This window comes from Stenotrophomonas sp. YJH_SMC_36, assembly GCF_059369935.1.
Window position 1 is genome coordinate 57,672 of sequence record NZ_JCAFTD010000002.1, and the last position, 57,671, is coordinate 115,342.

General features: G+C 67.5%; 46 protein-coding genes (2 of these 46 cut by a window edge). 12 read left to right on the forward strand and 34 right to left on the reverse strand.

Features of this window, described 5'->3' with window-relative positions:
• Both AC5P76_RS03500 and AC5P76_RS03505 read right to left on the reverse strand, forming a co-directional pair.
• Positions 1-957: the beginning of a multidrug efflux RND transporter permease subunit gene (locus AC5P76_RS03500; RefSeq protein WP_495222660.1), read on the reverse strand. The gene continues 2,187 nt to the left of window position 1, outside the view; the window shows 957 of its 3,144 coding nt (coding positions 1-957); the start codon lies at positions 955-957; its stop codon lies beyond the left edge, outside the window.
• A gap of 36 nt (positions 958-993) precedes the next feature.
• Entirely contained in the window at positions 994-2,142 is a 1,149-nt protein-coding gene (locus AC5P76_RS03505) for an efflux RND transporter periplasmic adaptor subunit (protein ID WP_253118752.1), read from the reverse strand.
• Between the two features lie 129 nt (positions 2,143-2,271).
• On the opposite strand from AC5P76_RS03505, the gene AC5P76_RS03510 reads away from it, so the two are divergent.
• Together AC5P76_RS03510 and AC5P76_RS03515 are read left to right on the forward strand one after the other, a co-directional pair.
• Entirely contained in the window at positions 2,272-2,988 is a 717-nt protein-coding gene (locus AC5P76_RS03510) for a response regulator (RefSeq protein WP_180876004.1), read from the forward strand.
• The gene (locus AC5P76_RS03515) at positions 2,988-4,055 is read left to right on the forward strand and encodes an ATP-binding protein (RefSeq protein ID WP_053519504.1); all 1,068 of its coding nucleotides are present in this window, start codon (positions 2,988-2,990) and stop codon (positions 4,053-4,055) included. Before AC5P76_RS03510 ends, AC5P76_RS03515 begins: the two co-directional genes overlap by 1 nt.
• Here AC5P76_RS03515 and AC5P76_RS03520 read toward each other — a convergent pair.
• The 3 genes from AC5P76_RS03520 to AC5P76_RS03530 all read right to left on the reverse strand — a co-directional run bounded on the left by AC5P76_RS03520 (position 4,033) and on the right by AC5P76_RS03530 (position 7,683).
• A complete protein-coding gene (locus tag AC5P76_RS03520) occupies positions 4,033-5,922 on the reverse strand; it encodes a DUF7844 domain-containing protein (protein ID WP_495222661.1) in 1,890 nt (629 codons plus the stop codon). The genes AC5P76_RS03515 and AC5P76_RS03520 overlap by 23 nt on opposite strands.
• Before the next feature lie 10 nt (positions 5,923-5,932).
• A complete protein-coding gene (locus AC5P76_RS03525; RefSeq protein ID WP_053519503.1) occupies positions 5,933-6,232 on the reverse strand; it encodes a DUF2388 domain-containing protein in 300 nt (99 codons plus the stop codon).
• 62 nt (positions 6,233-6,294) lie between these two features.
• Complete coding sequence (locus tag AC5P76_RS03530) at positions 6,295-7,683, reverse strand: FAD-binding oxidoreductase (protein WP_253118753.1); 1,389 nt, start codon at positions 7,681-7,683, stop codon at positions 6,295-6,297.
• A gap of 171 nt (positions 7,684-7,854) precedes the next feature.
• On the opposite strand from AC5P76_RS03530, the gene serA reads away from it, so the two are divergent.
• The gene (serA, locus tag AC5P76_RS03535) at positions 7,855-9,096 is read left to right on the forward strand and encodes a phosphoglycerate dehydrogenase (protein ID WP_053519501.1); all 1,242 of its coding nucleotides are present in this window, start codon (positions 7,855-7,857) and stop codon (positions 9,094-9,096) included.
• A 94-nt stretch (positions 9,097-9,190) separates the two neighbouring features.
• Here the strand turns inward: serA and AC5P76_RS03540 are convergent, their stop codons facing one another.
• Complete coding sequence (locus AC5P76_RS03540; RefSeq protein WP_081279755.1) at positions 9,191-9,805, reverse strand: NUDIX hydrolase; 615 nt, start codon at positions 9,803-9,805, stop codon at positions 9,191-9,193.
• A 131-nt stretch (positions 9,806-9,936) separates the two neighbouring features.
• Between AC5P76_RS03540 and AC5P76_RS03545 the strand changes: the two genes are divergently transcribed.
• From AC5P76_RS03545 to mtnC, 5 genes are all read left to right on the forward strand, one after another.
• Positions 9,937-11,412: an amino acid permease gene (locus AC5P76_RS03545; RefSeq protein WP_053519499.1), complete on the forward strand. Its 1,476-nt coding sequence runs from the start codon at positions 9,937-9,939 to the stop codon at positions 11,410-11,412.
• A 91-nt stretch (positions 11,413-11,503) separates the two neighbouring features.
• On the forward strand, positions 11,504-12,931 hold the full coding sequence (locus AC5P76_RS03550; protein ID WP_053519498.1) for an amino acid permease: 1,428 nt from the start codon (positions 11,504-11,506) through the stop codon (positions 12,929-12,931).
• Positions 12,932-13,489: 558 nt separating this feature from the next.
• Entirely contained in the window at positions 13,490-14,131 is a 642-nt protein-coding gene (locus AC5P76_RS03555) for a methylthioribulose 1-phosphate dehydratase (protein ID WP_053516701.1), read from the forward strand.
• A 78-nt stretch (positions 14,132-14,209) separates the two neighbouring features.
• Entirely contained in the window at positions 14,210-14,767 is a 558-nt protein-coding gene (locus tag AC5P76_RS03560) for a 1,2-dihydroxy-3-keto-5-methylthiopentene dioxygenase (protein ID WP_053516703.1), read from the forward strand.
• 3 nt (positions 14,768-14,770) lie between these two features.
• Positions 14,771-15,466, forward strand: a complete 696-nt coding sequence (gene mtnC / locus AC5P76_RS03565) for an acireductone synthase (protein ID WP_253118754.1) — start codon at positions 14,771-14,773, stop codon at positions 15,464-15,466.
• A 72-nt stretch (positions 15,467-15,538) separates the two neighbouring features.
• On the opposite strand, the gene AC5P76_RS03570 is transcribed toward mtnC, so the two are convergent.
• From AC5P76_RS03570 to AC5P76_RS03595, 6 genes are all read right to left on the reverse strand, one after another.
• A complete protein-coding gene (locus AC5P76_RS03570) occupies positions 15,539-18,235 on the reverse strand; it encodes a beta-mannosidase (protein WP_429000964.1) in 2,697 nt (898 codons plus the stop codon).
• Between the two features lie 22 nt (positions 18,236-18,257).
• Positions 18,258-19,484: an AGE family epimerase/isomerase gene (locus tag AC5P76_RS03575; RefSeq protein ID WP_065182689.1), complete on the reverse strand. Its 1,227-nt coding sequence runs from the start codon at positions 19,482-19,484 to the stop codon at positions 18,258-18,260.
• Complete coding sequence (locus AC5P76_RS03580) at positions 19,481-20,476, reverse strand: carbohydrate kinase family protein (protein WP_053516706.1); 996 nt, start codon at positions 20,474-20,476, stop codon at positions 19,481-19,483. Before AC5P76_RS03580 ends, AC5P76_RS03575 begins: the two co-directional genes overlap by 4 nt.
• A 7-nt stretch (positions 20,477-20,483) precedes the next feature.
• Positions 20,484-21,797: an L-fucose:H+ symporter permease gene (fucP, locus tag AC5P76_RS03585; protein ID WP_053516708.1), complete on the reverse strand. Its 1,314-nt coding sequence runs from the start codon at positions 21,795-21,797 to the stop codon at positions 20,484-20,486.
• A gap of 59 nt (positions 21,798-21,856) precedes the next feature.
• Complete coding sequence (locus tag AC5P76_RS03590) at positions 21,857-22,909, reverse strand: LacI family DNA-binding transcriptional regulator (protein ID WP_180875969.1); 1,053 nt, start codon at positions 22,907-22,909, stop codon at positions 21,857-21,859.
• Between the two features lie 96 nt (positions 22,910-23,005).
• On the reverse strand, positions 23,006-25,471 hold the full coding sequence (locus AC5P76_RS03595) for a GH92 family glycosyl hydrolase (protein WP_459061959.1): 2,466 nt from the start codon (positions 25,469-25,471) through the stop codon (positions 23,006-23,008).
• A gap of 530 nt (positions 25,472-26,001) precedes the next feature.
• On the opposite strand from AC5P76_RS03595, the gene AC5P76_RS03600 reads away from it, so the two are divergent.
• Together AC5P76_RS03600 and AC5P76_RS03605 are read left to right on the forward strand one after the other, a co-directional pair.
• Positions 26,002-29,076 (forward strand): TonB-dependent receptor, encoded by a 3,075-nt coding sequence (locus AC5P76_RS03600; protein ID WP_253118756.1) that lies wholly within the window; start codon positions 26,002-26,004, stop codon positions 29,074-29,076.
• 157 nt (positions 29,077-29,233) lie between these two features.
• Positions 29,234-29,428: a heavy-metal-associated domain-containing protein gene (locus AC5P76_RS03605; RefSeq protein WP_253118757.1), complete on the forward strand. Its 195-nt coding sequence runs from the start codon at positions 29,234-29,236 to the stop codon at positions 29,426-29,428.
• Positions 29,429-29,516: 88 nt separating this feature from the next.
• Here AC5P76_RS03605 and cueR read toward each other — a convergent pair whose 3' ends face one another.
• From cueR to hisS, 17 genes are all read right to left on the reverse strand, one after another.
• Positions 29,517-29,957: a Cu(I)-responsive transcriptional regulator gene (gene cueR / locus AC5P76_RS03610; protein ID WP_053516714.1), complete on the reverse strand. Its 441-nt coding sequence runs from the start codon at positions 29,955-29,957 to the stop codon at positions 29,517-29,519.
• Positions 29,958-29,970: 13 nt separating this feature from the next.
• Positions 29,971-32,463: a heavy metal translocating P-type ATPase gene (locus AC5P76_RS03615; protein WP_253118758.1), complete on the reverse strand. Its 2,493-nt coding sequence runs from the start codon at positions 32,461-32,463 to the stop codon at positions 29,971-29,973.
• A gap of 151 nt (positions 32,464-32,614) precedes the next feature.
• Positions 32,615-35,572, reverse strand: coding sequence for a TonB-dependent receptor plug domain-containing protein (locus AC5P76_RS03620; protein WP_253118759.1), 2,958 nt, complete (start codon positions 35,570-35,572; stop codon positions 32,615-32,617).
• A 294-nt stretch (positions 35,573-35,866) separates the two neighbouring features.
• Complete coding sequence (locus tag AC5P76_RS03625; protein WP_253118760.1) at positions 35,867-36,607, reverse strand: copper homeostasis protein CutC; 741 nt, start codon at positions 36,605-36,607, stop codon at positions 35,867-35,869.
• Positions 36,604-37,602: a glycosylasparaginase gene (locus tag AC5P76_RS03630; protein WP_053516718.1), complete on the reverse strand. Its 999-nt coding sequence runs from the start codon at positions 37,600-37,602 to the stop codon at positions 36,604-36,606. Before AC5P76_RS03630 ends, AC5P76_RS03625 begins: the two co-directional genes overlap by 4 nt.
• A gap of 50 nt (positions 37,603-37,652) precedes the next feature.
• Positions 37,653-38,675 carry a glucokinase gene (locus tag AC5P76_RS03635; protein WP_065175585.1) on the reverse strand — a complete coding sequence of 341 codons (1,023 nt, stop codon included), beginning with the start codon at positions 38,673-38,675 and terminating at the stop codon, positions 37,653-37,655.
• 156 nt (positions 38,676-38,831) lie between these two features.
• Positions 38,832-40,421, reverse strand: a complete 1,590-nt coding sequence (locus AC5P76_RS03640) for a calcineurin-like phosphoesterase C-terminal domain-containing protein (RefSeq protein ID WP_253118761.1) — start codon at positions 40,419-40,421, stop codon at positions 38,832-38,834.
• A 124-nt stretch (positions 40,422-40,545) separates the two neighbouring features.
• On the reverse strand, positions 40,546-41,166 hold the full coding sequence (hisIE, locus tag AC5P76_RS03645; RefSeq protein WP_053516720.1) for a bifunctional phosphoribosyl-AMP cyclohydrolase/phosphoribosyl-ATP diphosphatase HisIE: 621 nt from the start codon (positions 41,164-41,166) through the stop codon (positions 40,546-40,548).
• Complete coding sequence (gene hisF / locus AC5P76_RS03650; protein ID WP_053516721.1) at positions 41,156-41,932, reverse strand: imidazole glycerol phosphate synthase subunit HisF; 777 nt, start codon at positions 41,930-41,932, stop codon at positions 41,156-41,158. The genes hisIE and hisF overlap by 11 nt, the downstream gene beginning before the upstream one ends.
• Positions 41,926-42,660, reverse strand: a complete 735-nt coding sequence (hisA, locus tag AC5P76_RS03655) for a 1-(5-phosphoribosyl)-5-[(5-phosphoribosylamino)methylideneamino]imidazole-4-carboxamide isomerase (RefSeq protein WP_053516723.1) — start codon at positions 42,658-42,660, stop codon at positions 41,926-41,928. Before hisA ends, hisF begins: the two co-directional genes overlap by 7 nt.
• Positions 42,657-43,259 carry an imidazole glycerol phosphate synthase subunit HisH gene (gene hisH, locus AC5P76_RS03660; RefSeq protein WP_053516724.1) on the reverse strand — a complete coding sequence of 201 codons (603 nt, stop codon included), beginning with the start codon at positions 43,257-43,259 and terminating at the stop codon, positions 42,657-42,659. The genes hisA and hisH overlap by 4 nt, the downstream gene beginning before the upstream one ends.
• On the reverse strand, positions 43,256-44,329 hold the full coding sequence (gene hisB, locus AC5P76_RS03665) for a bifunctional histidinol-phosphatase/imidazoleglycerol-phosphate dehydratase HisB (RefSeq protein ID WP_053516725.1): 1,074 nt from the start codon (positions 44,327-44,329) through the stop codon (positions 43,256-43,258). Before hisB ends, hisH begins: the two co-directional genes overlap by 4 nt.
• Entirely contained in the window at positions 44,326-45,420 is a 1,095-nt protein-coding gene (gene hisC / locus AC5P76_RS03670; RefSeq protein WP_180875954.1) for a histidinol-phosphate transaminase, read from the reverse strand. The genes hisB and hisC overlap by 4 nt, the downstream gene beginning before the upstream one ends.
• Positions 45,417-46,712, reverse strand: coding sequence for a histidinol dehydrogenase (gene hisD, locus AC5P76_RS03675; RefSeq protein WP_253118762.1), 1,296 nt, complete (start codon positions 46,710-46,712; stop codon positions 45,417-45,419). The genes hisC and hisD overlap by 4 nt, the downstream gene beginning before the upstream one ends.
• Positions 46,709-47,620, reverse strand: coding sequence for an ATP phosphoribosyltransferase (gene hisG / locus AC5P76_RS03680; RefSeq protein WP_253118763.1), 912 nt, complete (start codon positions 47,618-47,620; stop codon positions 46,709-46,711). The genes hisD and hisG overlap by 4 nt, the downstream gene beginning before the upstream one ends.
• Before the next feature lie 33 nt (positions 47,621-47,653).
• On the reverse strand, positions 47,654-47,962 hold the full coding sequence (locus AC5P76_RS03685; protein ID WP_074901503.1) for a YerC/YecD family TrpR-related protein: 309 nt from the start codon (positions 47,960-47,962) through the stop codon (positions 47,654-47,656).
• Positions 47,963-48,150: 188 nt separating this feature from the next.
• Positions 48,151-49,548 (reverse strand): histidine--tRNA ligase, encoded by a 1,398-nt coding sequence (hisS, locus tag AC5P76_RS03690; RefSeq protein ID WP_053516730.1) that lies wholly within the window; start codon positions 49,546-49,548, stop codon positions 48,151-48,153.
• A gap of 138 nt (positions 49,549-49,686) precedes the next feature.
• Here hisS and AC5P76_RS03695 point away from each other — a divergent pair, with 138 nt between their 5' ends.
• Positions 49,687-50,439: a Crp/Fnr family transcriptional regulator gene (locus AC5P76_RS03695; RefSeq protein ID WP_053516731.1), complete on the forward strand. Its 753-nt coding sequence runs from the start codon at positions 49,687-49,689 to the stop codon at positions 50,437-50,439.
• 91 nt (positions 50,440-50,530) lie between these two features.
• On the opposite strand, the gene thrC is transcribed toward AC5P76_RS03695, so the two are convergent.
• The 5 genes from thrC to AC5P76_RS03720 form a co-directional block, all read right to left on the reverse strand.
• Positions 50,531-51,817 carry a threonine synthase gene (gene thrC, locus AC5P76_RS03700; RefSeq protein ID WP_253118764.1) on the reverse strand — a complete coding sequence of 429 codons (1,287 nt, stop codon included), beginning with the start codon at positions 51,815-51,817 and terminating at the stop codon, positions 50,531-50,533.
• A gap of 29 nt (positions 51,818-51,846) precedes the next feature.
• Complete coding sequence (locus AC5P76_RS03705; protein ID WP_253118765.1) at positions 51,847-52,761, reverse strand: homoserine kinase; 915 nt, start codon at positions 52,759-52,761, stop codon at positions 51,847-51,849.
• Complete coding sequence (gene thrA / locus AC5P76_RS03710) at positions 52,758-55,262, reverse strand: bifunctional aspartate kinase/homoserine dehydrogenase I (protein ID WP_495222662.1); 2,505 nt, start codon at positions 55,260-55,262, stop codon at positions 52,758-52,760. The genes AC5P76_RS03705 and thrA overlap by 4 nt, the downstream gene beginning before the upstream one ends.
• A gap of 357 nt (positions 55,263-55,619) precedes the next feature.
• Entirely contained in the window at positions 55,620-56,570 is a 951-nt protein-coding gene (locus AC5P76_RS03715) for a DMT family transporter (RefSeq protein WP_253118767.1), read from the reverse strand.
• Between the two features lie 126 nt (positions 56,571-56,696).
• Positions 56,697-57,392: a helix-turn-helix transcriptional regulator gene (locus AC5P76_RS03720; protein ID WP_253118768.1), complete on the reverse strand. Its 696-nt coding sequence runs from the start codon at positions 57,390-57,392 to the stop codon at positions 56,697-56,699.
• Between the two features lie 80 nt (positions 57,393-57,472).
• On the opposite strand from AC5P76_RS03720, the gene AC5P76_RS03725 reads away from it, so the two are divergent.
• Positions 57,473-57,671 carry the beginning of a DUF6491 family protein gene (locus AC5P76_RS03725; RefSeq protein ID WP_065175574.1) on the forward strand. Its footprint extends 575 nt past the window's final position, so the window shows 199 of its 774 coding nt (coding positions 1-199); the start codon lies at positions 57,473-57,475; its stop codon lies off the right edge, out of view.

Below are 57,671 nucleotides of genomic sequence, written 5' to 3' on the forward strand. Positions count from 1 at the left end.
ACGCGGCAGCAGCGGCGCCAGCTCGGCCATCCTCTCGCGCACCGCTGCCGCAGTGCGTACGGCGTTCGCACCGGGCCGCAGCTGGACGCCCGCCGCCGTCGCAGGCTGACCATCCTCTCGGGTACCCCAGGCGTAGCTCTGCGCCCCCAGTTCGACCCGGGCGACGTCACCCAGCAGTACCCGCGAGCCATCCGCCCGCGCACGCAGCACGATCGAAGCGAACTGCGCGGGCGTGGACAGCTGGCAATCGGCGGTCAGCGGCACGGTCAGGCGCTGGCCGGGCAGACCGGGGGAGTCGCCGATGCGGCCCGGTGCGATTTCCAGGTTCTGCTGCTCGATGGCGCTGGCAACGTCACCGATGGTCAGGCCGTACCCGGTCAGCCGCGTGGGATCGAGCCAGACGCGCATCGCCTGCTCCGCGCCGAACAGCTGCACGCGACCGACACCGTCGATGCGGCGCAGTTCCTCGATGATGTTGCGCGCCATGAAGTCACCCAGCGCGGCCTCGCTGACGCTGGCATCCGGCGAACGCAGGCCGACCAGCATCAGGAAACCAGAATCGGCCGCCTCCACGTACAGCCCGTTCTGGCGCACGCTGCGCGGCAACCGCGGCTCGATCGCCTTGATCCGGTTCTGCACATCGACCTGGGCCAGTTCGGGGTTGGTTCCCGGCTGGAAGGTCGCCGTGATCGACGCCTCCCCGGAGGTATCCACCGACGATTCGAAGTACAGCAGGTGCTTGACGCTGGACAGTTCGCGCTCGATCAGCGCGACCACCGCATCGTTCAATGTCTGCGGGCTTGCGCCTGGATAGCTCGCATAGATGCTGACACTGGGCGGAGCGACTGCCGGGTAGCGCTCCACGGCCAACCGCGGAATCGCCAGGACACCGGCAAGGATGATGAAGATCGCCAGCACCCAGGCGAACACCGGGCGATCGATGAAGAAACGTGCCATGTTGGATTTTCCTGGATCGGCCGGGTCCTGGCGGACTCAGCCCTGACGACCTGACGGTGCAGCCCCGGCAATGGCGACGGGCCGTGACCAGTCGTGCATCTGGACCACCACGCCTTCCTGCAGGCGCTCCTGGCCTTCGACGACCACCTTCTCGCCCGCCTTCAGGCCATGCCGGACCAGCCACTGCCGATCCACGCTGCCATCGATCTCCAGCGTGCGGATCACCGCCTTGCCGTCACTGCCGACCACCCAGGCGTAGGCCTGACCACCGGCACTGCGCAGTACGGCCTGCTGCGGCAGAACCAGCGCACTGGACGGAGCACCGCGCGGCACTCTTGCCCGTACGTACATTCCGGGCAGCAGCTGGCGCTGCGGGTTGTTCACCAGGATGCGCAGCATCACATCGCCCGTACGCGCATCGACGCTGATGCCGGAGAACAGCAGCTCGCCACGTTCCGACAAAGGCCGGCCCGCCGGGCCGATGATCGCCACCGACGACTGTCCACCGCTCGCGGCGCTGCGCTGCAGCGACTCCAGCTGGGACGCAGGCTGGCGAACATCCACGTAGACCTGGTCGATCTGCTGCACCACCGCCATCGGCTCGGCATCGGCCACGCCGACCAGCGCTCCCTCGGTCACCCATGCCTGATCGACGCGTCCGCTGATCGGCGCGCTGACCGTCGCATAGCGCAGGTCCAGCTGGCGGCGGGCAAGAATCGCCCGGGCTTCATTCACCGCGGCGCGCGCCTGCTCGTACTCGGCGCTGGCGTCGTCGCGATGCTGCTGGCTGACGGCCTGCGCCGCCGCCAGGGCGTGCAGCCGCTGCGACTGCACACGGCTGCGGGCAAGCGCCGCCTCGCTGCGCTGCAGGGCCGCCAGCGCCGAATCGACGTCCGCACGGAAGGCCGCCGGATCGATCTGGAACAACGCCTGCCCGGCGGTGACTTCGGCCCCCTGCTCGAACAGGCGACGCTGCACGATGCCGCCGACCTGCGCACGGATCTGTGCGGTACGCACGGCCGTCACGCGGCCCGGCAGCTCATCGTCGCGCTGCACGACCTGTGGGCCGACGGTGACCACACTCACGCGCGGTGCGGGTTCGGGGCTGGCTTCGGGCGAGGAACAGGCCGTCATGGCCAAGGCGAGGACCGCGATCAACGCGGCCGGGGTCCTGAAGGTTCTCATTGCTGTGCACAATGCCGCAGGCGCGGCGGATAGGTCATGAAGCGCGCAGTCTGCGCGGCGATGATGGGGTTTCGATGGAGGAAGTGTGGAGATACGATGGAGGCAAGCACCTTATGGCCTGATCCACGCATGCACGCCTCCACTGCCCTCGCCGCCCTGGTCCTGATCGTGGAGGACGAGGCCGAGATCGCCGACATCCTCACTGCCTATCTTGAACGTGAGGGCCTGCGCACCCTGCGCGCCGGCGACGGCCACAGTGCACTGGACCTGCACCGCAACATGCGTCCGGACCTGGTCCTGCTGGATGTACAACTGCCGCGGCTGGACGGATGGAGCGTGCTGAGCCAGCTGCGCCAGCGCGGGGAAACGCCGGTGATCATGCTGACCGCGCTCGACCAGGACCTGGACAAGCTGACCGCGCTGCGCATGGGCGCCGACGATTACGTGGTCAAGCCGTTCAACCCGGCCGAGGTGGCTGCGCGCGTGCGCGCGGTGCTGCGGCGGACGCTCAGATCCTCACGCGTGGATGCACCGGCGGCACTGCGCATCGGGCAGCTGCTGATCGATCCGGCAACCCATGCCGTGCATGTGGAAGGCGATGGCTACAGCCATGAAGTCCTGCTGACGCTGACCGAGTTCAAGCTGCTGCACTGCATGGCCCTGGCACCGACCCGCATCTTCAGCCGCAGCGAACTGATGCATGAATGCCTGCCTGAGAGTGAAGCGCTGGAGCGCACGGTCGACAGCCATGTCAGCAAGCTGCGCCGCAAGCTGGACGACGTGGGCATGGTCAACATCCCGGCCAGCGTGCGCGGCGTCGGTTACCGCCTGATGGCCGACCGCTGATGCGCCGGTCCGGGCTCAGCCGGCACATCGTCGTCTCGATGTCGCTGATGGTGATCGGCGTCATCGTGATGATGATCCTCTCGTCCTGGCTGCTGTATGCGGTGCTGGTCGAGTTTTCGCCGGCCAGTACGGTCGAGCCGGAGAGCTGGCTGCCCACCGGTCCCGAACTGGCCTGGATGGTCGGTGTCATCCTGACCGGGCTGGCCCTTGCGATCGCCGCATCGTTCCGCCTCGCCCACCGTATCCTGTCCCCGTTGAATTCGCTGGTCGACAGCGTGCGCGCGCTGGCCAGCGGCGACCTGGGCGCACGCGCCAGCGCCGACGGCAACTCTCCCGGCGAGGTCGCCGCGCTGGTCGACGACTTCAACGCGATGGCGCGCCGCCTGCAGCACATGGAAAGCGAACGGATGATGTGGCACGCCGCCATCGCCCACGAACTGCGCACGCCGGTCACCATCCTGCGTGGTCGCCTGCAGGGCCTGGCCGAAGGCGTGTTCCACCCCGACGAATCGCAGTTCCGCAGCCTGCTGGCGCAGGTGGAAGGGCTGTCGCGGCTGATCGAGGATCTGCGCGTGCTGAGCCTGGCGGACAACGCCCGGCTGGACGTGCGCCGCGCCCGCACCGATGTGGTGGCCGAGGTGCACTCGGTGATGACCCTGGTCGATCCCCAGTTCCGCGCGGCCGGCTTCGTGCTGGAACTGGAGACCAGCCGCGAGGAGCACAACGCCCACTGCGATCCGACCCGCCTGCGGCAGGCGCTTCTTGCGTTGCTGGAGAACGCACGGCGCTACGCCAGCCCGGGCCGGGTGCGGATTGCCGTGCATGACACCCCGGGACACGTGCAGGTTGCCATCGAGGATGAGGGCCCCGGCATCGACCCGGCACTGCACGCGGACATCTTCAGCCCCTTCATGCGCGCCGACGGTTCACGTTCGCGCCAGGGCGGTGGCAGCGGCCTGGGCCTGGCCGTGGTCAAGGCCATTGCCGATGCACATGGCGGAAAGGTCTACTGCGCGCCCGGTGGCAGCGGCGGCAGCCGCTTCGTCATCGAACTGCCGCGTCAGTAGGCGTCGCCTGCCGTCGCAGACGCTCACCCAGCGCCGCCAGGTTCGCGTCGATGTCATCGAGTTCCCCCCGCTGCGACGCCGGCAGCTGCTGTCGCAGCTGCATGCGCAGGGTCCGCCATGCCGGCACCGCCTGGGCGCTGGCCAGCGCAACGCGGTCGGCCAGCAGTACCTGCTCCTCAGGCAGCGGCAAGCCGTAGCCGCCGTCCGCCAGCAGCTCCCCGGGACGCAGCCACTGCCCGCTCAGGTCCAGCAGTTCACGCAGACTGCGTGCCTCAGCGCCCTCCGGCGCCGCCAGCAGACGGCGCTTCAGCACATCACGCGCGCGCAGCTCCGCGCGTCGCTGCGCGGCCTGTTCCAGCAGCAGCAGGCCAGCACTTGCGCGCAGATCACCCTGCAGCAGCCAGGGGCCGCGCTCGCGCGCGGGCAGATTCAGCCATGCGCGCACGTCGCGCGCCGGCAAGGCGAGCTGGGTGGCAGCCACGGAAAAAAGCTGCTGGTAATGATCACGCGCGGAGGCGAAGTAATACCCCTGGGCCTGCGCACCCGCCCGATCCGCCAGGACCTGGTCGTCCAGAACATGCAGCCGTGCCAGCCGACGCCGCAGTCCCCGCGGGGTGAGCTGGGCGAGCCCGGCCTGGCCGAGCCGGGGCACGCCGGCCTGCAGCAGTTTCGCAGTCTCCACCGCGCAGTTGTTGCTGACGAAGTAGTAGCGTCCGTCGTAGGTCCAATGCACCTGCACGGTGCGTTCCAGCAGGCTGGCGATTTCTTCGCGCTGGAGGCGCAGGGGCAGTGACTGCAGGCCACGCAGCTCGACCTTGGTGTATTCATCCACCACCTGCTGCAGCGGCAGCACGAACAGGCGCGACGGATAGTCGCCGGTCAGGCCACGCCAGTTGGAAATCTGCACATCACCCACGAACGCGCGGAAGGACAGTACGCGGTGATGTTCGAGATCCAGTCGGCACGCTGGTCCCGGCGTCCGGCCCGGCCGGCAGATGACCAGCCGCAGCATGCTGTGGCCCCAGCGGCTCATCGGCTGCCGGCTGCCTTCAGCGAACAGGTAGTCCACCGCATAGACGCGCGCGGGATCCAGCTGCAGCAACGAGGCTGCCCCCTCCTCCGCTTCGGCCTGCAGCAATGGGAGGGTCGCGTCACAGTGCGGGCGTGGCAGCGATGGCGGCGTGCCGAAATGCGCCCGGTACCACTGCGCCAGGGCTGGACGGCGGCAGGCGAACGCACCATCGAGCAGGAAATGCTCGGCATTCACTGCCAGGTACTCGGCCGCATCCGTCAGCTCGTAGGGATCCGGGCTGCGGTCACGGAAATCATTGTCACCGCGGCCCAGATGCCACGGCCTGCGCTGCCAGCCGGACAGATCGCGCCAGCGCGCGCTGCGCGACCAGCCTGCACCGTTGCGGTCGGCAACGTGGGCCAGTTCGTGCACCAGCGCGCTGCGTCGCGCGCGGCGGGCGCCGGGCACCTCCTCATCCAGCAGGTCGCGACGCAGCGACACGCGTCCGCCAAAGGCCCGACCGTGCACATCGGCCGGCAGGGCCTCACTCCAGCGCACCTGCACCTGCGGCGGCAACGCGCGCAGCAGCCCCTCGGGCAGCAGCGACTGCACGTCGGCCAGAGTCTGCCGGGCCAGCCGTTGTTGTGCTGCATCAAGGCCTGCGGGGTCCAGCTGCAGGCGGTCGGTCGCATGCGCCACCGGTATCGCCAGCGACGCCAATGCGATACCCCATCCTGCATGCAGGGCACGCTTGGACAGCGCCGGGTCGCGGCCGGCATCTGCTGCTGCCCGCGTACGCAAGACGTTCAGCCGTGCATCGGCCGGCGCCACGGCAAGCGAAACCGCGGGCGGCATGCGGCCCGGATCAACGCGCCAGCAGGGCGCGCGCCAGTTCCAGATCGCTCTGCTGCTGCGCGGCAGCGTCCTGCTCGCGCAGATGGACCAGCGCGGCCTGCAGGCGCGCGCCACGGATCTGGCCGTCGCTGGCGACAAAGGCCGCGGCATCATCGCGCGCTGCGCGCACGACCTTGTCGTCACCCGAGCTGCTGCCCGACGAGCCGGACGATGCACCGGTTGCCGAACCGGCCGAGGTGCCGGCGAAGCTGGAAGCGAAGCCGGCCAGCGGCAGGGACAGCAGGGCAATCAGCAGGAACGGTCGGATCATCGGTCGAAGGCCGGTTGAAGGAATGGGAGGAGCGTAACGGGTGCGTGAAGGGTTTGCCCAGATCAGGCGTCGAACAGCTTGCCCGGGTTCAGCCGCCCTTCGGGATCGAACGCGCGCTTGACCGCCTTCATCAACGCGATTTCCGCCGGTCCGCGCGTGCTGTCCAGGTAACCCTTCTTGACCAGGCCGATCCCATGTTCGGCCGAAATGCTGCCATCGAAACGCGCCAGCACCTGCGCCAGCAGCTTGGTCACCTGCTCGCACTGGGCAAGGAACTCGGCGTCGCTGGTGTCTTCCGGCTTCAGCACGTTGATGTGCAGGTTGCCGTCGCCGATATGGCCGAACCAGACCACATCGAAGTGTGGATAAGCTTGGCCGATCAGCGCCTGGGTCTCGGCCAGGAATGCCGGCATCGCCGAGATACGCACCGAGACGTCATTCTTGTAGGGCTTGTAGCGCGCCAGTGATTCGGTGATGCCCTCCCGCAGGCGCCACAGCTGGGCCGCCTGTGCGTCGCTGGCGCTGATCACACCGTCGCTGACCCAGCCGTTGCCCATGCAGTCCTCGAAGGCCGCCATGGCCGCGGCTTCCTGTGCCTCGTCATTGGCAGCGAACTCGGTCACGACATAGTACGGATGCACTTCGTCGAACGGCGCCTGCGCACCATGTGCCAGCACGTGTTCCAGCGCCCGGTCGGTGAAGAACTCGAACGCCTGCAGCTGCAGGCGCGCACGGAAGGCGGCGAATACCTGCATCAGCACCTCGAAGCTGGGCAACGCCAGCAGCATCACGTTGCTGGCCGGCGGGGGATCGGTCAGCTTCACCGTCGCCTCGACGATCACGCCCAGCGTGCCTTCTGAACCGATCAGCAGCTGGCGGAAGTCGTAGCCGCTGGAGTTCTTGATCAGGCCCTTGTTCAATTCCAGCAGTTCGCCGCTGGCAGTGACCACCTTCAACCCGGCGATCCATTCACGGGTGTTGCCGTACCGGATCACGCGGATGCCGCCGGCATTGGTGGCGATGTTGCCGCCGATCGAACACGATCCGCGCGCGGCGAAGTCGACCGGATAGATCAATCCATGCTCCAGCGCGGCGTTGTGCAGCGCTTCGAGCGGCATGCCGGCCTGTACCACCAGGGTCCGGTCGACCGCGTCGTAGGCCAGGGCCTTGTTCATCCGTTCCAGGCTCAGCACCAGTTCGCCGTGGGCGGCTACCGCGCCGCCGGACAGCCCGGTACGGCCGCCGGAGGGCACGACCGCAACCGCTTCGGCCGCGCTCCAGCGCATCACCGCCTGCACCTCCTCGACCGTGGCCGGCAGCGCGATCGCCAGCGGCGCCGGCGTCCAGCGCCGGGTCCAGTCGCGACCGTAATGCTCCAGGTCGGATGGGTCGGTCTTCAGCTTCAGGCCGGGACAGGCCTGCAGCAGCGAGGCAATGCGGGAATCGGTCATGACGGTCCAGCGCGGTGCGTGACGAACGGGCAAGCGTGCCAGTGGCACGCGCCAGCGTCCAGCCCCGCAGTGCCGCACAGATAGCTACGGATGCAACCAATTGCGCACTGCACCATGGGCGGTCCGATCTGGCATAGTGGTCAGCCCCTGTCCCACTGGCCGTGTTGCCCCATGTCGCCGAAGAAGACCTCGTTCCCGAAGCAGGATATCCGCGTGCTGTTGCTGGAGGGGGTCAGCCAGACCGCCGTGGAGGTATTCAGCGCCGCCGGCTACAGCCAGATCGAGGCGCACACCAAGGCGCTGCCCGAGGACGAACTGAAGGCGCGCATCGCCGAGGCGCATATCGTCGGCATCCGTTCGCGCACCCAGCTCAGCGCCGAGGTGCTGGCCGAGGCCAAGCGCCTGATCGCGGTGGGCTGCTTCTGCATCGGCACCAACCAGGTCGATCTGGACGCGGCCGAGCTGGCCGGCATCCCGGTGTTCAACGCGCCCTATTCCAACACCCGCAGCGTGGCCGAACTGGTGATCGCCGAGGCGATCATGCTGACCCGTGGCATCCCGCAGAAGAACGCTGAATGCCACCGCGGCGGCTGGTCGAAGTCCGCCAGCGGCAGCCATGAGGTACGGGGCAAGACGCTGGGCATCATCGGCTACGGCCACATCGGCACCCAGGTCGGCGTGCTGGCCGAATCGCTGGGCATGCAGGTGATCTTCCACGACGTGGAAACCAAGCTGGCGCTGGGCAATGCGCGTGCCGCGGCCAGCCTGGACGACCTGCTGGCACGTGCCGACATCGTTACCCTGCACGTGCCGGAGACCCCGGCCACACAGTGGATGATCGGCAGCACCGAGCTGGCGAAGATGCGCAAGGGCGCGCACCTGATCAATGCGGCGCGCGGCACCGTGGTCGACATCGATGCGCTGGACGCAGCGCTGGCCAGCGGCCATGTCGGTGGGGCTGCACTGGATGTGTTCCCGGTGGAGCCGAAGGGCAACGGCGACATCTTCGAATCACCACTGACCCGCCACGACAACGTGATCCTGACCCCGCATGTCGGCGGCAGCACGCTGGAAGCGCAGGACAACATCGGCGTGGAAGTCGCCGCCAAGCTGGTGCGCTACAGCGACAACGGCAGCACCCTGTCGGCGGTCAATTTCCCGGAAGTGACCCTGCCCGAACACGAAGACAGCCTGCGCCTGCTGCACATCCACCAGAACGTGCCGGGCGTGCTGTCCAAGGTCAACGAGATCTTCTCGCGCCACAACGTCAACATCGACGGCCAGTTCCTGCGCACGGACCCGAAGGTGGGTTACGTGGTGATCGACATCACCGCCAGCGAGGAGCAGGCCGCCGCGGTGCGCGAAGAACTGGCGGCCATTCCGGGCACGTTGCGCACCCGCATCCTGTACTGATTGAAGGTTCGCCGGGCACGGCCCGGCGCTACCCACGCGATCACGGTAGCGCCGGGCGATGCCCGGCGGCCCGGGCATGAGGTGGACGTCCCCGTCAGCGCGCCAACCACCGGCGCGCCATGCGCTGCATCGATTCGTCCGATTCCGGGTCGGCCGCGACTTCGGTCACCGGCCGCCAGGCCAGGTCCAGCGATTCCTCGCTGAGCACGAAGTCCTCGCCACCCAGCGCCCGGATCACGAAGCGCACGTCGTAGTGCCAATGCCCCGGCACGTCCCCGCGTTCGGGGATCCAGTGCTTGTCCAGGTCGAAGATCGCCGGATCGTCCAGCACCAGCCCGGACAGCCCCGACTCCTCCTCTGCCTCCTTCAGCGCCACCCGGGCCAAGTCGCGGTCGCCGTCGGCGTGGCCGCCCAGCTGCAGCCAGCGCTGCAGCTTGCGGTGGTGGGTCAGCAGCAGGCGCTGGCCATCGGCGCTGACCAGCCAGCAGCTGGCGGTGAAGTGGCCGGCCAACCGCTCGCGCCGGAACGGATCTTCCGGATCGTCCAGCAATGTGCCGAATTCGGCAGCCAGGGCGTCGTGGGCGGGCTCGAGGCGCGCATGGTCCCGCAGCAGACTGCGCAGGCGATCATCAAGCGCGGCAAGGGTTTCGGCGGTGTGGCTCATGAATGGGGGTGGTTCGGAAAAATACTGTTCATTATCGCCGCTCATTGTTGCGATTGCGCTTGTGCGTTGGCTTCAGCTTTGGCTAAGGTACAGCGGGCCGTTCGCGCGGCCTTCACCATTCAGGGCTGCCGGCAACGTATCGACGGCCCCCAAACCGATCATTAGGGAAGTACTGCATGCTGAAAGCTCTGTTGAGGGTCAAGCCGGTGCAACCGGCCGGGCACGTCGATGCCGGCGAACCCATCGAAGGCAGCCTGGACGGCGAAGCCACGCTGAAACGGACCCTCACGGCGAAACACCTGATCCTGCTTGGCGTAGGGGCGGTGATCGGTGCAGGCATCTTCGTACTGACCGGTCAGGCCGCGGCCAACCACGCCGGCCCGGCAGTGATGCTCTCGTTCGTCTTCGCCGGCATCGCCTGCGCACTCGCCGGCCTGTGCTACGCCGAGTTCGCCGCGATGATGCCGGTATCGGGCAGCGCCTACTCCTACTCCTACGCCACGCTCGGCGAGGGCATGGCCTGGTTCATCGGCTGGTGCCTGGTACTGGAGTACCTGTTCGCCTCGGCCTCGGTTGCGGTGGGCTGGTCGGCCTACCTGATCAGTTTCATCACCACCACGCTGCACATGCCGTTCCCTGACGCACTCAGTGCGGCACCGATCGCATGGACCGGCAGCGAGTTCATCTCTTCCGGCAAGCTGTTCAACCTGCCGGCGGTCCTGATCGTCGCTGCGGTCTCGGGCCTGCTGTATGTCGGCGTGACCCAGTCGGCCTTCGTCAACGCCATCATCGTGGCCATCAAGGTCACAGTGATCTGCCTGTTCATCGGCTTCGGCGCCGCCCACATCGATCCGGCCAACTGGCAGCCCTTCATTCCGGAAAACACCGGCGTATCCGGCGAGTTCGGCTGGAGCGGCGTGTTCCGTGCCGCCACCATCGTGTTCTTCGCCTATATCGGCTTCGACGCGGTTTCCACCGCAGCCGGCGAAACCAAGGACCCGCAGCGCAACATGCCGATCGGCCTGCTCGGGTCGCTGGCCGTGTGCACCCTCGTCTACATCATCGTCTGCGCCGTGCTGACCGGCATGATGCCGTATCACCTGCTGGGCACCGACAAGCCCGTGGCCACCGCGCTGGAGCCCTATGCCAGCCTGTCCTGGCTGAAGACCGCAGTCGAGATCGGCGCCATCGCCGGCCTGTCCTCGGTGGTGCTGGTAATGATGATGGGCCAGACCCGCATCGCCTACACGATCTCCCGCGACGGCCTGCTGCCGAAGTTCTTCGGCAAGGTCCATGCCCGCTTCCGCACCCCGTACTGGGCCACGATCGTGGTCGGTGTGATCGCTGCGGCACTGGCCGGCCTGATGCCGCTGAACGTGCTGGGCGAACTGGTCTCGATGGGTACCCTGCTGGCGTTCGCGACCGTATGCATCGGCGTGCTGGTTCTGCGCTATACCCGTCCGGAGCTGCATCGTCCGTTCCGCGTCCCGGTGGTGTGGATCATCTGCCCGCTGGGCGCGGCGGCCTGCCTGTTCCTGTTCTGGCAGGCCTTCGTGGTGCACTGGCATCTGTTCGTCGGCTGGACGGTGCTGGGCCTGCTGATCTACTTCGGCTACGGCATGCGCAACAGCAAGCTGGCCAAGTCCGCCTGAACCTGCGGGCCGGCCCTGCGCCGGCCCGTCTGCTCCTGCCAGTGTTTCCGCCCGCGCGCCCATCCGGCGCGCATCGACAAGATCCCCACACATGTTCAAGCAACTCTGGGCCACCAAGCACCCGCATGCCGCCCATGAAGACGCCAATGGCCTGAGCCTGCGCCGCCACCTCGGACCCTGGGGGTTGACCGCCCTGGGCATCGGCGCAGTGATCGGCGGCGGCATCTTCGTCATCACCGGGCAGGCCGCAGCCAACCATGCCGGCCCGGCCATCATGCTGTCCTTCGTGCTGGCCGCCATCTGCTGCGCGTTCTGCGCCATGGCCTACGCCGAGTTCGCCTCGATGGTGCCGGTCTCGGGCAGCGCCTATACCTACACCTATGCCACCTTCGGCGAGCTCTCGGCCTGGTTCATCGGCTGGATGCTGGTGCTGGAGTACGGTGTGTCCGCCTCGGCAGTGGCGGTCAGCTGGACCGGCTACTTCCTGAGCCTGCTCAGTCACTTCGACATCCACCTGCCGGCCGCACTGGTGAGCGCGCCGCTGGACGGGCAGCTGCGCCCGACCGGCGCGATCGCCAACCTGCCGGCGGCCATCCTGGTGCTGCTGCTGACCTGGCTGTGCTACGTGGGCATCAGCAAGTCCTCGGCCATGAACATGGCCATGGTGGTGCTCAAGACCGGCCTGATCGTGCTGGTGATCGTGGTTGGCTGGAAGTACGTCGATCCTGCCAACTGGACCCCGTTCATTCCGGAGAACCAGGGGCCCGGCAAGTACGGCATGGAGGGCGTGCTGCGTGGCGCTGCCATGGTGTTCTTCGCCTATATCGGTTTCGAGGCGGTCTCGGTGGCGGCCCAGGAGTCACACCGTCCGCAGCGCGACATGCCGATCGGCATGATGCTCTCGCTGGTGGTCTGCACGGTGCTGTACATCGCCATGGCGGCCGTCATGACCGGCCTGGTGCCGTACACCCTGCTCGGCACCGATGAGCCGGTGGTCACCGCCGTCGCGGCGCATCCCCAGCTGGGCTGGCTGCGGGTGGTGGTGGAAATCGGGGCACTGGTCGGCCTTTCTTCGGTCGTACTGGTGATGGTGATCGCGCAGCCGCGCATCTTCATGATCATGGGTCGCGATGGCCTGCTGCCGCCCGTGTTCACCCGGATCCATCCGAAGTACCGCACTCCGCATATCAATACGGTCATCACCGGAATCGGCATCGCCCTGCTGGCTGCGCTGTTCCCGCTGGACGTGCTCGGCGAACTGACCTCGATGGGCACGCTGATCGCCTTCGCGGCGGTGTGTGCGGGCGTGCTGATCCTGCGCCGCACCCAACCGGACCTGCCGCGCCCGTTCCGCATGCCGATGGCGTGGCTGATCTGCAGCCTGGGCGTGCTCAGCTGCCTGGCGCTGCTGTCGGCGATGACCATGCACAACTGGATGCTGATGGGCGTGTGGACGTTCTTCGGGTTCGTGATCTATTTCTGCTACGGCTTCCGGCACAGCCGCCTGCGGGTGAAGTAAGGGGTTCTGCATTGCAGGGCCTGCGGCCCTGCACCCGCCGTTGAAGCCGGAGCAACGGCAACAGCAACAGCGGGGCCGAGGGTTTGGCGGGACGGGTTGGGTTCGCGGGGGACGCCGTGAATCCATCCCTGGAGGCTTGGCCGCGGCATCCATGCCGCGGACACCCCCGCGAACCCAACCCGCCCCACCTCCGACAGTCTCCTGGCGCGTCTGGTTGGTCCACGTCTTGCGTGGATGAATTCGTCCAGGAGATGAATTTTCGTAGGTCGATGAATCCTCTGTAGAGCGGAGCCATGCTCCGCTCCGAGCAAGTGCAGCGAAGCGACCCGCTTTTCGCTTTTCCTTCTTCACTCCGTGGCTGACGCGCACGGAACCTGTCCGTGGCCGGGCGGGTGGGCTGTGCAGGGATGTCCGCGGCAGGGATGCCGCGGCCAAGCCCCCAAGGATGGGTTTGGCGTCCTCTGCACAGCCCACCCGCCCGGCCAAAGCAAGAAATCCCGCCCCGCGAGACAGCCACGAGGGGCTCAGCCGTTGGCCGAATCCAGTAAAATCGCCCGCATGAACGCCGCCCCCCTCCCCTACGACACCGCGCGCCTGAGCGAGCTCGCCCAGCTGCTGATCGACAACGTCCGCGAACTGGCCCAGGCCGGCTGGACCCCGGCCACCAGCAGCAACTTCTCCCATCGGCTCGACGACCGCCATGCGGCAATCACCGTCTCCGGCAAGGACAAGGGGCGGCTGATCGAGGACGACATCATGGTCGTGGACTTCGATGGCCAGGCCGTCGGCCGTCCCCTGCGCCCGTCCGCCGAGACGCTGCTGCACACGCAGCTGTACCGGCGTTTCCCGGAAGTCGGCTGCGTCCTGCACACGCATTCGCCGGTGCAGACCGTCGCCTCGCGCCTGTATGCACCGCAGGGGCACATCCGCCTGGAAGGCTATGAGCTGCTGAAAGCCTTTGCCGGCAACAGCACGCACGAGATGGCCATCGACGTTCCGGTGTTCGCCAACACCCAGGACATGAACGTGCTGTCGGCCCAGGTCGAGGATCTGCTGGACCGCCAGACGCTGTGGGGCTACCTGATCGATGGCCACGGCCTGTACGCCTGGGGCCGCGACATGGCCGAAGCGCGCCGCCACCTTGAGGCATTCGAGTTCCTGCTGCACTGCGAACTGGAACTGCGCAGGCTGCGTGGCTGAGCAGATTCCAAACCGCAATCTGCGCCCGCCCGCCACCCTGCTACCCTGTCCTCCCCCCGAGACGTTCAAGCTGCCGCCATGAGCCGACTGCGCATCTACGACGACACCCGCCCCGAATCCCCGCTGCTGGACAGCCAGGACGGCGCCATCATCGCTGCCGAGCTGCAGAAGATCGGCGTGACCTTCGAGCGCTGGCAGGCCACCGCACCGGTCGCGCCGGGCGCCAGCCAGGACGAGGTGTTCGCCGCTTACCGCGCCGACATCGATCGCCTGGTCGCTGAACGGGGCTTCAAGAGCGTGGATGTGGCGTCGATCGCGCCGGACAATCCCAACCGCGCCGAGCTGCGCAGGAAGTTCCTCGACGAGCACTTCCACAAGGAAGACGAAGTGCGCTTCTTCGTTGCCGGCTCGGGGCTGTTCACCCTGCACGTGGGTGACAAGGTCTACGAGATCGAATGCGTGAAGGATGACCTGATCGCCGTGCCCGATGGCACCACGCACTGGTTCGACATGGGCGAGGAGCCGAGTTTCGTGGCCATCCGCTTCTTCACCGAGCCGGATGGCTGGGTCGGCCACTTCACCGGCACCGACATCGCGCAGAAATTCCCCCGTTACGTTCCGACCCAGGCATCCTGATCCATGCAGCCCCGCGTCATCCTGACCGACATCGAAGGCACCACCAGCAGCATCTCGTTCGTCAAGAACGTGCTGTTCCCCTATGCGCGCCAGGCGCTGCCCGGCTTCGTGGCCGAGCATGGCCAGCGACCGGAGGTGCGCCGCTGGCTGGACACGGTGGCCAGCGAAATCGGCGGCGCCTGCCAGGACAGCGTGGTCGCCGAGACCCTGCAGGGCTGGATCGACCAGGACCGCAAGCACACGGCGCTGAAGGCGCTGCAGGGCCTGATCTGGGACGCCGGCTATCGCCGTGGCGACTACACCGCGCACTTCTATCCGGAAGTGGCGCCGGTGCTGAAGGGATGGCATGCCTCGGGCCTGCCGCTGTACGTCTACTCCTCCGGTTCGGTGCCGGCGCAGAAGCTGTTTTTCGGTTTCAGCGACGCGGGCGATCTCAGCCCGCTGGTGTCAGGCTGGTTCGACACCGAGATCGGCGGCAAGCGTGAGGCCGACAGTTACCGCCGCATCGTCCAGTCCATCGGCGTGCCGGCAGGCGAGATCCTGTTCCTGTCCGACGTGGTGGAAGAGCTTGATGCCGCGCGCGAGGCGGGTCTGCAGACCCGCCTGCTGGACCGTCTGGACGACTACCCGATGCCGCGCGTCGGCGACGCCGCCCACGGTCACGAGCGGGTCGAGAACTTCCAGCAGATCCAGCTGTAACACGATCCCTTTCTGGTCGCAGCCAACCCGGGTTGGCTGCGGCCCAGGCCAGGTACCGCCGACGGCGCAGCCTCAACGATCATTGAGGCTGCGCACCTCCAGCGCCTCGCGCAGCGTGGCCAGATCCACCGGGCCGCGCACGCTGATGTCGCGGCTCTCGCCCGGCAGCAGATCGAGCAGGTTGTCCTCCAGTTGCACCTCCAGGGCACCGAAGTCCACCCATGCCGCGCGCACGAATGCGCTGCTCTGCAGCCGCAGCCGGTAGTGGTCCCCCTCGATGTCCAGCGTGGCCCTGAGCGCCTGGCGGGGCAGCACCTGATCCTTGGCCTCGACGAATCCCACGACCTGACGCGCAGTCGTCTTCCCTCCCTGCAGCACCTCGAACACGGCAATCGTGCGCTTCGGATCGGCACCCGCCAGCAGTTCTGCATCACTGAAATCGCCGACCGCCGTCACGCCCGCGGCCGCCAGGGTCACCGCCTGCTCGCGACGACGTAGCACTTTGCCGTCGACATCCATCACCCGCAGCCGCCAGCGCGCCTCGCCGGCGTCGCCATCGTTGAGCAGACGCACGCGTGTCGTGCCCTCGTCACGCAGCGCCGCCACGGCAACGGGAGCGAAGAAGCGCCGCGCCTGGTAGTGCAGCGCCTTCCAGCGCCCGAAGTAGTCCACACTCGACCAGGACGCACCCGGCCATACGTCATTGAGCTGCCAGTAGAGCGAGCCCATCGTGTAGGGGCGTGAGGCGCGATGGTGCAGCGCTGCCAGAGCGATGCCATCGGCCTGCATCACCTGGCTGAGATACACGAAGTCCGCGAAATCCTTCGGCGTACCGTAACCCCGCTCGATATAGTGCAGCAGACGGCTGTTGCCCTCGCCCGCCATGAATTTCTGGTGCGCGCGAATCACCGGGCTGTCGATCCGCTGCTCGGCGCGGGTTGCGATCTGGTCCACCGTAGCCACGGCCGGCCACGCCTGCAGGCCGTACTCGGACATGAAGCGCGGCGTCTCGCGCAGATAGGCCTGCACCGGCAGCGCCGGATTGCCCCACACCTGCCAGTAGTGCTTGTCGCCACGGGTGGAGTCGTTGGCCTTCTCGTCGAGGTCGTTGCTGGGCGAACTGGACCAGTACGGCACCCCCAGCCCTTCTTCACGGACCACCGCACGCAGGTCATTGCCGAACAGGTCCACATAGCCCTGCCAGACCTTTGCTGCAAAGGCCGGATCCGCGGCCTTCAGGTCGCGGCCATGGCCCCAGTCCTTCCACGCGGTTTCCTCTTCGTTGTTGCCACACCACAACACGATGCTGGGGTGATGGCGCAGGCGGCGCACGTTGTCGCGTGCCTCGGCAACCACGCTGGCGCGGAATGCCGGGTCGTAACCGGGCTGCATGCCGCCGCCGAACATGAAGTCCTGCCAGACCAGCAGGCCCAGTTCATCGGCAATATCGAAGAACACATCGTCTTCGTAGTAGCCGCCGCCCCAGTTGCGCAGCATGTTCATGTTGGCGTCGCGCGCGGCGGTCAGCACCTGGCGCACGCGCGCGGGATCCACATGGGCCGGGAACGCGTCGAAGGGAATCACGTTCGCACCCTTGGCGAAGACCGGCACGCCGTTGATCACGAATGCGAAGCCCTGGCCGCCATCAGCGTCCTTGTCGCGGCGCAGCTCGACCGTGCGCAGGCCGATGCGCTGCTCGCGCGCGAGCGACTCGCTATCGCCGCTGTCCAGGCGGACCGCCACCACGTAGCGATCCTGTGCCCCGTAGCCGACCGGCCACCAGCGGCGCGGCTGGGCAAGCGCCACAGGCAGCTCCACCGTATTCGCTCCCGGGGCCACTGCAACGTGCCGCTGCACCCGCGCGACACTGCGCATCTCCGGATCGAACACCTCCACATCGACGGCCGCGGTACCCGCGGCAGCGTCCTGTTCCACCTGCAGCACGACCGCAAGCTTCGCCTGCTGCGCGTCCAGCATCTCGGTGCGTACGGCCACATCGCCGAGGCGGCGCCCCCCCCAGGACTCCAGGTCGATGCCACGCCAGACCCCGGCGGTGACATAGCGCGGACCCCAGTCCCAGCCGAAATGGTAGGCCGGCTTGCGCGCGAAATTACCGACCATCGCATCCTTCGGCTCGTCACCGTAGGGCGATGGATAATTGCCAGCGATCCTGTGCGGCATCGCCTGGACAGCAGGCAGCAGCGTGCGGATCGGCGAACGGAACACGATCTGCAGCGTGTTGCCCGTCGCCTTCAGGCGGCCGTCCACGCGCACGCGCCAGCTGCGGTGAGCGTTGTCGGCGCGCAACAGCGGCCTGCCGTTGAGGGTGACTTCCGCGTAGGTATCCAGACCGTCAAAGCGCAGTTCCGCGTTCGGCCTGGCCAGGGTCGCGGCGTCCACATCGAAACGTGCACGGTATTCCCATGCCGCCAGGCCGATCCACTGCAGCTCGGCCTCGGCGGCGCCGACGTAAGGATCACGGATCAGTTCATGCGCCAGCAGGTCGGTGTGGATGCTGCCCGGCACCTGCGCGCTGCGCCATTGCTGCAGGCCGGGATGCGCCGCGCCCTGCGCGTCGCCCGGCAGCATGCGGAACTCCCAGCTTGCCTGTAACGGAGCGGCCGCTGCCGGGAATACGAGAGTGGCAATCCACAACAGGGCCAGAGAGGCGAATGGGCAAACGGCACGGAAAGGGCGATGCACGGGCGGGACTCCTGTTGTGTCCGCCGGGCATGGCCCGGCGCTACCGATCATGCTTCCGCCGGGCATGGCCCGGCGCTACCGATCATGCTCAACGCACGACGTTCAGCACTTCGTAGCAGGCACCCATGGTGTGGTAATCCACCTTGCCTGCGGGGCTTTTTTCATCGCTGTACTTGCGGTTGTCTGCATCGAGAATGCGGAACCAGGCGCCGTAGCGGTGATCGACAAAGTGCTCCCAGGAATAGGCCCAGATGCGGTCGTACCACTGCCAGTAGCGGTCATCACCGGTGCGCGCAGCCATCAGCGCAGCGGTTGCCAGGGTTTCGGCCTGTACCCAGAAGTACTTGTCGTCGTCGCAGACGAAGCTGTCGCCGCCGATCGGCGCGCCGTCCATGCCCGGCTGCCGCCGTGACTCCGGCGCGAAACCGTAGTACAGGCCACCACGGGCCTCGTCCCAGCTGCGCTCCACGGCCACGTCGAACAGATGACGCGCCGTCGGCACCAGCCAGTCGGCCTGCACGTGCCGATCCAGGATCAGCAGCAGTTTGGCCCACTCCGTCTGGTGGCCCGGCTGGAAACCCCAGGGACGGAACAGATGCTTGGGGTCGTCCAGGTTGTAGTTCCAGTCGATCTCCCAGTTGGAATCGTAGTGCTCCCATACCAGGCCACCGGCCTTGGCTGCCTGGCGACGGGTCATGTTGTCGGCCAGCTGCAGGGCACGTTCCACATAGCGCTGTTCGCCACTGGCCTCGAACGCAGCCAGCATGGCCTCGCACATGTGCATGTTGGCGTTCTGTCCACGGTAACCGGTGAAGTTCCACTGGCCGTCCGCCTCGTCCCGGTACAGACCGTGCTGCGGCTCCCAGAAGCGCGCCTCCAGCAGCTGCCAGGTCTCATCCATCCACGCGCGGGCCTGCTCGATGCCGGCCTTCAACGCGCAGCTGTAGGCCAGCAGGACGAACGCCACGCCATAGCAGTGATTCATGTCGTCCTCGACCTGGCCATCGCGCAGGGTCCAGGCATAGCCACCGGTGGCCGGATTGCGGTGCACCTCACGCAGATAGCGCACGCCATGCTCGACGGCCTCGCGGTACTCGGCCTTGCCGAACTCGCGATAGGCCATCGCGTAGTTGAAGACGAAACGGGTGCTGCTTACCAGATGGCGATGGCTGGCATCGTAGACGCTGCCGTCGTCACGGAAATAATGGAAGAAGCCACCGGCCGGATCGATGCAGCGCGGATGATAGAACGCCAGGGTGTCGGCGATATGCGCGCGCAGGAACGCGGGCGAACGGAAGTCGGGCGAGGTGCTCATGCGGTAATGTCCTGTGCCTGCAGCAGCTGCTGCACTTCGTCGAGCGAGGGCATCGCGGCGAACGCGCCCTTGCGGGTAACGGCCAGCGCGCCGACCGCGGCACCGAAGCGCAGCGTGGCGTCGATGGCCTGCGGGTCCCGGCAGAACGCGCTGAATCCCGCGCCTGCGCCACCCCGCTCCAGCAGTCCCACCAGCACGCCTCCCACGAAGGCATCACCGGCTGCGGTGGTATCGACAGCGGCGACCTGGAAGCTGGTCACCGTGCCCTGCGCCTGGCGGGTGTACCAGCGCAGCGTGGCCGCACCATCGGTCACGATCACCCAGCGAGCCTGCGCCGCCAGCAGCCGCTGCAGCACCGCGTCCTCGCCGCCGTCGCCCAGGGGCGCCGCCAGGTAGTCCAGTTCTTCGCGCGACAGCTTGACCAGGTCCGCGCGTTCGAGCGCCTGCCACAGGCGCGGCGACGGATCGACATCGGCCGGCCACAGCGCCGGCCGCAGGTTGAGGTCGAGACTGACCACAGCCCCGGCAGCGCGCGCGCGCTCCATGCCCGCGAAGGTTGCGTCCGCGATGGCCGCCTCGGTCAGGCTGTTGGAGCAGACGTGGAAGCACTGCGCACTGTCGAAGCAGGCGGCCTGGAAATCACTGTCGCGGAACAGCAGATCGGCCGCCGGCGGACGGTAGAAGCTGAAGCTGCGCTCTCCCTCTGCATCGAGAGCGACGAACGCCAGCGCGGTCTTGGCGGCATCGGTGCGGACGATGTAGTCGGTACCGACACCGTGCTCGGCCAGGCTTTCGGCCAGGAAATCGCCGAACATGTCGCGGCCCAGCATGCCGACGAACTGGGTCTTCGCGCCCAGCCGCGCGGCAGCCACCGCGACGTTGGCCGGTGCCCCGCCGGCGTATTGCAGGAACGCGCGCGGCGTGTCCGCATTGGCCGGCGGCTGCGCCAGTAGATCGATCAAAATTTCGCCGAAGCAGACAATCGCACCCATTCCGGACTCAGCCTCCCTGCGTTGCGGAGGCCGGCGTACGTGCGCCGACCAGTCCGTAGAAAATGATGTAGACGTAGCACAGCAGCGGCAGGATGAAGCTGGCCTGCACCCCGATGTGGTCGGCCAGCACGCCCTGCAGGTACGGCACCACGGCGCCGCCGACGATGGCCATGATCAGCAGGCTCGAGCCCTTGTTGGTCAGCGGCCCCAGGCGCTCGATGCTGAGCGCGAAGATGGTGGGGAACATGATCGAGTTGAACAGGCCGATCGCCACCACCGAGTACAGCGCGACACTGCCGGCGCTGGCCATGGTCAGCGCCAGCAGTCCGACGTTGACCAGTGCGAAGATCGCCAGCAGGCGGCTCGGCGAGAAGCGGGCCAGCAGCGCCGAGCCGGCAAAGCGGCCGACCATCGCCATCGTCCAGTAGGCGGAAACGTAGTGTGTGGCCTCCTGCTCGCTGAATCCGCCGATGTCGGGCATCGACAGGTAGTTCACCAGGAAGCTGCCGATCGACACTTCCGCACCGACATAGAAGAAGATGCCAAGCACGCCCAGCAGCAGATGACGCTGGCGCAGCGCATCCAGATAGCTGTGGTGATGCCCCTGGTCGGCCTGTTCGGTCGCATCGCTCAGCGCCGGCAGGCGGAACAGGAACACGAACAACGCCAGCAGCACCAGCGCCACCGCGAGGCCCACATACGGGCCCTGCACGGCCTGCGCCTCGGCAGCACGATAGGCCAGCTGTTCGGCGGCCGGCATCGCCGCCATTTCATCGGCGCTCTTGACCGTATTGGAAAGAATCAGCATGCCGCCGAAGATCGGCGCGATCGCCGTACCCAGCGAGTTCAACGCCTGAGCCAGGGTCAGCCGGCTGGAGCTGGTCTGCTCCGGGCCCAGCAGCGCCACATAGGGATTGGCCGCCACCTGCAGCACGGTGATGCCGGTGGCGAGCACGAACAATGCACCCAGGAAGGCGCCGTAGATCCGCAGTTCGGCCGCCGGCCAGAAGCCCAGCGCGCCCACACCTGCAATCAGCAGGCCGGCCACGATGCCCTTCTTGTAGCCGAGAGCCGCGACCAGGCGGCCAGCGGGCAGCGACATCAGGAAGTACGTACCGAAGAAGGTGAACTGCACCAGCATCGCCCGCGCGTAGTTCAGCTCGAACACCGCCTTCAGGTGTGGAATCAGGATGTCGTTGAGGCAGGTCAGGAAGCCCCACATGAAGAAGATGGTGGTCACCACGGCCAGGGCCTTGCCGTTGGTGACGGCCGGTGCGTTGCCCGGGGAACCCGACGGACGGGGCGTTGCTGAGATCGGCATGCGGAACGCGCCTCGTTGCGCGGAATCGTTGTTGCGTGGAAGGAGTAACGGCAGTGAAATCAGGTCGGCCGGGCGGCACTGCTTTCGCGGATCCGCAGCTGCACCGGAGCCACCGTGCGCCGTGGCGGCGCATCCGGTTCTTCCAGGCGCTGCAGCAGCAGTGCCGCCGCCTGCCGGCCACGCTCGCGCGGGTCGGCGGTCAGCGTCGTCAACGGTGGCACCGCCACCGAAGCCTCGGAAATATCGTCGAAGCCGGTGACAGCGAAATCGCCGCCCGGCCGGATGCCGCGCGAGTTCAGGCCCAGCATCAGCCCCAGCGCGACGGTGTCGTTGTAGCAGACCGCTGCGCTCGGCCGATGGCCATCGGCGAACAGTTCGTCGGTGCGTGCAGCCGCCTCCAGCCGGTTCGGCGCCGATTCGATCATCCAGCCGGGTGGCAGCGACAGTCCAGCCTCAGCCAGCGCCTGCTGGAAGCCGGCACGGCGCTGGTGGCAGGAACTGGACGCCGCGTGGCCGCCGAAGAAGGCGATATGGCGATGGCCGCGCTCGATCAGGTGGCGGGTGGCCAGATAGGCCCCATGCTGGTTGTCCAGCGTCAGGAAGTCCCAATCGGCCCCGTCCAGCTCACGGTTGAACAGCAGGACGTTGGCATTGGCTCCCAGTGCCTGGCGCAGCTGCGTGGCATCGCTGCCTTCGGCCGGCGACAGGATCAGCCCCGCCGGGGTGTGTTCCATCAGCGTGGACAGCACCGCCTGCTGGCGTTCCGGCGATTCGCCGGTGCTGCCCAGCAGGGTCACGTAGCCACGCCCACCCAGCGCCTCGTCGACGCCGGAGGCGAATTCGGCGAAGAATGGATTGGACAGGTCGTTGATCACCAGTGCGATGCTGGAGGACGTGCGCCGCCGCAGGTTGGCTGCTGCGCGGTTGTAGACATAGCGCTGGCGCCGCAGCTCGGCCTCGACCTTGGCCCGGGTATCGACGTTGACCAGCGGGCTGCCGCGCAGCACCAGCGACACGGTCGCCCGCGATACGCCGATGGCGCGCGCGATGTCGGTCACCGTCACTGCCTTGCCGGCGCGTTTGCTGGAAGTGCTGCTGCCGTTGTCGTTCATCGTATTCCCGGGCTCCGCTGAGGGCTCAAGCCTAATGGATCGCGGCCGTCTCGTGCCGTGCCGTTCGCTGGGTCGCCGCGAACGGCACAGCCCCGATCAACGCAGCTGGCTGCCAGGTGCCGCGCACCAGGACACCGGCAGATCCTTCACCGCCGTGCCCCACCCCTGGGTCGGCGCCTGCGCGTCGAGGGCGAAGTGCAGGCGCGGGCCCTGCTGCAGGCGCTCCCAGTCCAGCCAGACCGGGGGATGCGCCTGGCCATCGACCTGCACGCCCTGCACGTACTGCAGGCGGCGGCCGTCCGCCCCCGGGGCATTGATGCGCAGGGTGCGGCCATTGCCCATGTCGACCTCGACCCGGGCAAAGCGCGGCGTATGCAGCAGGAACTGGCCACTGCCCGGTACTGCCGGGTACATGCCGATCGCACTGAACAGGTACCACGCCGACATCGTTCCAAGATCGTCGTTGCCGGTCACGCCATTGGGCGCATTGGTGAACAGCTGCTGCGCGGCCCGCACCACCGCGGCGGTCTTCCACGGCTGGCCGATCAGGGTGTAGAGCCACGGCGCGTGCAGATCGGGTTCGTTGTTCGGGTTGTAGCGGAACTGGTTGTAGTAGCTGTAGGGTCCGACCACCCATTCGCGCCGCGCGGCGTTGAGCGGGTCGGCCTGCAGTGCATCCATCGCGAAGAAGGCATCGAGCCGGCGCCCGGCCTGCTCACGACCGTCCATCGCCTCGACCAGCCCCGGCATGTCCTGCTGCGCCAGCCACTGGTACTGCCACGCGGTGCCTTCATGGAAGCCGTGGTGGGAACGTGGGCTGTAGTGCCCGTCGGCCGGGGTGTACCACTGCCCGTCCTCGGTGCGAGGCCGCGGGAAGCCGCTGAAGCCGGTCTCGGCGTCGCGGACCTGCGGGTCCCACACCTTGCGCCAGTTGCGGCCGCGCTCTCGCAGCGTCGCCGCATCCCGGGCGTGACCCAGGCCATCGGCCATCTGCGAAAGCGCGCAGTCGGCCAGTGCATATTCCAGAGTGGCCGAGCCGCCGTGATGCGGATCGACGTCCATGCCCTTGGACGGGAACGCACGGTCGTAGACCACGTAGCCCTTGTCCAGATAGGTCGGATTGCCCGACCGGCCCGCATGACGGGAATTCAACGGCGGGGTGCCGAACGCATTGCGGCGCAGCGCATCCCACGCCTGCGATTCACGGCCCTTGAACGCACCGAAACGCCACAGGTCGACCATGAACGGGGTCACCGGATCGCCGGTCATGATGTTCGTCTCAAAGTTGGCGTAACCCCAGCGTGGCAGCCAGCCCCCCTGCTCGTCGATCGCCAGCAGCGTGCGGCCGATGTCACGCGCCACATCGGGGCGGGTCAGCGCCAGCCATTGGTTCTGCGCACGGTAGGTATCCCACAGCGAGAAGTACTCGTAGTAGGTCCAGCCATCCGCGCGATGGATGCCATCGTCGTAGCCGCGGTAGCGGCCGTCGGCATCGCTGCCGGTCAGCGGCTGCAGCAGCGCGTGGTAGGCGGCGCTGTAGAACACCGTGCGGTCATCAGCACTGCCGCCCTGCACGCGCACCCGGCCCAGCTCCTCGCGCCACGCCTGCTGCGACAGCGCGCGCATGCGGTCGAACCCCATCAGCGCTCCGCCCTGCATGCCCTCGGTGCGCAGGTTGGTGCGCGCGCCTTCGGCATCGACGTGCGAAATCGCGCTCACCGCCGTGACCGACTGCCCCTTGGCCAGGTCGAAGCTCAACCAGGCACCGTTCGGCTTCTGCTCGCCTTCCATGCTGTGGCGCGCCCCCGGCAGGCCACCGGCCTCGCCCCAGGTACCATGCGCCTTGAACGGGCGATCGAACTCGATGCGGAACCACGTCGTGTACTGGTGGCCACCGCAGAAACTCTTGGTGACCAGCTTGCCCTCGACCACGCGGTCGCCGACCACGTCGATCACGCTGCCGATCACCGAATGGCGTTCATTCGCCTGGCCGACATTCACCAGCACGTGGCCATCGCCGCTTCGCTGGCTGAAGGTGTAGCGCTCGGCGGCGGCACGGGTGCGCGCGGTCGCCTCGGCATCGATGCCACCGTAGCTGGTCAGGCGCACCTTGTAGTAGCCGGCCTGGCCGATTTCGCCGTCATGCGTGTACGACGCGGCATAGGTCTTGTGGTTGAAGCTCTTGGCGTCGGCGGTGTCGAAATCGCCACCGGGACCGATGCTGCCGGTCACGGGCAGGACCGAGACCTGGCCGCCCTGCTCCCAGCACCCGGCACCGGACAGGAAGGAGTGGCCGAAGCCACGGATCTTCTCGTCGTCGTAGCGCCACCCCGAATAGTGGCTGCCGATGGGGCTGACCTGGATCAGGCCGAAGGGTGCCGAGGCGCCCGGGAACGTGTTGCCATCGTCCTTGCTGCCGATGAAGGTGTTCACCTCGCGCTCGAGTGCGGCCGGGGCGGCCTGCAGCAGCACCGGCGACATCGCCAGAGCGAGCAGCCAGGCCAATCGCGTCAACGGGCGCGGCGTCGAGGGGACAGCGGGAGCGGACGGCACTGGGCGCATGTCGGGTTCCTGTGGTCGATGGTGCGGTGGCAGACGGCTGGAGCCTGCAACGCCTTCCGCTGAGCGCTGCCTGCAGGCAGCCTGCTCCCCGTGGAATGGCGCGAGACCCGCGCAACCGTGAATTTAGATCGATTCAAGTAGAGCATGGCGATTCGCGCCAATGCATTCTGCGCCGCAGCATACGTCCCGCCGCGCGGCCTCTTGGCCGACCTGCCGGGGAATCGCGCGAGAAAACGTTTCCAGCCGATTCAGAAAAACGTCATGCCCCCGCCACGGCAATACCATATTGCGCAGCAGCATGCGCCGACGGGCAACCCATGCTAAAAAACGCCCGCCCATCGCTTAGATCGATCCAAGACGACGTTGCGGTGGCCGGGAGTTTGGGGAAGCAGCGACAGGACGGGCCGGCACAGACACAGGATGCAGTTGCAACTGCGTAGCGACCGCACCGGCATCACCACAGATTAGATCGATTCAAGTCATCCGCACCACGTCACGCGTCAGCGGATCAATCCAGGAGAGAGGGAGAGATGGGAATGAGTCACTCAAAACGCATGCATGGCCAGGACGCACTGTCGCTGGCCATCGCGCTGGCATTGGCCGCTGCCGTCCTGCCGGCGGGCGCTGCGGCGCAGCAGGCCACCACCGGCACGCCCGATGCCACCACCCTGGACAGCGTCCAGGTCACCGGCTACCGCTACGCCATCGAAAAGAGCCTTGAGCAGAAGCGCGACGCCAACGCCGTGGTCGAAGTAATCACGGCCGAAGACGTCGGCAAGTTCCCCGACAAGAACGTGGCCGACGCGCTGCAGCGCGTACCGGGCGTGGTCATCACCCGCGACGGCGGCGAAGGCAAGACGGTCAGCGTGCGCGGCCTCGCTGCAGACCTGACGCTGACCCAGTTGAACGGCAACTACGTCGCCACCTCCGAGACCAACGACGAGGCGACCCGCTCTTTCAACTACACCCTTCTGCCGTCCAACATGCTGTCCAGCGCCGAGCTGTTCAAATCGCCGGAAGCGCGCATCGATGAAGGCGGCATCGGCGGCACGGTCATCCTGCACACCCGGCGCCCTCTGGACATGGAGTCCAACTCGGGCTTCGTCACCCTTGAAGGCACCTCGTCAGACACCAGTCGCGACATCGATCCGCAGGCCTCCGCACTGTACTCGTGGCACAGCAAGGACGAGCGTTTCGGCGTGCTGGTCGGCGTGACCCAGCAGAAACGCACCAGCCGCACCATGGAAGTCACCACCGAGAACTATCAGTGGTACGGCACCGATACCGATGCGCGCGATGTGCATGGCAACCCCATGCTGCAGGACGGCATCGAGTACTGGTGGGGCAACTCCGGCTTCAACAACCAGAACGGTCGCAACTACACCGACTTCTTCATGCCGACATCGGTCAATTTCGCGGTGAAGGAGGAAACGCGCGAGCGCAAGGGCGGGCAGCTGACCTTCCAGTTCAAGCCGGTCGACAACGTGACCATGACGGCCAACTACTTCCGCTTCGAGCTGGAGGGCAACTACGCCCAGCACATGCTGAAGGTGCCGGAGTGGAGCATGGCCCGCTTCAATGGTGACGGCAACTGGGCCGGCGGCCGCATGCTCAACGGGCTGGACTTCGATCCCAGCGGCACCGTCGTCACCGGCGCGCAGTTCGAGAAGCTGGCCGGCAAGACCTATTACTGCAATGAAGCCGAGGCCGAAGCGGCCGGGCTCGAGCCGGGGGGCTGGGGCCCCGATGACTGCACCATTCCGACCCCGCAGCTCACCGGCGGCTACAGCCGCGAAAAGGCGCTCTCGCAGACCGCCGACCTCAGCATCGACTGGGACATCAGCCCGCTGTGGAAGGCGTCGTTCACCGGCGGCCGTACCTGGTCCGAAGGCGGCCCCTCGATGAACTTCCGCATGTCAGCCAAACCGCGTCGGCAGACCAATGGCGTGTGGGAATCGTCCAGCAGCACCTCCTGGGACCTGACCGGCACGCCGTCGGGCACCTTCGCTCCCGACCTGCAGCAGCAGCTCATGGCCGGCATCGCCGAGATCGACACCGGTTCGACCGACTCGTCCTGGAAGCAGACCGAGATCAAGCAGAACTATTTCCAGGCCGATGTCACCAAGCTGTTCGAATCCGGCTGGCTGGACTCGATCCAGTTCGGTGCCAAGTATCGTGACGGCACGGTGCACCGCAACACCGGCAATACCTACTGGGTGTGCCAGGGCCGAGACCCGTCGGACTACGACAACAACCGCTACCAGAGCGGCTGCGACCCTACGGCCAATATCGCCCAGCCCGGCTTCTTCCTGTCCAACCCGATCAGCAACATCCCCGGCGGCTTCAATACCAACGTGTTCCCGGGCATCAACTATCCGGCCTACATCGATTACCTGAACAAGACCTACGGCGGTTCGCACAACCGTGTCGAGGACGACTTCATCTACAACGTCAACGAGAAGATCTACTCGGGCTACTTCCAGGCCAACTTCCGCACCGAGCGGGTGCGCGGCAACGTGGGCGTGCGCGTGGTGCGCACCAAGCAGCTGGCGCAGTCCACCGATTCGATCGAGCGTTTCGACGACTACTTCCTCGACAACGCCGCAGGCGCACCGATGGCGTGCTCCGACCCGGCCGCGGCGGCCTACCCGAACTACAGCTGCGAGAGCGGTTTCGTGCGCCTGCCCTACAACCTGGCACAGAGCAAGAGTTTCGAGCTGCTGGGCGTGGACCGCACCTACACCGACGTCCTGCCGAGCTTCAACATCGCCTGGGACATCACCGATACCCTGCTGCTGCGCGGCGCCGCCTCGAAGGTCATCGCACGCCCCGGCTACACCGAGATCGGCGCTCCGGGCAGCCTGCGCTACTACAGCGAGGAGTACGTCAATGACCGCCGCGTGGCCGGCGGTGCACCGACCCCGGGCTGGACCGGCGACGGCAGCAACAAGCAGCTTGAACCCTTCGAGGCCACCCAGTTCGACCTCGGCCTGGAGTGGTACTTCCAGCCTGGCGCGGTGGCCGGCGTGGGCCTGTTCCGCAAGAACGTGGACAACTTCACCGTGCCTGTCGTGCGCGACATGCAGATGCAGGTCGGTGGCGAAACCGTGACCGTGCAGGACTACGAGACCCGTGCCAACGGCCAGGACGGCGTGTCGCAGGGCGTGGAGCTGTACGGCCAGTACACCTTCGATTTCGGCGTCGGCGTGCAGGCGAACTACACCTACAACGACACCAACCTGGCCTCGATCGTGCTGGATGGGCAGAACATCGGCTCGTCGCCGCTGGTCGGCAGCGCCAAGAACCAGGCCAACGTGACGGTGTTCTACGAGAACGACAAGTTCCTTGCCCGCGCCTCGTACAACCGTCGCGGCCAGGTGGTCGGCGGACTGAACAACGGCATGACGGTCTACACCGAGCCGTACGACCAGCTTGATCTCAACGTGGCCTACAACCTCACCCCGGAGTGGACCCTGACCGCGTCGGTGATCAACGCCACCAGGTCCGAGCAGCGCGTGCATCTGGGCAATGACACCAAGGCCCGCCTGATCTCCAATACCTACGCGGGCCGCCAGCTGTACTTCGGCGCGACCTGGAAGTTCTAAGGCAGTCGCCCCGCCTGGCGCGGGGACATTCCTCCACGGCAGTCACGCTGGTACAGGTGGCTGCCGTTTTTCATGGGCACCGCGGAGGCTTCACTTGACCCTGCCATCGTTGGAAGGTGCACACTGGCTGCATTCCCCGGAACCGAAGGAGCTACAGATGGACTTCCATGTTGACGGCATGACCTGCGGCGGATGCGCGCGCAGCGTGACCCGCGCGATCCAGAGCGTTGATCCGCAGGCCACCGTGGTCGCCGATCCGCCGACAGGCCGCGTGCAGGTGCAGACCACGGCCAGCGAAGCGGAGATCTTCGCCGCTGTGAAGGACGCAGGCTTCCCGCCGCGCACCGCCTGATCGCCCGGCTCCGGGCGATGCTCACGTCCTTCTGAAGGAGCCACAGCACTCCCGCCGCGCAGGTGCGAAGGCCCCTGCGCCCCGCGGCTCAGCTCCGGCGCGCCTGCCGCCGCCGCGCCGCGACTGGCTCCGCGCCTTCCTCGCCCTCCTCCAGCCGCTGCAGGATCGGGCACTCCGGCCGCTCGTCGCCCGCACAGCAGCTGATCAGCGACTTCAGCGTATCGGCCATCTGCCGCATGTGGTCGATGCGCTGCTCGAGATCATCGATGTGCTGCTCGGCCAGGCGCTTGACGTCGGCGCTGTGGCGCGAGGTATCGTTCCACAGACCCAGCAGATCCGTGATCTCGGCGACCGAGAATCCCAGGTCCCGCGCGCGGCGGATGAACCGCAGTCGATGCACGTCGGCGTGCGAATAGGCCCGGTAGCCGGATGCCGTACGGTCGGCAGCAGGAATCAGCCCGATCTGCTCGTAGTAGCGGATCATCTTCGCCGAAACGCTCGATGCCTTCGCGGCCTCACCGATGTTCAAGACAGTCTCCTTTTCAGTGGCTGGCGGCGTCGGCCATCGGCGCCCGGAAGCGACGCAGGCGCAGTGCATTGCCCAGCACGAACACGCTGGACAGTGCCATCGCACCGGCGGCGAATACCGGCGACAGCAGGATGCCGAAAGCCGGATACAGCACGCCGGCGGCCACCGGAATCAGAGCGGTGTTGTAGGCGAAGGCCCAGAACAGATTCTGCCGGATGTTGCCAAGGGTGGCCCTGGACAGCGCGATGGCATTGGGCACGCCCAGCAGACTGCCGGACATCAGCACTACATCGGCCGATTCCACCGCCACATCGGTACCGGTGCCGATGGCCAGGCCCACATCCGCCTCCGCCAGCGCCGGCGCATCGTTGATGCCGTCGCCGACGAAGGCGACGTGACCATGCGCAGCCTTGAGGCGTCGCACCGCCTCCACCTTGCCTTCGGGCAGCACTTCGGCCACGACCTCGTCGATGCCCAGCTGGCGTGCGATCGCCTGTGCGGTGCGCGCATTGTCGCCGGTGATCATCGCCACCTTCAGTCCCAGCTCATGCAGTGCGGTGATGGCGGCCGGCGTGCTCGTCCTGATCGGGTCGGACACTGCGATCACCGCTGCCAGCCGGCCATCGAAGGCGGCGTACAGCGGCGACTTTCCTTCACCTCCCAGACGCTGCACCAGCGCGGCAACGCCATCGATATCAACGCCCTGCGTTCGCATGAACCGGTCGGCCCCGACTTCAATGCGGCTTCCCTGCACGATCGCACGCACCCCCATGCCGGTGACCGATTCGAACGCCTGCAGGGCCGGCACGGAGATGCCCTCCTCCTCGGCGGCCATCACGATCGCGCGTGCGATCGGATGCTCCGAGCGCGATTCAACGGCCGCGACCGCGCCCAGCACCGCCGCTCGCGCAAAACCGTTGCTCAGTTCCAGATCGGTCAATCGCGGGCGGCCCTCGGTCAGGGTTCCGGTCTTGTCCACCGCCACCACCCGCGCATCCTTCAGCAACTGCAGTGCCTCGCCCTTGCGGAACAGCACGCCCATCTCCGCGCCCCGCCCGGTGCCGACCATGATCGAGGTCGGCGTTGCCAGCCCCATCGCACAGGGGCACGCAATGATCAGCACGGCCACGGCATTGACCAGGGCGAAGGTAAGCGCCGGGGACGGCCCGAGCAGCAGCCACGCCACGAAGGTGGCCAACGCGGCCAGCATCACCGCAGGCACGAACCACAGCGTGACCCTGTCGACCACGGCCTGGATCGGCAGTTTCGACCCCTGTGCCTGTTCAACCAGGCGGATGATCTGCGCAAGCACGGTCTGCGCACCTACCGCCGTGGCACGCACGGTCAGTGCTCCCTGCTGGTTGACCGTACCACCGACCACGGCCGCGCCCGATGCCTTTTCAACCGGAACCGGCTCACCGCTGATCATCGACTCATCGACGAAGCTGCGCCCCTCGACCACCTCGCCATCCACCGGGACGCGTTCGCCAGGACGTATTTCCACGAGGTCGTCACTGACCACCTCGCCCACCGGGACGTCGACCACCCGACCGTCGCGTACTACGTGGGCGACCTTGGCCTGGAGCTTGACCAGCCGCTTGATGGCTTCCGACGTACGGCCCTTGGCACGCGCCTCGAGAAAGCGGCCCAGCAGGATCAGCGCGACGATCACCGCCGCAGCTTCGTAATAGACGTTCACCGTGCCGGGCGGCAGCAGCCGCGGTGCGAAGGTCGCGATCACCGAGTAGCCGAACGCCGCCGCGGTGCCCACCGCGACCAGCGAGTTCATGTCCGGTGCCAAACGCAGCAGTGCCGGAATGCCCTTCTGGTAGAAGCGCCGGCCGGGAATCACCAGAACCAGCGTGGTCAGCACGAACTGCACATACCAGCTGGCCTGCAACCCGATGGTCGACATCACCCAGTGGTGCATGCCCGGGATCAGATGCGATCCCATCTCCAGTACGAACACCGGCAGGGCCAGCACGCTGGCCAGTATCAGCGCGCGCTTGAGTTCAGCACGCTCGGCGTCCTTCTTCTCGCCGCCGTCATCGGCCTGCGCGCTGCCATCAACAAGACGGGCGCCGTACCCCGCCCTGTCGATCGCCGCCAGCAGCGCCTCCACGTCTGCTGCGCCGCGCACGGTGGCACGCTCGGTGGCCAGATTCACGCTCGCCGCGCTCACGCCCGGCACGGCCAGCAGTGCGCGTTCGACCCGGCCCACGCAGGACGCGCAGGTCATGCCCTCCACGGCCAGCTCCACGGTCGTGGCCGCAACCTCATAGCCGACCTTGTGCACCGCCTCGATCAAGGCGGCGCGGTCCACCGGCCCCGACGGACGGATATCGGCACGTTCCGTGGCCAGGTTCACCGAGACGCTGCCGACACCCTCCACCTTGGCCAGCGCGGCCTCGACCCGGCCTACGCAGCTCGCGCAGGTCATGCCTTCGATGGGCAGGCTGATCGGATCAGGCACGGAAGCGGCGGTGGTGGCGTGCGACAGACTCATGACGGGATTCCCGGATTCCTTCTGGACAGGAACAGGCTAAACCTTGCCATCGTGGGAAGGTCAAATCCAGCCTGTCCTGTCCGCCGGCCCAGCGTTCACTTCATCCGCGGGGCATGGATCCACCGGTCGAGGGTGGATCCATGGCGCGGGCTCAGAACGTGAACACGTATTCCAGCGCGAACTCGCGGCCAACCGCACCGAGCAGCCGGGTCGGCGCGAAATCGTAGTCCAGCTTGTAGGGATCCTTGTGGTTCCAGCTGGCCGAGTTGAAGACGTTGTTGACGTACACATTGACCTTGGCACGTTCAGTCACCTGATAGCCCACGTTGACGTTCCAGGTGATGAACGGTCCGACCCGGCCGTAGTAGCGCGCAGTGCGCTGGCCTGCATTCGGATTCGGATTCGGCGAACCATCGGGGCGCGTCGCAGGTTCCAGGCAGTCCAGCGAAGGACTGTCGCTGGGCACGTAGCCATCGGCGAACGGCAGGCAGCCGCCGGGATTGTCCAGGCGGTCGGTGCCCCAGTGGTAACGCACGCCCGGCACCGAGCCGATGCGGTCGGCATACACGTTCGCGTTCCAATGACCGCGCTGCCAGGCCAGGCTCGCTCGCAGCTTGCTGCGCAGGTCGCGGTCACGGCGCTGCGGATTCGGATCCGCGGCATAGCGCTGCTCCTTGGTCGACAGCTGGTTGGTGTAGTTCACGCCGAACTGGAAGCTTCCCCATGCTGCGCTGTCCCACCGGTAACGCGCGGTCAGGTCGATACCGCGGACCTCCCGGCTGGCCAGGTTGAACGGCCCCCGCTCGATCGACACCAGGCGGCCATTGCTGTCGCGGTTCACGCGCGCGAGGATGCCGGCGCAGTAGTCGGCACCGGCCGGATTGGCCCACGGCGTGCCGTCGATGTTCAGTCCCGTGCGGCAGCCCGCTTCGCTGGCCAGCACCTCGTCGGCGCCGACATCGACGATCATGTCCTCCAGCTTGATCGCCCAGTAGTCGGCACTGATCGAAAGATTGGACATCACATCCCAGACGAATCCGACCGTCCATGAGTCCCCCGTTTCCGAGCGCAGCAGCGGAGTACCGCGACGATTCACGTCGAACGTGTACCAGACATCGGTATTGCCCACTCCACAGTTGTTGACCAGATAGGCACCGCTTTCGATGCAACGCAGGCGGTCATAGGTCTGCACCTCGGAACTGCTGGGCTGCCCCAGCAGGTAGTGCATGTCAGGCGCGTGGAAGCTGGTGGCGTAGGAACCGCGTACCAGCAGCGACTCCACCGGCCGCCATTCCAGACCGACATTCCAGGTGGTCTCCTTCTGGCTGCCGATGTCCAGCGCCTCTGCATTGGCGTCGGCCTTGTAACTGCCGTAACGGTCATAGCGTGCCGCCGCGGTGGCGATCACGCTGTCCAGCAGTGGAATCTTGAACTCCACGCCCGCCGAGTAGCGCGTGCGCTCGCCGCCACCGCGATCAACGTTCTGCAGGTCGAAATCGATGCCGGCGCGAGGGTCGGGAGCGAGGTGATATCCCTGTTGCGCCACCTCGGCCACCGCCGCGAACGAAACAGGCCCCGCCCAGCCCTGGAACAACTCACCGGTGATGTCCGCCGACGCCTGGTTGACCCAGGAAGACGCACGGTTCTTCGCCACCGTACCCATCTGCCAGTACTGGTCCGGCGTGAGCGGGTTCCACCAGCGTGCTTCGTCCAGTGCGTAGATCGCTTCACCATCCGCCGTCGTACCCAGGCGCGGGCCGAGGAAGAAGTCATAGGACTTCTGCTCGTCCACTACATTCTGCCGCTCTTCCACGCGGTAGTAGGAACGGCCGATGGTGGCACTCCAGTCGAAGCGGTCCGCCAGGCGCCCGCGCAGGCCTGCACTCCAGTCCCAGGACAGCTCCCGGTTGGTGTTGCGAAGGGTGTCCAGGCCGCCCACTTCGTTGGGCGTGAACTGGCGCACGCCCAGGATCGCGCGGTTGCGGTTGGCATCCCAGTAGTACCCGTTGTCATCATCGATGAGCGTCACGCTGGGCGGATTGGTCCCCCAGATCGCCTCCGACCGGTACACCGCCAGGTTGGTCCAGCCCTGCAGGTCGCTGTCGAAATCGAACGTGGCATACAGATTGCCGGACACATTCTCGGCACCACCGGTCAGCAGCCAGTTGGCATAGTCGGCCGTCATGCCACACAACTGCCCGGTATTGGTGATCGTATCGGTGTTGTAGTTGTAGACCAGTCGATCGGCGGTGTAGTACTCGCCATCGAACTTCTCGCAGGTGCCGGTCGGCGGCGCCAGTCGCTGGCCGGTACCCGGGTCGATCAGGGCCAGGCCGGCGGTAGGACGGAAACCGACCTTGCGCTGTTCCATGTTCCAGGAGGGGCGCGGCGCATCATCGGCATCATCCATCTGCGGCCGGTCACGGCCGAACAGCGGATCGCGCTTGGTGTACTGCAGCGCGTAGGTCACGCTCCAGTTGTCTCCGGTCCTGCCACCCGCCCACGACAGATCCCAGGTATCGCGACCACCTTCAGTGGAGGTGCCGCCGCGCACGCGCACTTCGTCGCCGTCGTAGTGGGTCTTCAGGATGACGTTGACCACGCCTGCAATGGCATCCGAGCCGTAGATCGCAGAGGCGCCGCCGGTCAGGACCTCGATGCGCTCCACCGCAGCGGCGGGAATGTTGCCGTAGTTGGAGAAATTGGTCTCCCCGCCATAGGGCAACGGGTAGTCGGCCACGCGACGGCCATTGACCAGCAGCAGTGAGCGGTTGGGGCCCATCCCGCGCAGATTCAGGCCGCTGGCGTTGGGCGTGTGCGAGCCCCACTGCGACGCCGCCTCCACGGTGCCGGTGGCTTCGGTCAATGTCTTCAGCGCATCGTACACGCTGACAAAGCCTTCCTTCTGGATCTGCTGCGCGGTGATCACGTTGACGGGAGCTGGGCCTTCGACGCTGGCGCGCTTGATGCGCGAGCCGGTGACGGTGACCGCGTCGAGATCCTTGGTGGACGAGCCTGAGGTTTCCTGTGCATTGGCAGCCAGCGGAAGCAGGGCCAGGACCAGGGCCTGGGACAGCAGGTGACGACGATTGCGGACGAACTGAGCCATGTGGTCGCTCTCGGAGGGTGTGGTCGCACGGATGGGTGGTGGCGCGGCACTACGGAAGATCCAGGTGCCGGGTCGGTTCAAGCCGGTTCCGGCGCCCCCTGTGGATCGATCCAAACTAAAGCACGGCTGAACCGGAGAGAGCATTCCGCGACGCAACACGCCGCTGCGGATCCGCTGCCGTCCCCGCTTGAAAAGTAGATGAATCAGTGGCTTGCGCAGGTTGGCCGCCGCAGGCCGGAGATGAACTGATGACACGCGAGCGGCAGACCCGCGCGGAACCGACTTCGCCCGGTATCAGGACAGATCGCCGTCCAGCGCCCGCCGCAGCCCCGCCACGATTGCGGCATCGGTCTGATCCCAGTGCGGGTCCAGCCCGCGCAGTGCCGGGTTGTTGAACTGCATGGCCGAGTGCCGGCGGCTCTTGGCCGACGCGTGCAGCTCAACGCAGCCGCTGTGCCGCGCCACCGCAGCGATGTTGGCCGGGTTCAGGCCAGCACCCGCCATCACGCTGATGCGCCCCGCCGCCCGGGCGACCAGGCCTTCCAGCACGTCGACACCGGCAACCGCGCTGGCCTGTCCGCCGGACGTCAATACACGGCGGCACCCCAGAGCGATCACCTGCTCCAACGCCGCCGGAAGGTCGCGCGCGGCGTCGAAGGCACGGTGGAACGTCACCTGCAGCGGACCCGCCGCCTGGATGAGCGCGCGGCACAGGGGCAGATCGATATCGCCCTGCCGGTCCAACGCACCGATCACCACGCCATCGCAGCCCAGCGCACGGCACTGTGCGATATCGCGCAGCATCAGCTCGGCCTCCAGGGCGTCGTAGTGGAAATCACCCGGCCGCGGCCGCACCAGCACGAACAGCGGAATCGACAGGCGTTCGCGGGCCATGGCGATGCTGGCGAACGACGGTGTGGTGCCGCCCTCGGCAAGGTTGTCGAACAGTTCGATGCGGTCGGCGCCACCGGCCTGCGCGGCCAACGCCGAAGCCAGCGAGTTGCTGGCGATCTCCAGGGTGAGCCGCGTGCTCACGCCTGTGTGCTCGTGTAGATCGACGGTGAATCGCGCAGGTCGTCCTGGCGCTGCGCATCGCAGACGGCATAGACGAAACCGCGATGCAGCGCATAGGCGCCCACCTCGCCCTGCTTGTTCATGGCCAGGAAGCACACCTGCAGGGTCCTGCTTGCCTCGGGACGCTTGCGTACCACGCGGTCGATCGCCTCACGGCAGGCCTGGGCGGGCGTTCGACCCTGGCGCATCAGCTCGACCACCAGGAACGAGGCCGCATTGCGGATCATCTCTTCGCCCACGCCCGATGCGGTGGCGGCACCGACCTCGTTGTCGACGTACAGGCCGGCGCCGATGATCGGACTGTCGCCGACCCGGCCGTGCAGTTTCCAGGCCATGCCGCTGGTGGTGCAGGCACCGGCAAGATGGCCCCGGGCATCCAGCGCCAGCATGCCGATGGTGTCGTGGTTGTCGCTGTTGCCGGGAAGGCCACGTCGCTCGGCGTTGATCTGGGGCTGGTACTTCTCGGTCTTCAACCACTCGCGCCAGGCCGCTTCGGCCTGCGGCGTCAGCAGACGCCTGCGCTCGAAGCCCTGCTGCACGGCGAACTGCTGCGCCCCTTCACCCACCAGCAACACGTGCGGGCTGTTTTCCATCACTTTGCGGGCCACCGACACCGGGTGCGGGATGTCGACCAGCGCGGCCACCGCACCGCAGCGGCCATCGCCGTCCATGATGCTCGCGTCCAGGCTCAGCACGCCGTCCCGATCCGGATTGCCGCAATGGCCCACGGTGGGATTGCACAGCTCGCTCTCGGCCCAGCGTGCGCCGGCCTCCACTGCGTCCAGGGCACTGCCGCCCTGCGCCAGGACCTTCCATGCCGCCTGGTTGGCCGGCACACCGAAGTCCCAGGTCGAGACCACCTTCGCTCCGCCCTGCACACGTGCCTGTACGCCCGGCAGGGCGGCCATGCCTGCCGCCAGCGCTCCGGCCTGCAGGAACTGCCTGCGATCCACCATGTTGCCTCCCAGTCTGCAACGTGTCGCCGGCCCGATGCCGGCAGCACCGATCAATCGTGTACGGGGTACCGCGCCGCATGCCAGACGGCGGCGCCCAGCACGCCCAGTTGGCCGTGTTCGACCCGCCATACCGGCACCTGCCGCAGCACGTCGGCCAGCACGCCCTTGTTGAGGAAGCGCTCGCGGAAGCGGCCGTCGGCGAGGAAGTCCTGCACGTGGGTGGAAATACCGCCCGCCAGGTACACCGAGCGGGCGCCCACGGCGATGGCGGCATCGCCGGCCAGACTGCCCAACCAGGCGCAGAACACCTGCAGCGTCTCCACTGCAAGTGCGTCTTCGCCGCTGCGTGCGGCGCCGATCAGCGCTTCGGTGCTGGACCACACAGGCGTGACGCCACGCATCTCGCACAGGCACGGATACAGATTCATCAGACCGCTGCCGGACAGCACACGCTCGTTGTCCACATGTGGCCACCGCTGCAGCAGCCTGCCCAGCACCTCCAGCTCCAGCGCGTTGCCGGCCCCCAGGGCAGCGTGGCCGATCTCGCTGGGCAGCACCGGACGCCCGCCATCGGCGAAGCGCAGCGCCGCGCCCAGACCGGTACCGGCCCCCAGCACCAGCGCCGGAAACGCCTTCGCCGGGTCGGCATCGCCGTTCAATGGAACCAGGGTGTCGGCCTGCAGGTAGGGAATGGCCAGTGCCACCGCCTCGAAATCATTGATCAGCTGCAGATCGTCCAGACCGGACTGTGCGCGGGTGGCGGACAACGACACCGTCCACGGCAGATTGGCGTTGATCAGCACATCGCCATCGAGCAGGCCGGCGATGGCGACCACCGCCGACCGCACCGGCAGTGCGAGGCTCCGGGTGAAGTCGGCCAGAATCGCCGCCAGGCTGGAATGATCGGCACACGCGTAGGTGCGATGACTGCCCAGCCGTGGCGCCTGTCCCGGCAGCGTTTCAGCCAGCGCCAGGCGGGCAAAGGTACCGCCGACATCGGCGACGACCAGGCTTCGCGGAAGACCGCCGCGGGAGGAGTCGGTGGAAACCGGGGGCACTGCTGCGATGGTCACTCTGGCCTGCTTGAATCGATTGAATCGCACCGATTCTCAGGCATCAGGGTCGCTTTGCCTAGCGCGGCGCAGCGCCGGCAGCCGACCCTGCCATGGCCTTGTCCGCAGCGTCCGGGTGGCGGCAGCCGGGACGCAGCGCGCAGCGGCACCTGCGGATCAGGGCTCTGCGGTCTGCAGACTATAACGGGTGGTGGCGGTGAACACCGCACCATCCGGCTGGGTCGAACGCACGTCGATCCTGTGGTCGCCCACGGCCAGGTGGGTGGGCAGCGCGCCGCGCCACAGATGCGGCGAAGCGGTGGCTTCCGGCGAGCGATCGTAACCGCGCAGCACGCTGGACAGGTCGTCCGCCGCATTCTCCACCAGCAGCCGCGGGTCGGGCTGGCGGACCTGCTTCATCGGCTGCCATGCCCCACCGTCCACGCGGTACTCGACCACGCTCGCGTCCTCACCCATGTACACGTTGGCGTACACGCCCCACGCCGGATACGCGCCCTGGCGCAGCACCTTCGGCGCATGCAGGCCGATCTGTTCGCTGGCTGGCGCGCCGGCCACGCGATACTGCAGGCGATAGCTGCCGTTGCCAGCCACATCCAGCAACGCGTAGCCCTTTGGCGTGCCGTCGCTCATGGTGCTGTCCGGCACGCCGGCAGCATCCTTCACACCGGACCAGAACGCACCGCAGTTGGCACCGACGTTGTACTCGTGCAGGGGCTTTTCGCCGTGCCAGCCCTCGGCCTTGCCATGGTAGACATGCTGCTGGGTGTGGCTGTGGCCGCTCAGGACCAGCACGTTGCGGAAGTCCTTCAGCAGGTCGAACAGGCGCTGCCGGTCGGCGTGCCGGAAGCTCTCGCGACCCGGCGCTGCATCGAACAGCGGAATGTGCATGCCCAGCACCAGCAGGCGGTCGCGATGCAGACCCTTGAGGTAGGCGGCAAGGAACGCGAACTGATCCTCGCGCAGGCCACCGACATAGCTCGGCCTCGCCTTCGGGTCGTACACCACATCATCGAGGAACACGAAGCTGGCACCGCCCTCCTCCACAGCGTACGTGTCCGGGCCGTAGACGTTGCGCCAGCTGTCCAGCGAATGCTCGTCAACGGCGGCATCGAAATCGAGATCGTGATTGCCCGGCACATGGAACCACGGCACGCCCAGCTGCGTGGTGACCTTGTTGATGGCCGGATACAGCGTCAGGTCATCATTGACGATATCGCCGAGCGTCGTGCCGAGCCGCGCCCGGGTCTGGCCGACCAGCGGCGCCACGATGGACTGCTGGTAGTAGCCGATGTCCTTGAGGCTTGCGGTCTGTGAATCAGTGAACACCAGCATCTGGAAACCACGCCGGTTGTCATGACGATCCGTCTGCAGCGCGAAGTCCCAGTTGCGGGTGGCATCGCCGGTTGCGGCGATGCCACCGTACTTCAGTGCAGGCGAGCCGTTGGGCTGGAAATGACGCCAGAACGACGGCAGCCCGTCGCTCGCCTTCGGGAACGCGTACGCATCCGGCTTGATCACGAACACCGTCTGGCCCTCGCGCACGGGCAGGCTGTAGCTGCCATCGGCTGCGGTCTTCACGATGCGCTCGCCGTTGGACACCTGCACCCCGGCCAGGCCCGGGTCGGTCGCACCACGGCCGGGCCTGCCGTCGCGTTCCAGGTAGACCTTGCCGCTGACAACCGCATCCGCAGCCCAGGCCGGCGAGGTCAGCAACAGGCAGCACAGCCACGCAGCGGGCGATTTCATGGGCAATCCGGCAAAGAAGAGGACTGCCTATTGTAGAGCGGAGCCATGGCTGTCTGCCGCGCGGATGCAGCCGGGCCGGCGCCGGCGCCGAAAGCGCGTGCGGACCGCAGGCCACATGCAGCCATCAACGATGGCGCGTTTCCAGCACCCGGCGCGCGTCGTCAAGCGACAGGCCGCGTGCGCGCAGCAGCACCAGCAGGTGGTACAGCAGGTCCGAAGCCTCGCCCAGCAGCGCCGCGTCATCCTGTGCGACTGCGGCCAGAGCGGTTTCCACGCCCTCCTCGCCCACCTTCTGCGCGATACGGCGGATGCCGTCCTCGAACAGGCGGGTGGTGTAACTGCCGGGTGGACGCTGTGCTTCACGCGTGGCCACCAGTTGCCCCAGCCCGCCCAGGAAATCCTTCGGCGCCTGGTCGAAGCAGCTCTCCGCACCGGTGTGGCAGGTCGGTCCTGCCGGGCGGGCCAGCACCAGCAGCGTATCGGCATCGCAGTCCACGCTGATGGACTGCACCGCCAGCACGTTGCCGGACTGCTCGCCCTTGGTCCACAGGCGCTGCCTGCTGCGGCTGTAGAAGGTCATGTGCCCGACGGCAAGCGTCGCGGCCAGCGACTCCGCGCTGACGTAACCCAGCATCAGCACCTGCAGGGTATCGGCGTCCTGCACCACCGCGGGCAGCAGGCCGTCCCCCTTGCTCCAGTCCAGCCCCTGCAGGGCCTCCAGCGACGGTCGCACCTCAATAGACATCCCGTACCTCGATCTGCTGTTCGCGCAGGTAGCGCTTCAGGTCTGCAATGGCGATGGCGCCGCTGTGGAACACGCTGGCGGCCAGCGCACCATCCACGTCGGCGCGGTCGAAGGCCTCGGCGAAATGCTCCATCGTGCCCGCACCGCCCGACGCGATCAGCGGCACCTGGCACAACGCACGCGCCTGCTGCAGCTGGGCCACATCGTAGCCGCGGCGCACCCCATCGCTGTCCATGCAGTTCAGCACGATCTCGCCTGCGCCGCGGCGCTGTGCCTCGACGATCCAATCCAGCGTCCGTATGGGTACCGCTCGGGTCTTGTCCGGGTCGCCGCTGAAGCGGCGCACCCGCCATTCGCCATCGGCCTCGCGCACCGAGTCGACGCCGACCACCACGCACTGCACGCCGAACTCGGCAGCCAGCTCGTCGATCAGTGCGGGACGGCCCAGTGCCGGCGAATTGATCGAGATCTTGTCGGCACCGGCAAACAGCACCCGCCGTGCGGTTTCCACGCTGTCGATGCCACCGGCTACGCAGAACGGGATATCGATCAGCCGTGCGATGCGCTCGACCCAGGCCACATCGACCGAACGCGCCTCGGGGCTGGCGCCGATGTCGTAGAACACCAGCTCATCGGCCCCCTGGTCGCGGTAACGCTGCGCCAGCTCGGCGATATCCCCCATGTCCACGTGGTCACGGAAGCGCACCCCCTTGACCACCCGTCCTTCGCGCACGTCCAGGCAGGGAATGATGCGGCGACTCAGCATGCCAGCGCCTCCGCCAGGTCCATGCGCTGTTCCAGCAGCGCCTTGCCAAGGATGGCGCCGCCACAGCCGGCAGCACGCGCATCGGCCACGTCGGCCACATCGCGGATGCCACCGGAGGCCTGCACCTGCACGCCCGGCAGCAGCGACACCAGGTGCTGGTACAGGCCGATGTTCGGCCCGGCCAGCATGCCGTCGCGGGCGATATCGGTACACAACAGGTGGCGCATGCCCGCCCGTGCATACCGCAGCGCAAGGTCATCCAGGGTCACGCCCGCGTTCTCGGTCCAGCCATGCACCGGCAACTGCCACTGGCCCTGAGGGTCCTGGCGTGCATCCAGCGCGATGGTGATGTGATCGGCACCGAACGCCTGCAGCCAGCCGACCACTTCATCGGGCCTGCGCACTGCCAGCGACCCTACCACCACCCGGCTCGCGCCCGCATCGAGAATGCGCGCCACATCATCACGCCCACGCACACCGCCGCCGGTCTGCACCTGCAACGTCGTCTGCGTGCGAACCGCCGCCAGCAGCGGGGCCAGCGTGTAGCCACCGGCACGCGCTGCGTCCAGATCGACCAGGTGCATCCAACGCGCGCCCTGCGCGGCGAATGCCTGCGCGCGCGGCAGGGGATCGTCGCCGTAGTGCGTTTCCTGCGCGTAATCGCCCTGCCGCAGCCGCACCACACGGCCTTCGCGGATATCCAGTGCGGGGTAGACGGTGAAACTCATGCAGCGGTGCCCTCGAGGAAGTTGCGCAACATCAGCGATCCGGTATCGCCGGAGCGTTCGGGATGGAACTGCGCACCGAAGTAGCGCCCCTGCTCCACCACGGCAGTGAACAGGCCGCCGTGATCGCAGGCGGCCACCGTGTGGCTGTTCAATGGCGCCGCATAGCTGTGCACGAAGTAGGCGCTTGCACGATCAGGCACATCGCGCAGCAGCAGCGAGGACCGCAGTGGCAGCAAGCGGTTCCAGCCCATGTGCGGCACGCGGATGCCGCACGCCGGTACCAGCTTGCGCACCACCCCGGGAATCAGGCCGAGCGCTTCCACGCCGGCTTCTTCCGAGCGCTCGAACAGCAGCTGCATGCCCAGGCAGATGCCCATCAACGGCACCTCGATCCGTCGCAACGGCTCCACCAGTCCCTGCGCGTGCAGGCGCTGCATGCCCGGCCCTGCCGCACCGACGCCGGGCAGGATCACCCGCCGTGCGCCCGCCAGCCCCTCTGCGTCGCGCACCAGCCGGACACTGGCACCCAGCCGTTCCAGCGCATAGCGTACGGAACCCAGATTGGCGCCGCCGGCATCGATCAACGCGACTTCGCTCACAGAGCCCCCTTGGTCGAGGGGAGCGCCGTGCCCTGGCGCGCCAGTGCCGGGCGCAGCGCGCGGGCCAGCGCCTTGAAACAGGCCTCCACCTTGTGGTGGTCATTGTCGCCACGCACCTGCAGATTGAGATTCAATCCACCTGCATCGCACAGCGAGCGGAAGAAATGCGGCACCAGTTCGGTCGGCATGTCGCCAACGCGCTCACGCTTGAACTCGCCCTCGAAGACGAAATAGGGCCGGCCACTGAAGTCCAGCGCTGCGCTGGCCAGGGTCTCGTCCATCGGCAGGGTGAACCCGTAGCGGCCGATGCCGCGCTTGTCACCCAAGGCTTCGCGCAGCGCCTGGCCCAGCGCCAGCCCGGTGTCCTCGATGGTGTGATGCTCGTCGATGTGCAGGTCGCCCTCGGCGCGGATGTCCAGCGCAAAACCACCGTGCTTGCCGATCTGTTCCAGCATGTGGTCGAAGAACGGCAACCCGGTGCGGATGTTGGCGTCACCGGCGCGATCCAGATCCAGCTCGACGCGTATCTTCGTTTCCTTCGTGTTGCGCTGGACCACGGCCGTGCGCGGCGCATCGGCCAGTGCGTGGGCGATGCCCGGCCAGTCCCAGTCACCGCCGAACTGCTCCGTGCGCAACTGGAAGCCACGGATGTTGAGGTTGTCGGCGAACTGCAGGTCGGTGATGCGGTCGCCGACCATCGCCGAGCGTGCCCAGTCGATGCTGCGGTCCTGCAGGTAGGCCGTCATCAGGCCGATGCCGGGCTTTCGGGTCGGGGCATTGTCCTGCGGCCAGCTGCAGTCGATCAGCACGTCACGAAACACGATGCCCTGGCTTTCGAAGATCTGCAGCATCAGATCGTTCGGTCCGTCGAAGCTGGCGCGCGGATAGCCCTCGCTGCCGAGGCCATCCTGGTTGGTGACGATAACGAACTGGTAGCCGGCATCACGCAGCTTCAGCAGTGCCGGAATCACCTGCGGCACGAAGCGCAGCTTCTCGTAGGCGTCGATCTGGAAGTCGGAAGGTTCCTCGATGAGGGTGCCGTCGCGGTCGATGAACAGGATCGGGGTCATGCAACGGCCCTCCGGGCCGACAGGGCCGCAAGCACGCGGTCATTCTCTTCGGGGCTGCCGATGCTGATCCGCAGCGCATCCTCCAGCTGCGGGGCTGCACGCTGGTCGCGCACCACCACGCCGGCCGCCAGCAACGCATCGAACGCGCCCTGGGCATCGGCAAAGCGCACCAGCAGGTAGTTGCCTGCGGACGCATGGACCTGGCGTACGCCAGGCAGGCCCTGCAGCGCAGTGCGCAGGCGCTCGCGTTCGGCGATCACGGTGGCCACGCGCTCGCGTGTGCGTGCCAGCGCCGCCGGCTGCAGCGCCTGCACCGCCAGTTCCGCGCACGGCGTTGGCACCGGATACGGTGCCTGGCAGCGACGCAGCACCGCGATCAGTTCCGCTGCGGCGATCAACGTTCCGATCCGTGCCGCCGCCAGCGCATGGGCCTTTGAAAGCGTACGCAGCACTGCCACATTGGCGTGCGTGGCAAGCAGGGAGGTCGCCGAAGGACGCTGCGCGTACTCGACATAGGCTTCATCGACCACGACAAGCGCCCGACCGCGCAAGGCTTCGGCCACACGCTCGATGTCGGCCAGGGCGATATCGCTGCCGGCCGGATTGGAGGGCGCGCACAGAAACACCAGCTTCGCATTGCGTGCTCTGGCCGATTCGATCACCGCATCCAGGTCGGCGTGCAGGCCGTCGGCGGCATCGACCAGGGGCACCTCGATCAGAGGCGCGCCCTGCAGCCGTGCACAGACTGCATACATACCGAACACCGGCGGCGTGACCAGCACACCATCGCGCCCCGGCACGCACAGCGCACGCACCAGCAGGTCGATGGCTTCATCGCTGCCACGCCCAACCAGCACCTGTTGCGGCTGCACGCCGTACAGCGAAGCCAGTCCATCGCGCAACGCCTGTGGCTGGGGCTCTGGATAGCGCCGGCTGCGGCCCTCGGCGTCCGCGGGGTTGGCCCAGGCCGATTCGTTGGCGTTCAGCCAGACATCGCCCTGCACTGCCGCACTGCGCGCCGAGCTGTAACCTGCAAAGGCCTGCAGGTCGGTGCGCACCAGCGCCAGTACCTCGTCGATCCCGGCATTCATGCAGCCACCTCCATGCGCAGGGCAACGGCGCGCTCGTGCGCGTCCAGCCCTTCGGCGCTGGCAAGGGTGCGCGCGCAGCCGCCGATCGCCGCCAACCCGGCGGCGCTGGCACTCTGCACGCTGATGAAGTTCTGGAAGCTGGCCACGCTGACACCACTGTACGCACGTGCGGCGCCTGCGGTGGGCAGCACATGGTTGGTACCACTGCAGTAGTCGCCCAATGCCTCGGGGGTGTAATCACCCAGGAACACCGAGCCTGCGGCCTGCACCCGATCAAGCCAGCCGCGTGGTTCGCGCAGGGCCAGGATCAGGTGCTCAGGGGCGTAGCGGTTGCTGATCGCGAAGGCATCGGCCAGCGTGTCGACCAGGATCAGGCGCGACGCCGAAAGCGCCTCGCGGGCGATATCCTGCCGCGGCAGCAGCGCGACCTGGCGTTCCACTTCGGACTCGACCGCGGCCAGCATCGCGGCATCATCGGTCAGCAGCAGCACCTGCGAATCGGGGCCGTGTTCGGCCTGCGACAGCAGATCGGCAGCCACAAACGCCGGATTGGCACCGGCATCGGCAATCACCAGAACTTCCGACGGCCCTGCAGGCATGTCGATCGCCGCTGCACCGTTCTGCGCGACCTGCTGCTTGGCTTCGGTGACGAAGCTGTTGCCGGGCCCGAACAGTTTGTCGCAGGCCGGAACGCTGGCGGTGCCATAGGCCATCGCAGCGATCGCCTGCGCGCCGCCCAGCTTGAAAACGCGTTGCACGCCGGTCAGCCGGGCAGCCACCAGCACCGCCGGATCGGCGCTGCCGTCGGCGCGCGGTGGTGTGCACAGCACCACCTGCGGGCACCCGGCCAGCTGCGCCGGCACGCCCAGCATCAACGCCGTGGACGGCAACGGTGCGCTGCCGGCCGGCACATACAGGCCGACCCGGCCGATCGGCCGCAGCATGCGTTCACAGACCACGCCCGGCGCGGTCTCCACCGCATAGCCCTGGCCCATGCCTGCGCTGTGGAAGCGCGCGATGCGCCCAGCCGCTTCCACCATGGCCTGGCGCAGATCGCCTGGCACCGCCGCTTCGGCAGTCGCGAATTCGGCGTCAGACACTTCAAAAGACGGCAGTTGCACACCGTCAAAGCGTGCGGTGATCACACGCAGCGCCTCGTCGCCCTGCGCGCGCACCTGCGCGATCAGGGTCGCGACCGCATCGCGCGTCTGCTGGGCCACGGCCTGCACCGGGCGGGTCAGTGCCGCGCTGCGCGCAGCCTCATCAAGTTGCGACCAGATCAGACGATTCATGCCAGCGACCGCTCCACGCTCAACACCATCAGGCCCTGCGCGCCCGCACGCTCAAGCTCTTCCATGCGCTGCCAGCTCAGTGGTCCGGGGCACATGGTCTGCAGCCGCAGCGTGCCGCCGTCAGCCGGCAGGCGCTCCAGCGGCCCGGCATCGGCCAGCAGCTGGGCCAGGGCATCAACACGGTCTTCGCTGGCGCGGAACATCAGCAGCTTGCGGTCCTGCTTCTGTACCACGCCATCGAGACGGCGCAGCAGCATGGCGCGCAGGCCCGCTCGAGCGTCATCGGGCACGCGCACCGCACCGGCCAGCACCGCCTCGCTGTCCAGCAGGTTGTGCACCGGCACAAGCTGGTTGGCACGCAGGGTGGCACCACTCGACACCAGATCGCAGATCAGGTCGGCCGTGCCCAGCCGTGGGGCGATCTCAACCGAACCGGACAGCTCCACCACCTGCGCGTCCACGCCCTGCTCAACCAGCCATGCCTTGAGGATGGCGGGATAGCTGGTGGCGATCCGCATGCTGGCCAGCTGTGCCGGCCCCTGCCATTGCCAGTCCTCCGGCACCGCCAGCATCAGCCGGCACTGGCCGAAACCCAGCCCCCGCAGGGCCTGATAGGCATCCGGCAGGCCGATCTGGCGACGCGCGGCGGCCTGCTCGTCCAGTTCGTTGCGACCGACGATGCCCAGGTCGCAGACACCGTCGGCAATCAGGCCAGGAATGTCGTCGTCGCGCACCAGCAGCAGGTCCACCGGCAACGATTCTCCGTAGCAGAACAGCTTGTCGCGGCTTTCGCGCCAGCTCAGGCCGCAGGCACTGAGCAGGTTGCGGGCGGGCTCGGCAAGCCGCCCGCTCTTCTGGATGGCGATACGCAGCCGGTCTCGTGCCGGGGCTGCCTGGGTTGCACTCATGGGAAGGTCTCGAAGTTCGGTACGGGGCGCGGATCAGCGCGAGGCCAGACGGTCGATGGCAGCGGCATAGCCTCGATGGCCATGCTCGAGCGAGCGCGCCACCCGCCCGGTGGTGGTCACGCTGACCCCGGTGCGTTCGTGGATCTCGCGGTATGGCACCCCCTGCTGCAGCAGCGGCACCACTTTCCAGCGGTCGGCCATGGCCTCCAGCTCGGCCGGAGTACACAGGTCACGCAGGAAAGCCATGACCTGCTCCGGCTCACGCAGGGCCGCGAACGCCTGGGCCAGGGCTTCCAGATCGGCCTGGGGGTCTTTGGCGGCGATGTCGGGGCGGGCTTTCACGGGGCGGTTCTCTTGCATCAATGTAATAGCGCGCTAGTACATTAGCGCATTCTTGCGCAGTGCGTCAAACCACCCCATCGCCTCCACCCGAGCATTCAGGTTCCGGAAACGAAAAACGCCCGCCAGAGGCGGGCGTCATCCAGGTCAGCGCCGCCCCACCGGGAGAGCGGCGGCACGGCAATGTCAGTTCACACCATCACCTTCGACTGTTCCAGTTCCACCTGCAGGGTGCTGGCCAGCTCCTCGCGGGATACCTCGAACTGCTGCTCGCGGAGCAGATCCTTCACCGCCACCACCCCGCGCGCCAGTTCGTCCTCGCCGGCGAGCGCCACGAAGCGGATGCCCGCCTTGGCCGCGTACTGGAACTGCTTGCCGATCTTCTTCGGCTCCATCTGCACTTCGGTGTTGATGCCACCGGCCCGCAGGCGGCGGGCGATATCCAGTGACTGCGCCATGCCCTGCTCGTCCATCAGCGCCACCAGCGCCTGCACGCTGCTGGCCTCGATTCCGTCGATCAGGCCCGCCTCACGCAGCTGCCAGAACAGGCGCGACAGGCCGATCGAAATGCCGACGCCGGGCAGCTTCGACTTGCTGTAGTGGCTGGCCAGGTCTTCATAGCGGCCGCCGGAGCAGATCGAACCGATCTGCGGGTGGTCGGTCAGCGTGGTCTCATAGACGGTGCCGGTGTAGTAATCCAGGCCACGGGCGATGGAGAAGTTGAGGCAGTAGGCACTCTCCGGCACACCCAGCGCCTGCACCAGCTGCAGCACTTCGCGCAGCTCTGCCACGCCGGCACGCAGCGTTTCCGAGGACCCCGCAGCGTCCTCCAGCGCCGAAAGCTGGGCCAGCGCATCGGCATGCCCCTGCGAACGCACGGCCACGAATGCCAGGATCTTCTCGACCTGTCCGGCCGGAATGCCGAACCCGTCGCCCACCAGCGTCTCGCGCACGTAGTCGGCGCCCCGCTTGTCCAGCTTGTCCACTTCACGCAGCACCGCCAGCTGGCGCTCGCCCTCGGCCACGCCCAGGCTTTCGAAGAAGCCACGCATCAGCTTGCGGTTGTTCAACTGGATGCTGAAGTCTCCGATGCGCAGCTCCGAGAACACCGCGTGGATCACCGCCAGCACTTCGGCGTCGTACCGCACGCTCAGGCTGTCCTTGCCGATCACGTCGATGTCGCACTGGTAGAACTCGCGGAAACGGCCGCGCTGGGCACGCTCACCACGGTACACCCGCTGCATCTGATAGCGCCGGAACGGGAATGTCAGTTCGTGCTCATGCTCAGCCACATAGCGCGCCAGCGGCACGGTCAGGTCGAAGCGCAGGGCCATTTCCGGAAGCGAGCGGTCACCCGACTCGGCGGCATTGGCCAGCGCACCGGTGGACTGCACGAAGTACACCTGGCGCTCGGTCTCACCACCGGACTTGGTCAGCAGCACATCGGACAGCTCGAACACCGGCGTCTCCACCGGCAGGAACCCGAAGCGCTCGTAGTTGCGGCGGATGACGTCCAGCATGCGCTGGAACGCAATCTGCTCGCGCGGCAGCAGCTCAAGGGTGCCGGGCGGGGTACGGGGCTTGATCACGGGAGCAACTCCTGCTGGAACGGGACGTGGGAGGGGGCGACATTCTAGCGCCCTGGAGCGCGCGGCCGCCTGACGCAGGGTCGAACAGCCGCTTGAAGTATCATAAGGCCCTCCCCGCCCGCGATACGCCCACGCACCATGTCCCGGCCTTCCGGCGCCCCGTCCGCCAACAACGACACCGCCGGGCAGTCCTGCTCCACGTTGGACTGCCTGCACTGCTCGGTCCGCCACCTGGCGGTGTGTTCGGCGCTGTCTCCTGATGAAGTGCAGGCACTTGAACAGGTGACCGTCTCGCAGGCGGTGACGATGGGCAGCACCCTCGCCCGCACCGGCGAAGAGCGCCAGCATGTCTATACATTGACCGCCGGCGCACTGCGCCTGGTGCGGACGTTGGCCGACGGCCGCCGCCAGATCAATGGCTTCGTGCTGCCGGGCGACTACCTGGGCCTGAGCGGCAGCGACCATCACCGCTACGACATCGAGGCGATCGCTGACAGCCGGGTCTGCCGCGTCGCGCTGCCGCAGATGAAGGCGCTGCGCGGGCGTTATCCGCACCTGGAGCGCAAGCTGCTGCAACGCGCCTGCCAGGAGCTGGACGCTGCGCAGGATGCGGCCCTCGCCCTGGCGCGGCTGCAGCCCGCGGAAAAGCTGGCTGACTTCCTGCTGCGCCTGGCCGCGCGCGAGGCGCGGCTGGGCGGCGACGGCCTGCGCGTCTCGCTGCCGATGGGGCGCGGCGACATCGCCGACCACCTCGGCCTGACCATGGAGACGGTCAGCCGCACCTTCACCAAGCTGCGTCAGCAGGCGCTGATCGCGCTGCCGCACCTGAACGTCGTGGAGATCCTCGACGAGGACGGGCTGCGCCAGCTGGCGGGCGACGTCCAGGGTTGAGCGTCGCGCCACGACCTGCGCCCGGTGGTACCGGGCGCCCCACCCTGCCCCTTGCTTCAGACGACACCGCGCCATGCCCGGCACCTGTCCGTCAGCGCAGCAGCACCTCGCGCAGCGCCGCATAGTCGGCAGCCAGCGGTTCCGCATGCGCGGGACGCTGCAGCAGCGCCGCCAGCGCCGGAGGCACCGGCACTGCTTCGCCGATCAATGGCTCCACCACCGCCTCGAACTTGGCCGGGTGCGCGGTTGCCACCACCGCCCAGTCGCCCTTCGCCCCGCCCGCGCGGAGGTCCTGCAGCACCTTCACTGCCGTCGCGGTATGCGGGCAGAACAGCTCGCCCCCACTGGCGTGCGCACTGGCGATGGTGGCGCGGATGGTCACATCATCCACCGCGAAAGCACGGAGGGCTGCGCGCAGTTCGGCATCGTCGCCGTCGTACAGCCACCGCAGGCGCTCGAAGTTGCTCGGCGCGCCCACATCCATCGCATTGGCAACCGTGGCGACACTGGCCTGTGGCTGATACGCGCCGCCCTCGAAGTACTTCGGCAGCACATCATTGGCATTGGTGGCCAGCACGATCTGGCCGATGGGAACCCCCAGCGTGCGTGCCAGCACCGCAGCCATCGCGTTGCCCAGGTTGCCGGTCGGCACCACCAGATTGAGCCGGCGCCGATGCTGCCCATGATGGGCCAGTGCCGCATGCGCGTAGTAGCTCATCTGTGGCAGAAGACGCCCCAGGCTGATGCTGTTGGCCGAACTCAGCGGCACGTCCACCTGCAATGCCCGATCGGCCAGCGCCTGCTTGACCATGGCCTGGCAGTCGTCGAACGAACCCGCCACGCGCAGCGCCTGGATGTTGTCGCCGAAGCAGCCGAGCTGGTGCGCCTGGCGCGGCGATACCCGGCCATCCGGATACAGCACCACCACGCGCACGCCCGGTTGGCGATGGAAGGCCGCCGCCACGGCGGCACCGGTATCACCGGACGTGGCAACGACGATCGTCAGGTCGCGTCCCTTGCCCGCCTGCAGCCTCGACAGCGCGCCTGCCAGGAAACGTGCACCGATGTCCTTGAAGGCCGCAGTGGGACCATGGAACAGCTCGAGGACGTAGTCGCCACCACCAAGCGGACGTAACGGCACCGGAAAATCGAACGCCTCACGGCAGATCGAAGGCAGCGCCTCCTGCAGCGCGTCGCCGTCGAAGAAGGGTGCCAGCAGATCGGCAGCGGTTTCGGCGAGGGTCTCGCCCTGCTGCACATGATGCGGCGCAGGCAAGGCGCTGGGCACATACAGCCCCCCATCGGGGGCGAGGCCGGCGGCGATGGCGGCACTCAGGCCGACGGCCGGCGACTGGCCGCGGGTGGAAACGAATTGCATGGGATCGGCATCCAGTGAGAGGAAAGAAGTCAGCACAGTCGTGCTCCCGCCGCGTCCAACGGCGAGACCCACGCGTCACTGTCGAAGCCCGCAGCCGCAAATGCCGCGCGGACCTGCCCTGCGGCAGCCTGCGCCTGCACCGCATCTTCGAACCAGGCGAACACGCTGGGACCGGCACCGGAAATACCCGCGCCCATTGCGCCCGCCGACAGCGCGGCGTCACGCGCTGCCTCGAATCCCGCGATCAGGCCGGCACGTCGTGGCTCGATCAGCACATCGCGCAAGCCGGCGCGCACCAGCGTGGCATCGCCGCGATGGCAGCCGCTGAGGACCAGGGCCAGATTCGCGCTCTGGGCGACAAACTCGCGCAGCGCGTAACTGCCCTGCAGCGCCTGCCGTGCCCTGCGCGTTTCCAGCACGGCATGCGGATGCACCAGCAGGCTGTGCCAGCACGCAGGCACCGGCACCGACACCACCCTGTCGGCGGTGCACAGCGCCAGCCCGCCCGCCAGCAAGGGTCCGACGTTGTCGCCATGGCGACCGCCGCTGGCCACCGCTTCGCCGTCGAGCGCGTGCGGATACAGGGCGGCGCGTGGCAGCGGCGCATCCAGCAGCGCGTTGGCTGCAACCAGTGCCGCGACGCAGGATGCTGCTGAGCCACCCATGCCGGAGCCGAACGGAATGCCCTTGTCGATCTCCAGCTCGAACCCGTAGCCCAGGCCCAGGTCCTCGCGCAGTGACAGCAGTGCCGCGCCAGCCGTGTTGCCCGCTGCCTCCAGTGGAAGCTCGACCGCACTGCCACGGATCGCCGCGATACGCACCACAGGCTCATCGATGCGGCGCACGCTGACCGTGTCGCCGATACCGGCGATGGCATGGCCCAGAATGTCGAACCCCACTGCCACATTGGCCACTGATGCCGGTGCGAATGCACGTGCGATCACAGGCGCGCCCCTTCACCGGCCGCCACCCGCAGCAGGTCGGCAAACACGCCTGCAGCCGTGACCTCCGGTCCCGCGCCGGGCCCCTGCACCACCAGCGGATTGTCACAGTAGCGGCGGGTGCGGAACTGCACCACGTTGTCGGTCAGGCGCAGGTTGGCGAACGCGTGTGCCGCCGGCAGCTCGTGCAGACCCACCGACGCGCCGTCCGCGTCAAGCCTGGCCACATAGCGCAGCACTGCGCCGCGCTCGCGCGCGTCCTGCAGGCGTTGCTGCAGTGATGCATCAGACTCGCCCAGGCGGGCCATGAAGTCCTCGACGCTGCCTTCGCGAAGCAGCGCCGGCACCAGGCTTTCCACTTGCACCTGTTCAAGACTGAGTGCGTGGCCGGCCTCGCGCGCCAGGATCACCAGCTTGCGCGCGACATCCACGCCCGACAGGTCATCGCGGGGATCCGGCTCGGTGTAGCCCATCGAACGCGCCTGCGCCACCAGCGAGGAGAACGGCTGGCTGCCGTCGAAGCGGTTGAACAGCCAGGCCAGCGTGCCCGAGAAAATGCCTTCGATGGCCAGCACCTCGTCGCCGGTATCGACCAGGTCGCGCAGCGTGGTGATCACCGGCAGGCCGGCGCCCACCGTCGCCTCATAGCGGAAGCGCGCGCCGCTGGCCGCCGCCGCCGCACGGATCCGCTGGTAGCGCGACAGCGGGCCGGCGCCTGCCTGTTTGTTCGGGGTGACCACATGGATGCCCGCGGCCAGCCAATCGGCATAGCGCTCGGCGACCTCGCTGCTGCCACTGCAGTCGATCACCACCGCATGCGGCAGGTGCGCGGCCAGCAGATGCTCGGTGAAGCGGTCGAGATCGCTGGCCTCACCGCCCGCCTGCAGCGCCTGCCGCCAGTCGGCATGCAGACCATCGGCCTCCAGCCGCATCCGCGAACGCGATGCCAGTGCACGCAGGCGCAGATCGACATTGGCCTTGGCCAGCAGCTGCGGGCGCGCCGCCAGCAACTGATCCAGCAGCGCGGCACCGACGTTGCCCGGCCCGATCACGCCCACCGCGAACGTCTGCGGCGACAACCAGAATCCGGCGTGGGCGGCGCGCAGCGCGCGCGTCGCGTCAGCGCTGTCCACGGCCACCGAGATGTTGCGCTCGGAGGAACCCTGGGCGATCGCCAGGATATTGACCTGCGCCCGGCCGAGCGCCTCGAACAGGCGCGCAGCCACACCGGGCTGGCCCGCCATGCCATCGCCCACCGCCGCCAGCACGCTGACCCCTTCGTGGACCTGCACGCGCTGCACCTGGCCAACCGACAGTTCATGGGCAAAGGCCTGCAGCAACGCTCCGCGGCCACGGCCCGCTTCGGCAGCCCGCACCACGCAGCAGATCGAGTGCTCCGAAGAACCCTGCGAGATCATCACCACCGACACCTGCGCCTGGCGCAACGCTGCGAATACGCGCTCGGCGGTGCCGGGCACGCCGATCAGGCCGGTCCCCTCGAGATTCAGCAGGGCCAGGTCGGGACTCAGCGTGAGCCCCTTCACCGGTCCGCGGGGCGAGCGCTCGGCGCTGATGCGCGTACCCGGATGGGCCGGCTGGAACGTGTTGCGGATGAAGATCGGCAGCCCCAGCCGGATCGCCGGCGACATCGTCTGCGGGTGCACCACTTTCGCGCCGAAGTACGCCAGCTCGCAGGCTTCGTCGTAGCTCAGCGACTCCAGCTGCACCGCCTCCGGCACCAGTCGCGGGTCGGCCGACAGCACACCATCGACATCCGTCCAGATGTGCAGCTCGTCGGCATTGAACAGCGCGGCGAAGATCGCGCCGGAGTAGTCACTGCCGTTGCGGCCGAGGGTGGTGATGCGGTCGTTGCGGTCCCGGGCGACGAACCCGGTGGCGACCACGCGCGTCTGCGGATGCTGCAGGCGCCATTTCGCCAGACGGTCGGCGCTGGCTTCCCAGTCCACATCCACGCCCAGCTCGCCGTGGCCGACCACGAGCACGTCGCGTGCATCAAGGACGGCGCAGTCCTCGCCGCATGCGCGCAGGTACGTACCGAGCAGCTGCGCGGAGAACACCTCGCCCAGGCCCTGCACGCGGTCAAGCACTTCACGCGGCAGCTCCCCGATCACGGTCAGCGCGGCCAGCACTTCGGACAGCTGCTCGAAACGCGCGTCGATCCACTCCACGGTGTCGCCCACCTGTTCGCCGAGCAGGGCCACCGCAGCCCCACGATGGCGGGCACGCAACGCATGCCAGGCCTCGCGCCACCCCTCGTCTCCCCGCGCCGCCAGCTGGGACAGTTCAATCAACGCATCGGTGACGCCCTTCATGGCCGAGACAACGGTGACCTGCTGCGATTCGGGGCGGGCCCGCAGCAGGCTGCCGACGTGGCGGTAGCGCTCGGCGTCGGCCACCGAAGTGCCGCCGAACTTGTGCACGACCGTGGACGGCGCGGCCAGCTCGGCCGGGGCAACAGGAGGGGGGAGAACGTGGGAAGACATGCAGACCTCGGCAGGAGGCCCCGTCGCATGCAGGTGTCGAGTTTCCCCGCCACCTGGATGGTGCGGGGCCGTGGTTTTCGGGAGTTACACGAAGACGACGGGCCGCACCAGGGCAGTGGTGACGGTGGTGGTGGTAATGGTGGTGATGGCGGCCGGTGCAGTCGGACGCCCCGCGATAGCGGGTGCAATCAGACTGACGGTGGCGGCATCAAGGACCATGACGGACAGAAAACACTGTTCAGCCCGCTGCTGTCAAGTGCTGCAGCGCAAAAACTCCCTGCGCCGATCATCTGCCAACGTGCCGTCATTTGGTTGCAACTGAGACAAAGCAGCGATCGTCGACTCTGAGATGGCCATTCAGCCGGCATGTTCGGCGATCGCGCGTGGCGCGCGGTGAGCGTGCGCGCACAGCATCACTCCCGCCACCAGGAACACGATCGCCAGTGCCTCCAGCACGGTTGGCCAGCGCTGCTGCCAGGCAAATGCGTACAGCAGCGCGAACAGGGTTTCGAACACGATCATCTGCCCGGTCAAAGTCAGCGGCAGCAGACGGCTGGCACGGTTCCAGAATGCGTTGCCCACGATCGACGCCACGACCGCGACACCTGCGCTGATGGCCCAGAATGCGCCCCATTGTGCGGCCGTATGGCTGCCGGCGGACCCGGCGAAGGCCATCGGTACCAGCAGCAGGGACAACCCGCCGGTGGTGACACCCGTCAGCAACGACCAGTCATGGCTGGACAGATCCGGGCGCCGCGCCAGCCAGCGGCTGTTGCCGATCGAGTACAACGCCCACGAGAACAGTGCACCGAAGGCACACAGCAGGCCGATCAGGCGCTGCCGCCAGGGCGTCGCCAGGTGTTCGGACATCAGCGCCTCCCACCCGACCAGGGCCACGCCGAGCACGCACAGCGCCAAGGCGGGCAACAGCTGCTTCAGGGGAACCGCCCCCTGCTCGCGCACGCCCACCAGGGTCACCACGACCGGAATCAGGCCGACGATCAGCGAGGCCGCAGCGCCACCGGCCCACTGCACGGCCGTGGCCAGCAGCAGGAAGTACACCAGGTTGCCCGCCAGGCTCAGCCACAGCAGGGCGTACCATTCCGCGCGCCCCAGCCTCGGCGCCAGCCGCATCCAGCGCGGCAGCAGCAGGATCACGGCGATGAGGCCATAGACCAGATAACGGCCGGCAGACAGCTGCAGGGCATTGAACGTGTGCAGCACGGCGGGGGCCAGGAACACCACGCCCCACAGCGCGCCCGCGGCTACGCCATTGGCGATGCCCAGGACCATCGGATTGTTGCGCATTGCGGATTCTTCGGGGGAGAAGAGGCCGCGCAGTGTAGCCGCCCACCGGACGACCTCTCTTGACCCAGGCTATTGCTGTCCCGGCAGAGCCGGACGCACTCGGCGGCGTTCCCGCAGCGCCATGGATCAGAGGCTGCCCCGCCGCCAGGCCGCAGGGGTTACGCCGCTCTCCCGGCGCAGCGCTCGGGTCAATGCGCTCTGTTCGGAATACCCCGCGGCCAGCGCAATCTCGCTGATCGGCAGCGCACTGGTCCGCAGCTGGTGCTTGGCCCAGCGCAGGCGGCAGGCACTGACGCAGGCCTGCGGACTCAAGCCGAATTCGCGCTGGAACAACGCATGCAGCCGGCTTTCGCTGACGCCGACGAATGCCGCCATGCGCGCGACCGGCCAGGGCTGCCCCGGGTCGGCCTGTACCGCCGTGCACAGCCCCTGCATGCGCGCGCCACTGCCTGCCGGTGCAAACACCCTCAGCAAGGCAGGCAGCAGCAACGGCAGCGGCTGCCCCTGCCGCACCTCGGCCAGCCCCTGGCGCAGGGCCAGCGGCAGATGCAGCCACCGCTGCCTGCACAGGTGCTCCTGCGTGTCGTCGTCCAGAACATCCGGACCGCAATCAACGATCACGAAACCGTTCGGACCCTCCGCCATCTGGTCATGCGCCTCGCCGGCGGCCACGAATGCGCCCTGCAGAAGGTCCAGCCGGCCGCCCCGCCCTTCCAGCTCGAACTGCAGCTCGCCCTGCAGTGGCAGCACCCATTGCGCGTAGTCGTGGCGATCCAGGCCGGTGGCCTGGCCATAGTGCCGGAGGTGGAAAATGGCGCCCATTCGGCAAGTCTGCGCGCCTGACACCGGCGGTGCAATTGACTGCTATAGTCGGGCCGTCTATCCAGCAAGGAGTGCAGGTCATGGCATATCGACAGGTTTCCCTGGCTCTGGCCGCGAGCATCGGCCTGTCCCTTTCCGTCACCGCCAGCGGGCAGGAACGCCGGGCGCCGGCACCGCACTGCCTCGACGCCGTGGGCGTGCAGGAGGTGGAGCAGGCCTCGCCGCGCTCGATCGCCGTCCGTGCCGCTTCCGGCCAGGCCTATCGGATCGACTTCAGCG

Bases quoted from the DNA above. Each gene is read 5' to 3' on its own strand.
- AC5P76_RS03505 (WP_253118752.1), bottom strand. From the start codon at position 2,142: ATGAGAACCTTCAGGACCCCGGCCGCGTTGATCGCGGTCCTCGCCTTG.
- AC5P76_RS03510 (WP_180876004.1), top strand. From the start codon at position 2,272: ATGCACGCCTCCACTGCCCTCGCCGCCCTGGTCCTGATCGTGGAGGAC.
- AC5P76_RS03515 (WP_053519504.1), top strand. From the start codon at position 2,988: ATGCGCCGGTCCGGGCTCAGCCGGCACATCGTCGTCTCGATGTCGCTG.
- AC5P76_RS03520 (WP_495222661.1), bottom strand. From the start codon at position 5,922: ATGCCGCCCGCGGTTTCGCTTGCCGTGGCGCCGGCCGATGCACGGCTG.
- AC5P76_RS03525 (WP_053519503.1), bottom strand. From the start codon at position 6,232: ATGATCCGACCGTTCCTGCTGATTGCCCTGCTGTCCCTGCCGCTGGCC.
- AC5P76_RS03530 (WP_253118753.1), bottom strand. From the start codon at position 7,683: ATGACCGATTCCCGCATTGCCTCGCTGCTGCAGGCCTGTCCCGGCCTG.
- serA (WP_053519501.1), top strand. From the start codon at position 7,855: ATGTCGCCGAAGAAGACCTCGTTCCCGAAGCAGGATATCCGCGTGCTG.
- AC5P76_RS03540 (WP_081279755.1), bottom strand. From the start codon at position 9,805: ATGAGCGGCGATAATGAACAGTATTTTTCCGAACCACCCCCATTCATG.
- AC5P76_RS03545 (WP_053519499.1), top strand. From the start codon at position 9,937: ATGCTGAAAGCTCTGTTGAGGGTCAAGCCGGTGCAACCGGCCGGGCAC.
- AC5P76_RS03550 (WP_053519498.1), top strand. From the start codon at position 11,504: ATGTTCAAGCAACTCTGGGCCACCAAGCACCCGCATGCCGCCCATGAA.
- AC5P76_RS03555 (WP_053516701.1), top strand. From the start codon at position 13,490: ATGAACGCCGCCCCCCTCCCCTACGACACCGCGCGCCTGAGCGAGCTC.
- AC5P76_RS03560 (WP_053516703.1), top strand. From the start codon at position 14,210: ATGAGCCGACTGCGCATCTACGACGACACCCGCCCCGAATCCCCGCTG.
- mtnC (WP_253118754.1), top strand. From the start codon at position 14,771: ATGCAGCCCCGCGTCATCCTGACCGACATCGAAGGCACCACCAGCAGC.
- AC5P76_RS03570 (WP_429000964.1), bottom strand. From the start codon at position 18,235: ATGCCCGGCGGAAGCATGATCGGTAGCGCCGGGCCATGCCCGGCGGAC.
- AC5P76_RS03575 (WP_065182689.1), bottom strand. From the start codon at position 19,484: ATGAGCACCTCGCCCGACTTCCGTTCGCCCGCGTTCCTGCGCGCGCAT.
- AC5P76_RS03580 (WP_053516706.1), bottom strand. From the start codon at position 20,476: ATGGGTGCGATTGTCTGCTTCGGCGAAATTTTGATCGATCTACTGGCG.
- fucP (WP_053516708.1), bottom strand. From the start codon at position 21,797: ATGCCGATCTCAGCAACGCCCCGTCCGTCGGGTTCCCCGGGCAACGCA.
- AC5P76_RS03590 (WP_180875969.1), bottom strand. From the start codon at position 22,909: ATGAACGACAACGGCAGCAGCACTTCCAGCAAACGCGCCGGCAAGGCA.
- AC5P76_RS03595 (WP_459061959.1), bottom strand. From the start codon at position 25,471: ATGCGCCCAGTGCCGTCCGCTCCCGCTGTCCCCTCGACGCCGCGCCCG.
- AC5P76_RS03600 (WP_253118756.1), top strand. From the start codon at position 26,002: ATGGGAATGAGTCACTCAAAACGCATGCATGGCCAGGACGCACTGTCG.
- AC5P76_RS03605 (WP_253118757.1), top strand. From the start codon at position 29,234: ATGGACTTCCATGTTGACGGCATGACCTGCGGCGGATGCGCGCGCAGC.
- AC5P76_RS03615 (WP_253118758.1), bottom strand. From the start codon at position 32,463: ATGAGTCTGTCGCACGCCACCACCGCCGCTTCCGTGCCTGATCCGATC.
- AC5P76_RS03620 (WP_253118759.1), bottom strand. From the start codon at position 35,572: ATGGCTCAGTTCGTCCGCAATCGTCGTCACCTGCTGTCCCAGGCCCTG.
- AC5P76_RS03630 (WP_053516718.1), bottom strand. From the start codon at position 37,602: ATGGTGGATCGCAGGCAGTTCCTGCAGGCCGGAGCGCTGGCGGCAGGC.
- AC5P76_RS03640 (WP_253118761.1), bottom strand. From the start codon at position 40,421: ATGAAATCGCCCGCTGCGTGGCTGTGCTGCCTGTTGCTGACCTCGCCG.
- hisIE (WP_053516720.1), bottom strand. From the start codon at position 41,166: ATGTCTATTGAGGTGCGACCGTCGCTGGAGGCCCTGCAGGGGCTGGAC.
- hisF (WP_053516721.1), bottom strand. From the start codon at position 41,932: ATGCTGAGTCGCCGCATCATTCCCTGCCTGGACGTGCGCGAAGGACGG.
- hisA (WP_053516723.1), bottom strand. From the start codon at position 42,660: ATGAGTTTCACCGTCTACCCCGCACTGGATATCCGCGAAGGCCGTGTG.
- hisB (WP_053516725.1), bottom strand. From the start codon at position 44,329: ATGACCCCGATCCTGTTCATCGACCGCGACGGCACCCTCATCGAGGAA.
- hisC (WP_180875954.1), bottom strand. From the start codon at position 45,420: ATGAATGCCGGGATCGACGAGGTACTGGCGCTGGTGCGCACCGACCTG.
- hisD (WP_253118762.1), bottom strand. From the start codon at position 46,712: ATGAATCGTCTGATCTGGTCGCAACTTGATGAGGCTGCGCGCAGCGCG.
- hisG (WP_253118763.1), bottom strand. From the start codon at position 47,620: ATGAGTGCAACCCAGGCAGCCCCGGCACGAGACCGGCTGCGTATCGCC.
- AC5P76_RS03695 (WP_053516731.1), top strand. From the start codon at position 49,687: ATGTCCCGGCCTTCCGGCGCCCCGTCCGCCAACAACGACACCGCCGGG.
- thrC (WP_253118764.1), bottom strand. From the start codon at position 51,817: ATGCAATTCGTTTCCACCCGCGGCCAGTCGCCGGCCGTCGGCCTGAGT.
- thrA (WP_495222662.1), bottom strand. From the start codon at position 55,262: ATGTCTTCCCACGTTCTCCCCCCTCCTGTTGCCCCGGCCGAGCTGGCC.
- AC5P76_RS03715 (WP_253118767.1), bottom strand. From the start codon at position 56,570: ATGCGCAACAATCCGATGGTCCTGGGCATCGCCAATGGCGTAGCCGCG.
- AC5P76_RS03720 (WP_253118768.1), bottom strand. From the start codon at position 57,392: ATGGGCGCCATTTTCCACCTCCGGCACTATGGCCAGGCCACCGGCCTG.